Raw genomic sequence first — 55,522 nt, forward strand, 5'->3', positions numbered from 1 at the left:
GAAGACGACCCGGTAATAGGCTCTAGGTGGAAGTGCAGCAATGCATGCAGCCGAGGAGTCCTAATAGACCGTCTGCTTGACCCAACTGCAGGGGTGTTCTGCCTTCTCTTGCTGTGCAGCTTTCAAGGTGTTTTTCCCTTTGCCTGGTGCCTATGGCGATGTGGAACCACGCCGACCCCATCCCGAACTCGGACGTGAAACGCATCAGCGGCGAACCTACTTGAGGGGTGACCCTCCGGTAACCTAGCTCGGTGCCAGGCTCATCTCTCCACACCAACCCCCCAATACAAGGGGGGTTAATTTTCATCTGGGGGTAAAACTTACGGGAAGTTTCTCCCTTGAGCTCGCCGTAAGAGTTCTGTGCGTTCCAGATGGTTGAAGATGGGCGTGATCAGCTCTGGACCGACGATGGGTTTACCAACGAAGTCATCCTCTCCCGCTTGAAAGACTTGTTCGAGTGTGTGAGGGTCTGGGTGGGCGATTAGGAAGAGTATCGGGATCTTGCTCCAATCTCGGTCGTTTAATTCCGACATTATTTGATTAAGCTGCTCCCAAAAGTCTTTTGGGATCGAGAGGGAGTACAGGTCAAGTCTCCAGGGATCCAGTGGTTCTCTCAGCGCAAGGACGAATGACTTGTTGTCATCCACAACTAAAATCCTTTTTCTCTCGAGATTTGAGGCTTCATTTTTGGCATAATCTAGTTGCTCGTTGAGAATCTTAAAGATAGCATCTGGGTCAATAGGCTTTTGCAAGAGCATGCGCTTGAGATCAGCATCTTTCGTTAGCAAAATGAGGAGAGGCAGATTTCGATTCCACCGAGATGGTGCTGGTTCGATCAATGTCCGGCCCAAGTATCTGGGCTTGGGCCGTCGACGGGGGCAAGAACCGAACCTTGGCTTAGCCAGTTTTTAAGGCAATAGGTAGCCCGGCAGTCGTCCTCGTTGTAGATGAGCGACTGCTCCAAATAGCGGCGATCTCGTGTTTCCAGCCACTGGCTGTACCAGTAGATGGAGTGGGCTCCACTGCCCTCGGGTAGTTGCCACTTAAACCCCAGCCAGCGAGCGATGTTTTTCAGGGAGTAGCTCTCGATGGGTAGCACTACCGAGCGCTGAACCCAGATGTGCAAATCTACAAAGCGCTTCAGCAGTTGCCGCACCTCTCGGGGATCCGTTTGGTGCTGCTCCCCCAGTCGCCGACAAGTCTGTACTTCAAAGCTGTGAAAATGATAGATGGGGGCCTCAGGGTAGCGTTGAACTAGCTGTAGGAATTGTTGCCAGGCTTGCCCTTCCTCTCGCGGCTCAGCAGCTAGGCAACTGTAGTAGTTGACAACCTTGTTCTCCTCTGCTTGTTCTACCACGAGCAAGCCCAGTAGGTAAGCGACGTTGTGGCGGGGATCCGCCTCGATATCGAAGTACAGCTCCACGGGCGCTGTCGGCAGAGCCTGAGGCGGGGATTGCAGCCAGAGGGGCTTGCGGCTGAGGGTGGCACGGGCTTGAAGCTGCAGTTGCAGGGCCACGCCGGCTCCCAGCTTGGGGATAGCCTGGAGCATCTCCAGGCGAGCGTTAGCTAAAGCCTCAATCGAATGGATCCCTGCCTCCTGCAAAAGGGGATAGCGGGATCCGGTTACGCCCGGCAGCAGGCTGAGGGGTTGAGCGGCGGCGTTCAACTGCCGACAGTGCTCCCGCCAGTGGCAAAGATGGCAGCGGCTGCGGGCCATGAACACCTGCGGTGGTTCCGGCTGGTTGAGGGAGTGCAGGTACTCCTGCAGCAATTGCCGCACCTGTGCTCGTCGGCGGCTCAGGTGGACGGGGTGCCACTTCCCATCTTTCAGGATCAAAATGCCCCGCTTGGGAACGTTTCCCTGCAGGGATCCGAGCAACTCTGCCTGCAAAGCCAGCACCAATTCGTATTCCGGTTTGGGGCGTTTGCCGATACGAATATGAACCGGCAGGTAAGAGGATCGGGCGGCGTGGCGACTTCTGCCAACGAGAGCGGGATCCCGAATTAGCAGATCCAGGGAGCTGCTCACCCAAACTGAACGTCTCTCTGGAACAGCTTCAGGCGGCAACGCAAGAGCGGGCACCATCTCGCAGTCTTCTGGGGCAGGGATGGGATCCCTTGGAGAGGAGGAGTGAGGGACAGGTTCAGAAGCAAGCTGCAACAGCTCTGCCTCAGCAGTACAGTTGAGATCTTCCTGCGGTTGCCAAAACAGCTCTGCGGCAATCCGTCCGCCGTAGATCCGCTCCGCCCCGTCGGCCATGGCTGCCAAGAGAGCTTCATTGCCCGGCGCAACCCGTTCTCCGGGGAATCGCTCAAACACAGCGGCTGCCAGGGCTTGGCGATCCCGCCGCCATTGCTCCAGCAGGTTGTCCGGCGGCAACTTGGCCTCTTGAGGGCCAAAGCGATCCAGGTAAGGCAAGCGTCGGCAACGAAAGAAAGCAAGCAGCTCCTCAGCCTCAACAGAACCCTGTCCTGCTGCTGCAACCTGGCACTCCAACGGTGGAAAACCTCAGCTCTGCTGCCATTGTGGCATGCCCCCAGGTTGCCCTCTGATCCTTCAAGACTTGGGATCCTGAGCGGGCAGGAGATGGGCGATGATCCGCTCAATCGTCTCAGATTGGCGACGAGCTGTATCGGCTTGCTGTTGACATATTGCCTTTAACTCTCCCAGCCAAGTGCTCTGCTCCTGGGATATCAGCACCTGTTGTTGAACAATGGCTTTCAGATGGGTCAGGTCATCCTTGACGAAGCTGACGGTCTCGGCCAAGGTCAACACAGCCCCAACCAGGCGATCCAGCCGGAAGTCAATTTGGTCGAACCGGTCTTTGCTCTGCATTTTCCTTACATTGGTTAGTAGAGGTTATCGGTGGGCGCTGAGGGAGGTCGCTTCACTGAGAAGAAAGCCCCAGTCTGACAGCCAGACCGCTCAAGCTTGTGTCTCTATTGTTACCCATAAGTACAAATACAGCACTAGCCATTTAGCACAACTTCCTCTATCTGCTGTACGCTCATGCCCTGCCCTGCGGACGCAACTCACTCTTCAGGTGCAATGTATACTATTTTGCAGAGCTTAGAGAAAAAACACAGGGAACGAGATCACAGCCACGGAAGACTTGAAGGGATAGCATAAACTACTGCCAAGGGCAGGGATCCCTGATAAGACCTGCAGCTTGCTGACACGGCTGGCGTATGCTAGAGAATAAAGATTTCTTTACACTTTACCGGAGCGGACTGTGACAGCTCTTTCGACGGCCCCAACCTTGCCCCAAACCAAGACGGTGGCGGTGGAAATGCAGGGGGTGTGGAAGCGTTTTGGGCAGCAGGTGGCGGTTCAGGACTTGAGCCTGCGGATCCCGCAGGGGGAGGTATTTGCCCTGCTGGGGCCCAACGGCGCCGGCAAATCCACCACCATCCGCATGCTCACTAGCCTCACGCGACCCAGCCAGGGATCCATCCAAGTGGGGGGCTACGACGTGGTGCGGGATCCCTTGGCGGTGCGGCGGCAGATCGGCGTGGTGTTGCAGCCCATCACCCTGGAAGCAGAGCTGACGGTTTGGGAAAACCTGGAGTTCCATGGGCGCATGCACCACATCCCCAACCCGGAGCGGCAGCAGCGCATCGACGAGTGGCTGGAGTACGTGAAGCTGGCCGACCGGCGGCACGACAAAGTGAAGACCCTCTCCGGCGGCATGAAGCGGCGCCTCCAGGTGGCCAGGGCGCTGTTGCACCGGCCTCAAATTTTGTTTTTGGACGAGCCAACCGTTGGGTTGGATCCCCAGGCGCGGCGGCTGCTGTGGGAGATCCTGCGGGATCTGAACCGGCAGGGGATGACCTTGCTGATTACCACCCACTACATGGAAGAGGCCGAGGAGCTGTGTGACCGCATCGGCATCATGGACGGCGGGAAGCTAATCGAGCTGGGCAGCACCGACCAGTTGCGGGCCAAGTACGGAGAAGCCCTGCTGGTGCGCTCCCGCCCTGGCCAGGAGGTGAGCTACACCTTTTTCCCCAGCTTGGCGGAGGCCCAGCGGCAGTTGGAAGCGGAACCCGACAAAACCGGCCTGATGGTGCGCCCTGCCAACTTAGAAGATATTTTTGTACGCTTGACGGGCCGTCGCCTGGATTAGCGCGCCCTCAGCCTCAACCTCTCTCCTTCGGAAAGAGGGAGGTTACGGTTTTTCCTCTCCCCATCCCTCCTTTGGAGTGGGGGGCTCGAACTTGTAGCCAACTCCGCGCACGGTGCGGATCAGCTCCGGTTGGCTGGTATCGGTTTCCAGCTTCTTGCGAATTTGGCCGATGTGGACATCGACCACCCGTTCATCTCCCTCGTGGTTAAAATCCCACACCTCTTGAATCAGCTCAGACCGTCGCCACACCCGTCCTGGGTGTCGAGCCATGGCGTAGAGCAAATCAAACTCTAGAGCGGTCAGGTTAATCGGGCGACGGTCACGGATAACTTCTCGGGTGGTCGGGTCGATCACCAAGGAGGGAAAAGTCAAAACCGGCGCGCTGCCTGTTTCCGTTCTCGTCCGCCCTCGGCGCAGGATAGCCTGTACCCGCGCCTGTAACTCCGGCAGGCTGAAGGGTTTGGTCAGGTAGTCATCTGCGCCTAGCTGAAATCCTTGCAGCTTGTCGGCAGGATTCACTCGGCTGGTTAACATCAACACATACACGCCGGTCTCTTTTTGCATCTGCTGGCAAAGGTCGTAGCCGCTCACATCCGGCAAATTCAGATCCAAAATCACCAAGCCTGGCTGAAAAGCGCGCAACTGCTGGAGGCCCTCGGCCCCCGTCGTCGCTACCTCGACTGAGTACCCCTGCCGCTGCAAATACCGCTTGAGCAGCGCGCAAATGCTGGGATCGTCATCGATGATGAGGATGCGTAACATGGCAGCTTGACGCTCTCACAGTCAGCACGAGGCAGAGTTGTAGAAAAGCCCTGCCCGCAGGGCAAACGCATTTTGCGCCTGGGCAGGAGAGGGCAGCCCATCCAGACTACAACAGATAGCTTCAGGTTTTTACATTACCCATTGGATTGCACCAGGAGCTTGGCCTTTCTGGAACCCTCTTTCTCTGGGTAAATCAAGGGAGGCTAACCCAAGAATCTCAGGCATTATTCATTCTACTGGGTTGTCCGGAGGAAAGGGAAAGGGTAAGGTAAAAGGGATTCGCGCAGCAGCTTCTTGCCCGCAGAGAGAAGCCCATTCAAAAACCTCGCCACTTCTGTACTTGCAGGCCAAACCTTAAAGTTGCACGCCGGTTTATCCCAGAAGCCTATGTACAATCCCAACGAAGTCTTTCGCAAAGATATCCAGTTGGCCCTCTTCACCTGGGGGATCCTGGAGCTGGCCTGTTTTGTCATCATGCCGTTTACCCGGGCCTACGAGTATGCGCAGGTAGCGGATTGGCTGTGGCCTTCGCTGGTTTTGGGACCGGTGGGGGCGGTGGTGGTGGCCTTTTGCTCAAAGCTCACAGTAGCTGCTAATTACATCCCCGACCCGAAAAAGAAAAGGGCCCAGCGACAAATTGCCCAGGTCATCAGTTTCTTCGGCTTCCTGGGCTTGGCCTTGCCCTTGCTCCTGGCCGGGTGGACATTTGGCCACGAGGTTCTCACCACCGACTGGGAGAATATGTTCACTAAGTAGAAACTAAACTTGCTACTGATTTGCTCCAGACAGCGTTGCCCCTGGGTAGGTGGCTTCCCAAGGCAGTACACAGAGGCGAAACTAGAAGTACCAGAGATGCTCTGGTACTTGCAAGCGTTGGCAAAGCCCTTTGCTTTCGTCTCCGGCTTTTGGGAGCTGAGTTTTGGATGGCTAACTACCCAATGCGAGGCCGTTCTTCTCCTGCTGCCAGCGGTTTTCCCTTCGGCACCTTAATGGCACTGAGCCTCTCGGTTGGGGTCTTGGCTGCTCTGGGTTGGCAGGCGTGGCGGTTCATTGCCCCCCTGCTGGCTCCTCCTGCGGCGCCTCAGTTTCCTCGCGCGGTGCGTGTGGATCCCTTACCCAGCCCGACAAGTTTGCCTTCCTCCCCCTCTGTTCGCGTCAGTGGGACGGAGTCCTTGCCGGCGGCGGGCACCATCGACCCTGAGGCCTTTCCCCCCGGCAGCCGCGGGCGGGTAATCGAGCCCATAGGTCTAGCCATTCGCAGCCAGCCTTCTGCTGACGGAGCCTACCAAGGGGGAATTGTGGCGGGGGAAACGGTGACGGTGCTGGAGTACAGCGCTGATGGCCGCTGGCAGCGGGTGCGGCGGGAGCTAAACGGCCAGGAAGGCTGGGTGCGGGCCGGCAATTTGGGCCCCGTGGAGGGTGGGGCAGCGGTTGCTTCAGCCACAACTGCTGCAACGCCTGCGGTCGAATCCACACCAGAGTCCACTCCTTTGCCGACTCGGCCCCCCGCAGCAACAAGCATTGCCCCAGGTGCGCAGGGGCGGGTGATCGAGCCGATTGGCCTGGCGCTACGGGCCACTCCCGACCGGGAAGGGGCTTACATTGGTGGCCTGCCCATGAATGAGGTGGTGACGGTGTTGGAGTACAGCGCCGATGGCCGCTGGCAGCGCATCCGGCGCCAGAACGGGCAGGAAGGTTGGGTGCGGGCCGGCAACCTGGCGCAAGAGTAGCAAGATGCCCCGGTGGGGGATTGTAGGTTGGCGAGAGCTTGTGGTTGGCTGGGACAGTACCGCCAGCCGCTGTCGGGAGGGGCAGGCGCGCTAGCGGGAGGGAGTTCTTACACTGGTGGCAGCACCTGGTGTCTTGGTTTCAGTGGTCATTGCTGCGACCCCTGGCCAAAGGGATGGTTCTGGTGGCCCTGGGTCTAGGAGCCGGCATGACGGCTTGTCGCCCGCCTGTCGAGCCGGGGCCAGCCAGGGATGGGCAGGCGATCTCTGCCTCGGCTACGGGCACGCTGGAGCTGTGGGCCAACGGCGAAGCGTTCCTGCGGGAGGGGCTGGTCTCCAAAGAGGGCTGGGCGTTGCAGTTTGAGCATGTGTACGTGACGCTGGCGGACATTACGGCCTACCAGACGGATCCCCCTTTTGATCCGCAAGGGGAAGGCGAGCTCCAGGCCAAGGCCTTGGTCAGCCTGACAGGGCCTCTTACGGTGGATTTGGTGCCGGAGCGAGCCCTGCTGGGATCCCTGGAAGCCCCCCCTGGGCACTACAACGCCCTGGCCTGGCGCCTAGTGCCGGCAGCGGAGGGGCCAGCAAAGGGCTACTCCCTCTGGATCGAGGGCAGAGCTCGACCGGCAGAAGGGGAGGGAGAGGCGATCCCCTTTGTGCTCAAGTTCAGCCCCGAGCTGGCTTTTGTCTGCGGCGAGTACGTGGGGGAGACGCGCAAGGGCTTTGTCCGGGCAGGCCAGGTGGCGGATCTGGAGGCGACTTTCCACTTCGACCACCTGTTTGGGAATGGCAGCCTGCCTCCCAAGGACGACCTCAACTCAGCGGCGCTGGGGTTTGCCTCCCTTGCGAAGTTGGACCCAGTCGACCCAGTCTCCCTCGAGCAAGGGCTAAAGGCGGGATCCCAGCCGCTGGAGGTGGACTGGGGCAGCCTGCAGGAGGGATCCCCTAGGGCCCAGGCCGTCTTGCAGAGCCTGCAGAGCTTGGGGCACGTGGGAGAGGGCCACTGCCGCGCCTCCTCTGGCGGCCTCGGCGGGACGGGATCCTTGCCTTAGGTTTTAGGCCTGGGTGGCTTTTGAGATCGAAGGGTGTCCTCTGTCTTTTGCTGACCGATGAACTCAGTCTGGCCAAAGCGCATCCCTTTTTCCCCTTCCTGGCAACTGAGCTGGTTGGCCTTGGGCCTGCTCCTATCTCCGCCGGCTTGGGGCCATGGGGTGGAGGCCTCTTGGCGGGCTGTTCCCACCTTTGAGATCCAGGCCCGCTACGATTCCGGCGAGCCGATGCGTTTTGCCCGAGTTACGGTGTTTGCGCCCACCAATCCCACTCTCCCCTGGCAGGAGGGAGAGACAGACGGAGAGGGCCGGTTTTGGCTGCAGCCGGATCCTGAGCTTAAGGGACTGTGGCAGGTGCGCATTCGCCAGGCCGGCCACGGCGGGGTGGTGAACGTGCCGGTGGGCGAGGAGGGTATGCAGGCAGAAGGGATCCCCAGCCCCTCCTCCCCTGGCTTTGGCCCCCTGCAGCGGGGGGTTATGGCTGCCTGTGTTATCTGGGGCTGTTTGGGCACGGCCCTGTTTTTTTCCCGGCCCCGCCCCTTCCAAGGCCCAGAACTCCCCGACTCCCCAGTGGATGCTGCCGCTTTGAGCCAAGACTAGCCATGCACATCAGCGAGGGCCTTTTGCCAGCACCGCTTTGGCTGGGGGGTTATGGCATCACTGCCCTGCTTACGGGTTGGAGCCTACACCTCCTCCAGCGGTTGGAAAAGGATCCCCGCCGCCAGCTCCCCAAGGCAGCGCTGCTCACGGCGGCCTTTTTTGTCGCCTCCTCCCTTCACCTGCCTTTTCCCCCGGCCAGCCTGCACCTGCTGCTCAATGGGCTGATGGGCGTGATGCTGGGGGCCTTGGCCTACCCGGCAATTGTGGTGGGCCTGTTTTTTCAGGCGGTGGCTTTTGGGCATGGGGGGTTGACCACCCTGGGGATCAACGCCGCCATTATGGGGATCCCGGCGCTTCTGGCAGGAGGGATCTTCCGGGCAAGCCGGCGCTGGTTGGGCACGGGCTGGGCCGCTTTTTGGGCGGGAGCGGTGGGGGTGGTGCTGGCGGCGCTGCTGTTTTACGGCGTGGTGCTGGCGGCGCTGCGCAGGGAGGGGATCCCTTCCACCTCGGCAGAGCACCTGGCTCTGACCAGTTTGGTAGCTGCCCACCTGCCGCTGGCAGGGGTGGAGGGGCTGTTTACCCGTTGGGTGGTGCTGTTCTTGCAGCGGGTACAGCCGCAGCTTTTGGGGGAGGATGAAAAGCTCTAAGGCTAATCTGCCCTGCCCGCCTCTCGCCTCCAGGAGTTTTTCCTCCCCTTGGCTCCACCGCTGGCGGCCTCTGCCCAAGGTGGTTGGCCTACTGGCATTGATGGCGGCTTTTGCCCAGGTGCAGCGCTTGGCCTTGCTACCCCTAGTTTGGGTGTTGGTGGCTCTTCTTTGGGCGCTCTCCGGCTTGCCCCTGCGCCGAGGGCTAAGACGGCTGGCCGCCCCAGGAGTTTTGTTGATAGCCTTCGTCCTCTTCTTGCCTTTTGCCGTTGGGGAGACCTTCCTCTGGCAGTGGGGCTCCTTGGCTTTGCGCTGGGAGGGGCTGGAGAGGGCGCTTTGCCTTGGCGGGCGCAGCCTGGCGCTGTTGGCCCTGGCAATGCTGCTGGGGGAGACCACCCCTCTGCCGGCCCTGTTGGCAGCCCTAGGGGCTTTGGGGATCCCCGACCTCCTCCTGGAACTGGCCTGGCTAACCCAGCGCTATTTGCAGGAAGTGGGCAGCCAGTGGCAGCGGATGCAGCGGGCCGCGCGGCTGAGGGGCTGGCGACCGCGGGGATCCCTGTGGCAGCCTGGGCCAACTTGGCGGCAAGACCTGCCCTTTCTGGCTGCTGCCGTGGGCACTTTGTTGGTTCGCAGCTACGAACGTTCGCAGCGAGTTTACCAGGCGCTGCGCCTGCGGGGCTACGGGCGGGCGCCCTTGGTGCCGCCAGCGGCTGGCGGGGATCCCTGCAGTTGGGCGGCCACCGGGCTGGCGCTGGCAGTGGCTGTTGGCTTGGTTTTGGTTAACTTTGGGGGCTATCCCGATTGAGCGGGTTGGCAGCGAGTTAGACAAGATAGACGGTTCTCTTCCCCGCCTTTAAAAGCAAAACCCAACTAGAACTAGAATAAGAAGGCTTTAATCTTCTCAGCTCTTGTCGCCATTTGCGCGTCCTCTCCTGGGGCTATGAACTGGTTAGAAACCGCTTTGTCTACCTCTTCCCTCAAGGAAGCGCCGGCTGTTGCCGTTTTGCACCTGGGCTGTGAGAAAAACCGGGTGGACACCGAGCACATGCTGGGCCTGCTGGCCCAGGCAGGCTACCGGGTGGAGGGCGACGAAGACAGCGCCGACTACGTCATCGTCAACACCTGCAGCTTCATCGAAGCGGCGCGGCGGGAGTCGGTCAGCACCCTGATGGAGCTGGCGGTGCAGGGCAAGAAGATCATCATCGCTGGTTGCCTGGCGCAGCACTTCCAAGAGGAGCTGCTGCGGGAGATCCCCGAGGCGGTGGCCATCGTCGGCACCGGCGACTACCACCAGATTGTCCAGGTTATCCAGCGGGCAGAGCGGGGAGAGCGGGTTAACGCCGTTACCTCGAGCTTAGATTACATTGCCGACGAGACCGTCCCCCGCTATCGCACCACCCATGCCCCGGTGGCCTACCTGCGGGTGGCGGAAGGGTGTGATTACCGCTGCTCCTTCTGCATCATCCCCCACCTGCGGGGAAAGCAACGCTCCCGCCCCATCGAGTCCATTCTGCGGGAAGCAGAACAACTGGCTGCAGAAGGGGTGCAGGAGCTAATCCTCATTTCCCAGATCACCACCAACTACGGGCTCGACCTCTACGGGGAGCCGCGGCTGGCCGAGCTTATCCGCGCTCTGGGCCAGATCCCCATCCCCTGGATCCGCATGCTCTATGCCTACCCCACGGGCATTACGCCGGCGGTGGTGGAGGCCATTCAGGAGACGCCCAATTTCTTGCTCTATCTGGATCTGCCGCTGCAGCACAGCCACCCAGCGATCCTCAAGGCCATGAACCGCCCCTGGCAGGGCCAGGTTAACGACCGGCTCATCGAACGGCTGCGCCAGGCCCTGCCCAAGGCTGTCCTGCGCACCAGCTTTATCGTCGGCTTTCCCGGCGAGACGGAGGAGCACTTCCAGCATCTTTTGGAGTTTGTCCAGCGCCACCAATTTGACCATGTGGGGGTGTTCACCTTTTCCCCGGAAGAGGGCACGCCCGCCTACCATCTGCCCCAGCAGGTGCCGGAGCCCCTCAAGGAAGAGCGCCGCGCCCGCCTAATGCAACTGCAGCAAGGGATCGCCTTCCGCCGCAACCGCGAGCAGGTGGGGCAGGTGGTGCCTGTGCTTTTGGAGCAGGAAAACCCCCGCACCGGCGAGTGGATTGGCCGTTCCCCCCGCTTTGCCCCTGAGGTGGACGGGGTGGTGTATGTGCGCGGGCCGGGATCCCTGGGATCCCTGGTGCCGGTGCAGATTACGCGGGCCGAGCCCTACGATCTCTTTGGCCAGGTGGTGGAGGCGCCAGCAGGCTTTAGCTGGAGCGGACGGTAGAATAATTCGGTTGAACTTCGGAAAGGCGAGATGGCCAGTGCAGATGAGCTGAAACAGGCGGCAGCCCAAGCGGCGGCCCAAAAGGTGCAGTCGGGCATGGTGGTGGGGCTGGGCACGGGATCCACAGCCGCCTTTGCTGTGGGCGCCCTAGCCCAGCGCATGCAAAAGGAGGGGCTGCAGTTCATTGGGGTGCCCACTTCCGAGCGCACGGCAGAACAGGCCCGCTCTCTAGGGATCCCGCTGGCCACGCTGGAGGAGCAGCCGCGCCTAGATCTTGCCATCGATGGAGCCGACGAAATCGAAGTGGGATCCCTCAACCTCATCAAGGGGGCAGGGGGAGCTCTGCTGCGGGAGAAACTGGTGGAGGCCAGCGCTGCTGAGCTCATCATCATCGCCGATGCCTCCAAAAAGGTGGCCCACCTGGGCACCCGCTTCCCGGTGCCGGTGGAGGTGGTGCGCTTTGGCTGGAAGACGACCCTAGCGCGGGTGGAGGCCCTGGGCTGTCAGGCGGTGCTGCGGCGCACTGCCGAGGGGGATCCCTACCTCACCGACGAGCAGCACTACATCCTCGACTGCCAGTTTGGCCCCATCGCCAATCCGGCCAAGCTGGCCGAGCAGCTCAAGGGAACGGTGGGGGTGGTGGAGCACGGCCTGTTTATCGGCATGGCCACGGAGGCCATTATCGCTGGGCCTGAAGGGATCGAGACGCTGCGGCAGAGCTGAGGGCCAGCTCGGCTGCTAGCAGGATGGCCTGCTTGAGGCTCTCGGCGCGGGCTACCCCCTGCCCGGCTAGGTCAAAGGCAGTGCCGTGGTCGGGGGAGGTGCGAATAAAGGGCAGCCCCAGGGTTAGGTTGACGGCCCGGTCAAACGCCAGCAGCTTCACGGGGATCAGGCCTTGGTCGTGGTAGAGAGCCAGGTAGGCATCGGCCACAGCAGGAGCTCCTTGACCATACCAGGCCTGGGCGGGCGCTAGCCACATGGTATCGGGGGGAAGCGGCCCCCAGATTTTGGCGTGGGGATAGGTTCTTAGCAGCTCCGCCAGCCACGTTTTCTCTTCCTGCCCAAGCTGCCCCTGCTCGCCAGCATGGGGGTTAAGGCCAGCCACAGCAATCACCGGATTGACAATCCCAAAGAGCTTACGCAGGGATCCAACCAGCAAGTCCAACTTCGCGCGCACCAGCTCCGGGGTAAGGGTGAGGGGCACCTGGCTCAGGGGGATGTGGGTGGTGGCCAGCAAAACCCGGATCTGCCAGCCGCTGTGGGGAGAACGGGCCACAAACAGCATGCCGTAGCGCTCGCTCCCGCTGAGCTGGGCCAGAACTTCTGTTTGGCCAGGGAAGGGGTAGCCCGCCTGGTGCCAGAGGTATTTGGCAATGGGAGCGGTCACGATCCCCTGGAACTGGCCCCGCAGCGCTTCTTCAATAGCTGTTTTCAGGTAGGCAAAGCTGGCCGCCCCGCTTGCGACATCCCCCCGGCCCACGCGCGACGGCTCTAGGTAGAAGCCGCTGCCGCCCTCCAGCACCGGGATCCCTGCCGGGTCGGCCAGGTCGGTTGCCCCTCGCTGGCGCAGAAGGCAGTAGGTAGCTTCCAAAACCTGCCGCTCGCCCACCACCGTTATCTGGGCGCAGGCCTGCACCTGGGGATCCGCCAGCGCCTTGAGCACAATCTCTGGCCCAATCCCCGCCGGATCTCCCAATGTCAGGGCTAGCTTCGGCAGCAGCAAGCTCATTTTCTATTTCTAGTCCAATTTCTAGGGATCCCCCCGAAGGGGGAACAATGGAGTTACGTGGTTCCAGAATAAGCGGCTGGAGAAGTTTCCAATTTCTAGGGATCCCCCGAAGGGGGAACAAGCAAACAACTAACTTTCGCAAGAACTTGGCGTTCATAGTAATGTTTCCAATTTCTAGGGATCCCCCCGAAGGGGGAACTCCCAAGGGTACTACAGTTACTATTTCGCAGTTGCGCAAGGGTTTCCAATTTCTAGGGATCCCCCCGAAGGGGGAACTTTGCTGGGTCTATCGAAACAGATTCACTGGATAAACGTTTCCAATTTCTAGGGATCCCCCCGAAGGGGGAACTGTATCTGGGCATACGGTGGGTGGTACATTTCGGAGCGTTTCCAATTTCTAGGGATCCCCCCGAAGGGGGAACCTCATAGTGCGGGATGTAGGCGGTAAGCGCTTCTACTGTTTCCAATTTCTAGGGATCCCCCCGAAGGGGGAACCCTTTTTTAACAACTTCCTTAACTAGAGCAGATGTTTACAGTTTCCAATTTCTAGGGATCCCCCCGAAGGGGGAACAGCATTACTGAGCTGCGCAAAGCGCAAAAGCGTGAGCGGTTTCCAATTTCTAGGGATCCCCCCGAAGGGGGAACTCTAAACAAAGGAGTCCGTATGAACACATTCAAGATTGTTTCCAATTTCTAGGGATCCCCCCGAAGGGGGAACTGATGGTATACCCAGTCCTGACTGGGCTACATCCTGCCGTTTCCAATTTCTAGGGATCCCCCCGAAGGGGGAACTTCTGGCGGGATCACCCACACACCCCTGTACTACAGTTTCCAATTTCTAGGGATCCCCCCGAAGGGGGAACCCGATTCGTTCGCAAGCGACTGGTTACTAACAGTCTTTACGTTTCCAATTTCTAGGGATCCCCCCGAAGGGGGAACATTAAGTATAAGACAGAGCAGCATCCTATTTTTCGCACTAATAGTTTCCAATTTCTAGGGATCCCCCCGAAGGGGGAACTCGACACGGCCGCCACGAATAAACCAAGGACTCAGGTTTCCAATTTCTAGGGATCCCCCCGAAGGGGGAACTTACCGTCCAGTACATATACATCCCGCACTTCAAGAAGAGGTTTCCAATTTCTAGGGATCCCCCCGAAGGGGGAACATCCTGCTGATATGGTAGAAGGCTTGGTAGCTCCTCAATGTTTCCAATTTCTAGGGATCCCCCCGAAGGGGGAACGGCAAAAAAGGGCCCCGAAGAGGGGGGGTGAGAGGCCTGAAAGCCTTGTGGCGCAAGGCATCGAGCGGGTCAACGAAAGAATCGGCCTTTGCGGGTTTTGGCGAGGCGCTCGCAGAGCTGCTGATACCGTTTTGGTGTGCTTTTGGCAACATGACCGGGGTTGGGATCCCTAGGGGCGAGGTGCCCTGCCCAGCGGGTTGTCTGCCAGCGGATCCCTGCCGGCAAAATGGTTTAATGGAAACTTAGCAACATTTTTGAGCAGCGGTTGCCCTCTATGGCCGAGACCTTCCTTTACAATGCCTTGCGTGCCGCCCTCGACGAAGAGATGGCCAGGGATCCCAATGTGTTTGTTCTGGGAGAGGATGTGGGCCACTACGGCGGCTCCTACAAAGTCACCAAAGACCTATATCGCAAATACGGGGAGATGCGCCTCCTGGATACCCCCATTTGCGAAAACAGCTTCACCGGCTTGGCCATCGGGGCAGCCATGACCGGCTTGCGGCCTGTGGTGGAAGGGATGAACATGGGCTTTTTGCTCCTGGCCTTTAACCAAATTGCCAACAATGCCGGCATGCTGCGCTACACGTCCGGCGGCAACTTCAAGATCCCGCTGGTGATCCGCGGGCCAGGCGGGGTGGGACGCCAATTGGGAGCCGAGCACTCGCAGCGGCTGGAGGCTTACTTTCAGGCAGTGCCGGGTCTGAAGATCGTCGCCTGTTCCACCCCTTACAACGCCAAGGGTCTGCTCAAGTCGGCCATCCGCGACGACAACCCCGTTCTCTTTTTCGAGCATGTGCTCCTCTACAACCTCAAAGAAGACCTGCCGGAGGAGGAGTACCTCTTGCCCCTGGACAAGGCGGAAGTTGTCCGCACGGGATCTGACGTTACCATCCTCACCTACTCGCGCATGCGCCACCACGTGCTTAAGGCCGTGGACACCCTGCTGGAGCAGGAGATCGATCCGGAAGTGATCGACTTGATCTCCCTCAAGCCCCTCGATATGGAGACGATTGCTGCTTCGGTGCGCAAAACCCACCGGGTGGTCATCGTGGAAGAAGACATGAAAACGGGCGGCATTGGGGCAGAGCTGACGGCCCGCATCATGGAAGAACTCTTCGACGAGCTGGACGCGCCCGTAGTGCGCCTGGCCTCCCAAGACATTCCCACCCCCTACAACGGCACGCTAGAAGCGGCCACCATTGTGCAGCCGGCAGATATTGTGGCAGCGGTGGAGCGGCTCCTCTACGGATGAGACTCTTGCCTGCTGGCAGGCAGTAGCCGGAGGGCGGGGAGTGCCTGCGCCCTTTTGCAAGATACCTATCCCAACCCCAAGGCGGTGTTGCTGGGGGAGAGCCGGTTCCAAATGCTGCCGGCCCGCTATCCCTAGGCGGCTCTGGAAGTGGGGAGGTGATCCTGAAAATCCTGCTGGTCGAACAGGTACACCGTGCGAATCGGGTAGGGAATGACCAATCCGGCCCGGTCACAGGCCTGCTTGAGGGCGATATCACCTGAGTGCGGACGCGGCGCACCTCCGCCTTGCGAGGCCGAGTCCAGTAGCGCACCACAAAATCGATGGAGCTGTCGCCAAAGCCGACGATGTCCAGCTCAAAGGGGGCTCCGCCAGCACTCCCTCCACGCCTTGCATCGCCTCCAGCAGCACCTCCAAGGCTTTGGGCAGGGGTGTGTTGTAGTCGAGGCCAATCTCCAGATCGGTGCGGCGAAAGGGGCGATCGGTTAAGACCGTGATCGGGCTGGTGGGGATCACCACCCGTTCTCCTTGGTAGGTGCGAATCTGGGTGGAGCGAATGCTGATTTCCTCAACTGTACCTTCAAAATCCCCGACGACAATCTGGTCATTGAGTTGAAAAGGCTCGTTCAAAAGCAGCAGCACGCCCGCCAGGAAGTTCTTGAAAATATCTTGAAAAGCAAAACCGATGGCCACCGACCCTAACCCCAACAGCCCGATCAGATCTCCCAGGCGCAGATCTGGGAAAGCCACCACGCTGGCTGCCAGGATCCCTGCCACCCAAGCACCCACTTGGCTGACTTGCACCAGCAGCATTTGTAGGGAAGGGCTGGGGATCCACCGGTTGGCTGCGGATCCCGCCAGGCGCCGCACGGCCCGAACGCCATCTCTAGAAGACTGCGGTTGATGGTTTGCAGTAGTTCGTTCATATCTTCACCCTTGCTACGCTATCGATCACGATGAACGCCAGAGAACGCCATTCGACTTCGGCGGGAACACTCGATCAGGACTCAGGGAGGCTCTCTGTGGGTTCCGCCTCAGCTGGTATCCGCCACGGCTTAGGTTCTGCTGTGCTTGCTACCCTGAAAGAGCCACTCTGCCGCAAGATAGGTTTCAGGGCCGCAGCATGGCCAACTACGACTGGATCGTCGTCGGCGGCGGGATCACGGGGGCAGCCTTGAGCTACGAGCTGGCCCGCCAGGGGGGATCCGTTCTCCTCGTTGAGAAGGAAGCGCTGCCGTCCAGTGCCACTCGCTACAGCTACGGTGGCCTGGCCCATTGGGCCGGGAAAACCCCCCTGCTCAAAGCCTTGGGGGAAGAAGGGATCCAGCGCTACCGCACCCTGTCAGAGGAGCTGGAGGCGGATCTTCAATTTCGCGAGCTGGATCTGCTCATGCCCGTTGCCCCTGGCTACAGGATGGAGGCAGTGGAAGCCGATCTGGCCGACTGTCGCATCCCACCGCAGCGAATTTCTGTAGAGGCGGCCTGTGAGCTAGAGCCGCTTTTAAACCCTGCCGCCCTCGAGGGTGTACTCTGGGCGCGGCATGGCCACATCCACCCCTGGTTGACGACGCTGGCTTTTCAGAAGGCTTTCCAACGCCTAGGGGGATCCCTGCTCTTGCAAACCGTAAGGGCCTTGCGGCGCCAGGGCCGGCGCATTACGGGCGTGGAGACGGATACCGACTTCTGCGGAGCGGCTCAGGTGGTGGTGTGCGCCGGCGGCTGGACACGGGCTTTGTTGCGCCAGGCCGGGATCTGGGCTCCTATCTACTTCACCCACGCCGAATCCCTGGAGCTGGATCCTGCGGAGGTGCGGTTGAGAGCCATCGTCATGGGCGCGCCCGTGCAGCGTTTGGAGCTGGAGCGGCAAGCTGGCCGCCCCGACCGGGATCCCCTCTGGGACCAGCCGGGACAGGAGCTCTGCCCGCCCATCCTGGATGTCGGGATCGTGCAGTTTCTCGACGGCAGACTTCGCCTGGGGCAGATTAGTCGGGTGCTGACGGATCCCATGGCCGAGGTAGATGCCGCTGCCAGCGAAGCCCAGATCCGGGAACAGGCCGGTCGCTACCTGCCTCAGGTGGCCCGCCTGCCTGGGCGGTGGTATCACTGCTTGGTGGCCTTCAGCGCCGATCACCAGCCTTTGGTGGGATCCCTGCCCGGCTGGGAAGGGCTGCAGCTCTTCTCCGGCTTCAGCAGCCCTTTGGCCATCCTGCCGGCCCTGGCTCGCCGCTTTGCCCAGCAGGCCTATGGACAAGAGGATGAGTGGCTCCCCAGCCTCTCGCCAGCGCGCTTTGCTGGGCCCTCACCCCCTGCCCCGCTCCCTTAGGGAGAAGAGCCCCCCTAGTCTTCAGCCAGCGGTGCCTCCAGCAGGTCTTCCAGGTTGAGTTGCACCTGGCGCTGCAAGGCCTGAATAGCCTGATATTCCTGTTGAATGCTGGCCTGGTACTGGGCAGCCAGAGCGGTGTTGCCCTCGGAAAAGGCCTGATCCCAGAGCTGCGTCCAGTAGCGGTAGCGCTTCTGGCGAATTTCCAACTCCATGTTGGCCAAGGCAGCCCGCACCACCAGGCGCGGACGCATCAGGGCCACGCGGGTATTTTCGTCCAGCCAGAGCAGGTGGCTGAGGCGCTCGTTGAGGTCCTCGTCTTGGGCGCAGAGGGTGCGCAGGGCGGTCAGGAGACCCTCTCCCTGGTCTTCCAGCTCCGGCTGGGCCGAGAGCAGCTCCAAGATCCGCTGCCACAGCTCCCGGTGGGGACGGAAGCTAAACTGCAGCTCCCGCTCCATCAAGGTTTGGCGGATCTCGCGGCGGTACTCGGCAAAGTGCAAAAAGATCTGCAGAAGGTGGGACTCCGATTGCAAAAGTTTGCATCCCTTGGGGGCAGCAAGTTGCCGGGGTTTGGACCAGCGGTACTGGCGCACGGCCCGGCGCAGGTCCTCTTCCAGATCGCGGCAGAGGCGAGCGTTGCCCCGGCTGAGCAATTCCGCCACTTTGTGGGTGTACAGAGAGCGCCATTGCCCGCCCAAACCAGCCAGCAGTTGTACCAGCGCCTGATAGGCCTGTTGGAAATCGGCACCTTGAGCGAGATCCCGACCGGCCAGCACCTGGTCAATTTGCCAATCTAGCCACAGGGGAGCCTGAGCCAGCAGGGCCTCAAATGCGGAGACCGAGTGCTGCCGCAGGAACTCGTCGGCATCTTTCCCGGCAGGAAGGGTGAGGATGCGCAGCTCGATTTCCCCCCGCCGCGCCTGCTCTTCAATGGCCTCGATGGCCCGCTTGGCGGCATTCAACCCAGCGCGGTCGGCATCGAAGTTGAGAATCAGCCGCTTGGACTGGGTATAGCGCAGCAGAGTCTTGACCTGGTGCGGCGTCAAGGCTGTGCCCATCGCGGCTACGGCATAGGCGATGCCGGCTTGGTGCAGGGCGATGACATCGAAATAGCCTTCCACCACCAAGACTTGGTCGGCTTTGGCAATGGCCTCGCGGGCAAAGTTGAGACCATAGACCACCTGGCCCTTGTTGAAAAGTTCCGTTTCCGGGGAGTTGAGGTACTTGGGCTGCTCCTCTCCCAGGGCTCTGCCGGCAAAGCCAATGACCCGCCCCTGCAAATCGAAAATGGGCAGCATGATGCGGTTGCGGAAGCGGTCGTAATGGCCGGATCCCTGCTGGCGCGGCGCCAGCAAGCCGGCTTCTTCTAGAAGTTTGACCGGCTGGCGCTTTTGGTTGACCAGGTACTCGTAGAGCGAGTGCCAGCCGGGGGGAGCAAAGCCGATTTGAAATTTTTGCAAGGTCTCTTCGCTCAGGTGGCGGCTGTGCAGGTACTGGCGGGCGGCGGATCCTATCTGGGAGCGGAGAGCATGCCGATAGAAATCGGCAGCCAGGGCCAAAATCTCCAGCAGCTTTTCCCGGTGGGAGAGTTGGCGCTCGTAGTCCTGGGAGAGGGATTCCTTGGGCTCCGGCACATGGTAGCGGCGGGCCAGGTGGCGCACCGCCTCGGCAAAGGAAAGGCCCTCTATCTGGCTGACAAAGCGGATGACATCTCCCCCCGCCCCGCAGGCAAAGCACTTGTAGATCTGCTTGCTGGGGCTGACCTGAAAGCTGGGCTTGTGGTCGTTGTGGAAAGGGCAGAGGCCGACGAAATTCTTGCCCTGCTTGCGCAACACCACCTTTTCGGCCACCACCTCGACGATGTCGGCCTTCTGGCGCACCAACTGGATGAACTCCGGCGGCAGACTGCTCATGGCCCTGGGGATCCTGCACCCTATGGTACCTGCAGGGGAGTTGACAGGCTGTCTTTTGACCTAACCTGACCTAGTGGAGATAATGGTCTAGCTTCAAAAGCTGGATTTTTCCATGAGCGGTTTTTTGCAGATTGTTGAGAGGAAAATGCGGATCATCAAGTTTTTCTTGCTCCTTTTGCTGGTCGGCGCCGCCGTCTTCTGGGGCCCGCAGGTGGCTTCTGCGGAACCGGATTTGGCTTTGGGTGCCAAGGTCTTTCAGGCCAAGTGTGTGGGCTGTCACTTGAACGGTCGCAACACTCTGGTGGCGGCGAAAAACCTTTCCCTGGCTGCCCTGCACGAGTACCACGTGGATACCCCTGAGCTGATCCAAGCCCAGGTGCGCAACGGCAAAGGGGCCATGCCCGCTTTTGGCAAGCTCCTCAAACCAGAAGAAATCGAAGCCGTGGCCGCCTATGTTCTCGACCGGGCTGAGCACAACTGGAGCAAAGGCTGATGGCTCAGGAGAGGACTCAAGATCTGACCTTGGCTCCGAAAAATTCTGTCGCCCCGGTGCCGCAGGAGCAGGGCTGTGGAGCACAGGGATCCCGCCGCAAAATCTTGTCGGTTGGTGTGGGGGCGCATGGTTTGGTGGCCGTCGGCATCTCCGCCCACGGGGTGGTGGCCATAGGCGTGGTGACCCACGGCATTCTCTCCATTGGCCTGGTGGCGATGGGCGCCCTCTCTTTTGGGCTGGTGTCGATGGGCCTGGCCAGCGCCGGCCTGGTGTCCATGGGCCTCTCCAGTTGGGGTCAGCACAGCATGAGCGTAACCGAATCCCACGGATCCCATCGCCATCCCTGAAGAAATTGGAAAACTAAAGAAATTGGAAAAAAAGGAGATTGGAAATGGGTCTGCAAAGTTACTTAGCTCTAGCCAGAAAATCTCTGCTGGCTTTGGGTATGAGCTTTTTGCCTCTTTCTTCTGCCTGGGCTCATGTTACCGTCCATCCCCAAGAAGCCCCGGCAGGCAGCTACACCAAGCTCACCTTTCGCGTACCCCATGGATGTGATGGCTCCCCAACCAAGCGCTTGCGGGTGCAGATCCCAGAGGGATTTGTTTCCGTGAAGCCGATGGTGCACCCTCTGTGGAACATCGAGACGGTCAAAAGGCCGCTGAAGACCCCATACGAGTCCCACGGGAAGATGATCACCGAAACGGTTGCCGAAGTGATCTGGAGTGGCGGCTCGCTGCCCGATGACCTCATGGATGAGTTCAGCATCCGCGCCAAGCTGCCGGATCGGCCCGGCGAGGTCATCCCCATCCCGGTGATCCAGGAGTGCGAAAAAGGTGTGCACCGCTGGATCCAGGTGGCGCAGCCGGGCGAGGATCCCAAGAGCTTGCCGGAGCCGGCCCCGCTGCTGAAGCTGACAGGTGGAGGTGGTGGACAGGGTCATGGTCACGGCAGCCGGTAGGCGGCCTGCTGGGCAGGATGTCTCGCCCTAGAAGGGTTTTTGCCTGGATTTGGGCTGGGATCCTCGGCCTCTCGCTGTGGACGGCTGGGATCCCGCCCGCTTTTGCCCATGCCAGCTTGCTCTCCACTTTCCCGGAAGATGGAGCGGTGCTCCAGGAAGCGCCGACGCAAGTGCGGCTGGTTTTCAATGAGCCGGTGCAGCTTACGCAGCTCCAGGTTTTGGACGGAAATGGACAGGTATTGCCCCTGGAAAACCTGGTGAGCAGAGGCGAGGCACCTCAGGGGGATTTGCCCCGGGGGATCCCAGCGGGGGTTTACCTTGTCAGTTGGCGGGCCATTTCCGCTGATTCCCATCCGGTGAGTGGCTCGTTTGTCTTCCAGGTGGGGACTGCAGATCCAGAGCTAGTTCAAGCGGTGAGGGCGGCCCAGGTTCGAAAAAGGGATCCCCTGCATTGGCCGCTGGTAGGTGTGCGCTGGGGGATCTACCTGGGCAGCCTGTTTGTTGTCGGCGTGCTGGGCTGGTGGCGGCTGGTGCGGGGGCGTTCGAGCGTTTTGGGGGCAAATGGAATAGAGCTCTCGGATAAGGCCTGGGCTTTCGTGGCAGCTTGGCTGACCCTGAGTTTGACTCTGGTGGCCTTCGGTTTGCACTTGGCTCAGCTTTACCCCTACCTCAATGGGCAAAAGCTGCTGAGTGTGATGCTTTCTCCCTATGGCTGGGGTACGGGGCTGCGGCTGGTGGGGCTGGGGATCCTGATCTGGGCCTGCGAGGGCGGGCCCCGCTGGGCCAACGGCTTGGGGTCGGTGGCGGTGATAGGGTCGTTTTTGCCCATCGGCCATGCCCTCACCAGCGAGTATCCAGCAGGGACGATGGCCCTCTTGGGGCTGCACCTGGCCGGCTCGGCTTTTTGGTTGGGGGGGCTGTGGGGGGTGGAGCGCCTGTTGAGCCGATTGCGCCAGCGGGACGGAGTCCTTGAATGGACTTCCCAATCGGCAGGTGTCATCCAACGATTTTCCGATGTGGCCACCTGGGCTGTGCCGGGGCTGGTGCTGGCGGGAGTGGGGATGGGCGGGATCCACCGCGGCTGGGACTGGGAGCACCCCTACGGGCAGTACCTCTGGGCGAAGCTGTTGCTGGTGCTGATGATCGTGGGTTTGGGCGCCCACAACAAGTTGCGGCTGCTGCCGGCGTTGCGAGAGGGGGTTTGGTCGGCGGGCCGATCCCTGCGCCAAATTGTCCGCCTGGAGTTGGTGGGGCTAGTTCTGGTGCTGGCCTTGACCAGCTTTCTGGTGGCCCAAGCCCCTCCTGGCCAAGGAGCGGGACCGGCTTGCCAAGAGACATTGAGCTGGCCGGAAGGCAGCCTCCGCCTGCAGATCCTGCCCTGCCGCCCTGGCAACAACCGCATCCAAGTGGAAGTTAAGGGGATCCCCGCCCAGGAGCTGAGCCTGGAGTTTGACCTCCCCGCACGTGGGATCCCGCCTCTGCGCCGCCAGGCGCTGCCAAGAGAACCTGGCCAGTTTGAGGTGGAAGATGTCCTCTTGCCCTTAGCGGGAGAATGGCAGCTCAAGGTAAGGCTGCTGGTGAGCGACTTCGAGGAGCGACGGGAGCAAGTTAGGCTCAGGGTAGAGGATCGCTAAGAGCTGCCTAGGGAGTGAGTCTCTTCTTCCCAAAGGCGACCCTCGTATCCTTGCAACTGGAGAGCAGTTTGGAAGTCCTGACAGGCTCCTTGCCAGTCACCAACGGCAGCGCGGGCTAGGGCACGGTTGCAGTGGGCTTTGATGTGGCTGGGATCCCGTTCGAGAACCTGCGTGTAGTCGCGGATAGCTGCCGCAAAATCTCCCTGTTGGGCGTAGGCCCAGCCGCGGTTGTTCAAGGCCCAGAGGCGCGTCTGCGGATCTGGCTCCAGTTGCAGGAGCTGGGTGTAATCGGCCAGGGCCCTCTCTATTTCCCCCGCCTGATCCCAAAGGAGAGCCCGCCAGAGGAGGGCGTGGCGCTCCTGCGGGTTCAAGGCCAGGACCTGGGTGTAGTCGGCAATGGCCTGCTGCAGCCGGTTGGCCTGGCGGTGGAGATCCCCCCGCTGCCGGTAGGCCAGCGCCGCATCCGCCAGCCCCCAGTCGCGGTTGCAGCCTATGGCCCGGTCGAGATCAGCCAACGCTGCCTCCTCGTCTCCCAAGACTAGGTGTACCGCTGCCCGCAGGGCAAATCCCTGGGAAGCCTGCGGCTGCTCTTGGATCAAGGCCGTGAAATCGGCCAGCGCTCCCTGCCAGTCTTCCAGCCGCTGCCGCGCCATGCCCCGGTACAAGTGGATACGAGCCATCAGATCCAGCCCATGGGGGCCCCCCGGCTGGCCTGCCCACTGCAGCGCCTGGGAGAAATCCTCACAGGCTGCTGCCCAATCTTCTTGCTCAAAGTAGATCTGGCCGCGGTCGAAGTAGAGCTGCGGGTTGCGGGGATCCCGCTCCAGGGCAGCCGTGTAGTCCTGCAGGGCCGCCAAGGGATCCCCCAAAAGCCGGTGAACCTGCCCGCGGCTGCTGCGGGCGCCGACATCGCTGGCATCTAAAGCAATGGCCTGATTCAAGTCTGCCAGAGCCGCTTCCAGGTGACCCAGCTCCAGATGGGCAATCCCACGCTTGAGGTAGGCCTTGGCCAGCCGGGGATCCAACTCCAGGGCGCGGTTGAAGTCGGCCAAAGCGCCTGCCGGATCCCCCAACCCCTGGCGGGCCAGCCCCCGGTAGAAATGGGCTAGCGCCAGGGCAGGATTAAGGCGGAGCGCCTGTTCGCAGTCAGCCAGCGCTGCCTCCAGGGCGTTGTTGCTCAGGTAGGCCACAGCCCGCTGCAGATAGAGCTCCGCTTGAGCTGCCGCCACGGCTCCCGAAGGCTCCTCCCCCTGCGTAGCCCTCAGCGCAATGGCCTGGGAAAAATCAGTAATGGCCCCTTGCAGATCCCCCAACGCCTGCCGGGCTAGACCGCGGCGGTAACAGGCCTTGGGGTGGCCGGGATCCAACTGCAGCGCCTGGGTATAGTCCTCAATGGCTCCCTGAAAGTCCAGCAACTGCGCCCGTGCTACGCCCCGGTTGAAATAAGCTTCCGTATCTTGGGGATCCCGTCGGAGGACCTCGGAAAAATCGGCTACAGCCCCTTGCGCATCTCCCAACTGGCCGCGCACTACGCCGCGGTTAAAGTAGGCCCGTACTTCCTCGGGGTTGAGCTCAAGGGCGCGGGAATAGTCCTCGATGGCTTGCTGCGGCTGATCGAGCTGCCGGTAGGCATTGCCGCGGCTGTAGTAGGCCAGGGCCCAGTGAGGGTCGAGACGGAGGGCGTGCGTGTAATCAGCAACTGCTCCCTCATAGTTCCCCAGCCGATAGCGAGCGATGCCGCGGTTGAAATAGGTGCGGGCATCTCCTCCCCCCAGTTGGATGGCGCGGGTGAAATCTTCCACCGCTCCTGCCCAGTCGCCAGTTTTGTAGCGGACGCTGCCCCGCTGGCTGTGGGCGCGGCCATTCTGGGGATCCAGTTGAATGGCCAGGGTGTAGTCGGCAATTGCTCCCTGCAGATCCCCTTGGCGAGCTTTTTCCTGGCCGCGGGTTACCAAGCGCATCGCCAAGAGTTGATCCACCGAAAGCTGGGAAAGAGCAGGCGCTACACCTTCGGGGGGGGTAGGCAGGAGAGGCCGCAGCGCCTCCATCACCTCAGCCGCCGACTGGAAGCGCTCCTGCCAGCGGGGACAGATCATGCGATCTACAATCTCGGCCAGCTCCTTGCTAACTGGCACCAGATCCCGCCAAAGCAGCTGGCCGGTGCGGGGATCGTCCCGGATCTTGGTGGGGGGACGGCCAGTCAACGCTTGGATGGCCAGCACCCCCACCGAGTAGATATCGCTGCAGGGTTGGGGCTTGCCGCCAAGCTGTTCTGGGGCTATGTAGCCCACCGAGCCGATTACCGTCGCCACCTGGGTTTGACCGGGGGCGTGGCTAACCAATCTCCCCACCTCCTTCACCGCCCCAAAGTCAATCAACACCAACTTGCCGTCGAAGTCGCGGCGCATCAGGTTGGCCGGCTTGATGTCCCGGTGCAGGATCTGGTGGGCGTGGACATGGCGCAGGATCTCGAGAACTTCCCACAGGAGTTGCACGACCTCTGGCTCGCTGAGCGGCTTGCCGTCTACCAGCTCGTGGGTGAGGTCGTGCCCGGCAATGAACTCCTCGACTAAATAGAACTCCTGATCCTGCTCGAAGTGGGCCAAGAGGCGAGGTACCCGGTCGTAGTTGTTGAGCCGGTTGAGAACCTTGGCCTCCCGTTCCAACAGCTTGCGCGCCGTGGCCAGGGTGTAGGGATCCGTCGAGAGCGGGCGCAGGCGCTTGACCACGCAGGGAGTGTTGAAAGTGTCGCGATCCACCGCCTTGTAGGTAACCCCAAACCCTCCTTGCCCCAGAAGGCCGAGGATTTCGTAGCGTCCCCGCAGAATGGCTCCCGGCTTAACCTTGTCGTCCATGGCCGAGCTTGCCCTGCAGTGATCTTGGTCACGGCAAGCTGGCTCGATTCTGCCATAGGCTGGCCTCCTGCAGCGAGCTTGGTCTTAGTCCTGCACGTACTCTTCGCCAGAGAGCAGGGCCGCCTCTGCCTTCTGAAACTCCCGCCCCAGGTAGGCGGCGTGGCTGAGCTGAGAGACGACCTTTTCGCTTTCTTTTTCAAAAATCTGGACGCACAACTCTTTGGCCGTCCGGCCAACGTACACCCGCTGCGGGGAGCGATTGACCGGCCCCCGCGCGGGGATCACCGCTCCAGTCTCCGGGTCGGTGGCCAGCCCCCGCTCGTTGATCACAGTGCTGTAGTACTTAGCGCAAATGAGCTGCTGCTGCCGATCCACATAGATGACAAAGTAGCCTGCCGGGTCTAGCTCCAGGGATCGGCGGGAAAGCTGGTCATCGATGCGGCGCACCTGCTCCCGCAGAGACTCAGAGGAAAAAGACGACATAGTAAAGTTGCCAAGAAGCTAGCAGAACGGGTGCCAAAAACGTAGCCAAGACTACCTTCATTATCCCCATTGTGGCCGAGGAATGGGATCCCTAGCGAGGGAATTGCGACAGAAAAAATCCCCTTATTTACCCGTGTTTTAAGGGATTGGCGGCGGCTTGAGGCCCTGGCAAGTTCAGTGGAAAGGCGGATGCTTGCAATTGGGAGCTGAAATTACGGTGGAAGCGGTGAGCTAGGAGTAGTCTCTACCAAGATGCAATCCGCCCAAGCTGAGAGGCCCGTGAGGGTTGGGATCCCTGAGATAGCACCTTTTGGAGAGCAGGAGCCGGCGGGCCATCTCCTCATCGTGGACGATCAGCCCCACAGTCGCCTGTTGCTGGGGGATCTGTTGGAGAGCATTGGTTATCGCGTCAGCGAGGCGGAAAACGGCCAGCAAGCCCTGCAGATGCTGCCAAGCTTGCAGCCGGATCTGGTCCTGTTGGATGTGATGATGCCGGGGTTGGACGGATTCGAGGTCTGTCGGCGCATCAAGGCTGATGAAGAGACACGCCTGATCCCGGTGGTGTTGATTGCAGCGGCCAGCGACCGCAAAAATCGCCTGCGCGGGATTGAGGCGGGGGCAGACGACTTCTTGAGCAAGCCCTTTGACGAGTCCGAGTTGCTGGCGCGGGTGCGCTCCCTCGTTCGCCAGAAGCATCTCAATGAAGACTTGGATCATGCCGCCCAGGTTTTATTTGCCATTGCCCGCAGTGTAGAAAGCCGGGATCCGACCACCGGGGATCACTGCGAGCGGCTGGCAGCCCTGGCCAAGAGCTTTGGCGAGTTTCTCCAGCTACCCCGTCCCCTGATCAAGGTGCTGGCCTGGGGAGGTTACCTGCACGACATCGGCAAAGTGGGCATACCCGACGCCATCTTGGGCAAAACGGGCAAGCACACGCCGGAAGAGTGGGAGGTGATGAAATCCCACGTCCTAATTGGAGAGGAAATCTGCCGCCCCTTGCGCACCATGAGGGATGTGCTGCCCCTTATCCGCCACCACCACGAGCGCTGGGACGGCAGCGGCTATCCCGACGGCCTCAAGGGAGAAGCAATCCCCCTGGTGGCCCGCGTCTTTCAGATTGTCGACATCTACGACGCCCTTACCTCGGAGCGGCCCTACAAGCGAGCCTTCACTGTCCAGGAGGCCATGGACATCCTGCGGCAAGAAACGACCAAGGGCTGGCGGGATCCCTACTTGGTGGAGCGTTTCTTTGAGTTTCTCAGGTCGCGGCTGCCCCATTTGGAGTAGACTGGACTAGTTCCCGTGCTTCAGCGAGATGGCGTCTTTTGGCAGGGGCAGATCCGCTACGTCGCTGTGTCGGCTGTCGCCAACTGTTTCCCCGCTCCCAGTTGTGGCGGCTGGTTAGGCAATACGACACTCACCAGGTGCTTTTGGATCAGGGCATGGGGCGTTCTGCCTACCTCTGTCGCCGCCTCGAATGTCTGCGGGCGGCCCGGCGTAAGCACCAGATGAGCAGAGTCCTCAAGGCAGCAGTGCCCGACTCGCTGTGGCAACTGCTGGAGCAGCAACTGCTGCGCGATTCTGAGGCCCAGAGCCCCCCGGAAACATCAGCCCCGGGGGCAAGCGCTTTAGACAAAACCTAGGCAGCTCCAGAATTGGCCAAGTTAAGATATTGAAACACCTTTTCAGGTTCATCCAGTCGCGAACTACACGGCAGCCCCTCTCAACTGTCAGAATGAGGACTGGCTGCGGCCAACCTGTATGAGCCGCAGAAAGGTTATTCTAAAAAGCACTGTTGATGTTGGTTTCTTCCCCGGTTGTCCTAGCTTTATGTCCCCTGCGGATGTTTCCAAAGTAGCTTCGGACTTGGATTCCCTCCAGTCCGCGCTCTTGGAGGATCGCCGAGATGCTCTCGCTGTGCCGAAGGAAGTGGCCACACACCCAACAGGTTCAGTCCCATCTGGCGATTTGGATCGTATTAACTTGGGTTGTAAAACTGACAAGGAGCAAGGAGCAGAGGCTAGCAGACGAATGACCGATAGAGTCCGACTTTACGAGATTGCCCGCGAAATGGGATGTGACAATCGCGAGGTGCTGGAGGTTTGTGAGCAGTTGGGGATCCCTTTCAAAAGCCATAGCAGCACCATTTCTCCAGAGCAAGCCGAGTTGGTGCGCAGCAAACTGAGTGAACCTCGCGTTGTGAAACCGACTCGTCCCCGGCTCCGGCCCAAGCTGCAACCTGAGAGCTCTCAACCGCAGCCTCCCGTCGAAGCCAAAGCAAGTGAGCGCCCTCAGCACATTGTCGGCATTCGCCGGCCCGCTCCTGCTCAACAGCAAGCTGCTGCTGGTGAGGCCAGTTCTTCCAAGCCTTCGCCGCAGCGACCCGACCAGCTCTCCTCTGAAAAAGGGGCTGCCGGTGGCAGCCTCGAATTGATAGGCCCGCCGCGGCGGCAAGTCGATCCGCCTGCGCGCCCGGCTGCCCAGGAGCCGCAGCCGGCAGCTGCTTCTACTCGCCCTGAGGCTGCCGCCAAAGCCGGCAGCCCCGAACCTAGCCCTGCTCCGGCGGCCAAGCGACCGACAGTGCTCCCCCCCCCTCGACGAGCCGCCTCTGGGCCCGAGCCGCCGCAACGGGCCCCTGAATCCCGTCGCCCTGGCCTTGCGGAGGCGCCCTCCCCCAGCGGCGCTCGTACCTCTCCTCCTGTCGAGGAAAAGGTTTCTCTCCCTCAAGCTGAACAGCGCCCGCGTCCGCAATTGGTGGGCGCGCCTGTCCGCCCTGGCACTCGTCCCGAGCCGCGCTCGCCGGTGGCCAAGAAGGAAGAGAGCTCCGACAGCGGCAAAGCTGACGAGGCTCCTCGTCCGCAGCGGCGGCTGGAATTGGTAGGGCCTCCTACCCGTCCTGTGGCTAAGCCTCTTCCCCCTGAGCCGGATGCTTCCCCTCGCTTGCCAGAAGGGATCCCTGAGGAACGCCCCACGCCGGTGTTGGCCGAAGCTCCCGTGCGGCCTGCTGCGCCCAAACTCAAGCGCAAGACGGTGGAAGAAGAGGACGAGGAACTACAAGCCCTCGAACGACGGGCCGGCCGCACCCAGGCCAAGCGCAAACGCAGCCGCAGAAGAGAGGAAGGAGACGGAGACGTTCTGGATTTGGATCCCTTGACCGTCCTCTCCAGCGTCAAGCAGGCGGAGCTGAACGCGCTCAAACCCTTGGCGCGCCCCACCGCCAAGCCCCCCTCCTATCGTCCGCCCGCGGCAGCAGCTCGCCCTCGCCCGGCTGCTGAGCGCCCCCAGCGGCCCTCGGCCTCCGCCGAAGCTACTGCTCCTGAGGCCGCAGCAGAATCCTTGCCAGAAGAGAAGGTATTGCTCCTGGAGGGCAGCCTCACCGTGCAAGAATTGGCCCGCCGCCTGCGGGTAGCCGAAACCGAGATCATCAAAACCCTCTTCTTTAAAGGAGTGAGGGTGACCATCAACCAGGTTTTGGACGAGTCGCTGGCCGAGTCGGTGGCCAAAGAGTTGGGCTACGAAGTACGTCGGCCCGAGGCAGAGCCCAAAGCCAAGAAAACCGAGATCCTCGATCTGGAGGACATCGACCATCTGGTGCCACGTCCGCCGGTGGTGACCATCATGGGCCACGTGGATCACGGCAAAACCACTCTGCTCGATGCCATCCGCCACACCAATGTGGCCCAGCGAGAAGCCGGCGGGATCACCCAGCGCATCGGCGCTTACCACGTGGACGTGGACTTCGAAGGCCAGAAGCGGCGCATTGTTTTCCTGGATACTCCCGGCCACCAGGCCTTTACCGCCATGCGCGCTCGCGGCGCCCGCGTCACCGACATTGCCGTTTTGGTGGTGGCTGCCGACGACGGGGTGCAGCCGCAGACGCTGGAGGCCCTCAGCCACGCTCGCGCAGCCCAGGTGCCGATCATCGTGGCCATCAACAAGATCGACAAGCCCGGCAGCCAGCCGGAGCGCGTCAAGCAGCAGTTGGCAGAGCACGGCCTGTTGCCGGAGGAGTGGGGCGGCGACACGCCCATGGTGGAGGTGAGCGCCCTCACTCGCCGCAACCTGGACGCGCTGCTGGAGATGATCCTGTTGGTGGCCGATGTGGCGGAGCTGCAGGCCAACCCCAACCGGCCTGCCCGCGGCACCGTGATCGAAGCCCACCTGGACAAGGCTCGCGGCCCGGTGGCTACTCTGTTGGTGCAAAACGGTACCCTGCGGGTGGGCGATACCCTGGTGGCCGGCGCCGTCTTGGGCCGGGTCAAGGCGATGATGGACGACCGCGGCCAACGGCTGCAGGAAGCGGGGCCCTCTTCGGCGGTGCAACTGTTGGGCCTGGAGGAGGTGCCCGCAGCGGGGGATGAGTTCCAGGTGTACGCCGACGAGAAAGAAGCCCGGCGGATTGCCGAGGAGCGAGCGGAAGCCCTGCGGCAAGCCCGTCTGCAACAGGCGCTGCTGTCGCGGCGGGTGAGTTTGGGCAGCATCTCTGCCAAGGCCCAGGAAGGCCAGCTCAAGGAGTTGAACTTGATCATCAAGACGGACGTGCAGGGATCCGCCGAGGCCATCCAGACGGCGCTGCAGGATCTGCCGCAAGAAGAAGTGCGCTTGCGAGTGCTTCTAGCAGCTCCTGGGGAGATCACCGAGACTGACGTGGATCTGGCAGCAGCCAGCGACGCCATTATTCTGGGTTTCAACACCAGCTTCGCCCCCGGCGCGCGGCAGGCTGCCGACGACAAGGGGGTGGATGTGCGCGAATACGACATCATCTACAACTTGCTGGACGATCTGCGGGCAGCGATGGAGGGCCTGCTGGAGCCGGAGGAGGTGGAGGAGCCGCTGGGCCAGGCGGAAGTGCGCAAAGTCATCCCCATCAGCCGCGGTGCGGTTGCCGGCAGCTACGTGCTCTCCGGCAAGGTGCAGCGCAACGCTCTGGTGCGGGTTCGCCGCAAAGGGGAGGTGGTCTACCAGGGCCGTCTCGATTCTCTGAAGCGCTTCAAGGACGACGTGCGGGAGGTGGCCGCCGGTTTCGAGTGCGGGATCGGCATCGAGAAGTTCGATGCCTGGCAAGAAGGGGACCTTATCGAGGTCTACCAGATGGTTACCAAGCGGCGGACGCTGGCTCCTGCCTAGTTAATTTGGGTGGCCTAGCGTCGCAGGGATCCCAGTCCAGGGGATCTAGGAGGGAGGATTTGCTCCAGAACAACGGAAGCAGTTGCTAAGTGGAGGGGAGGGATGCAACGGAGCCAGAGATTGAGTCAGATGTTGTTTGTAACCCTGCGGGAGGATCCTGCCGAAGCAGAACTGATCAGCCACAAGCTGCTGCTGCGGGGCGGCTTTATCCGGCGGCTCTCCCCGGGGATCTACACCTATTTGCCGCTCCTCTGGCGGGTTTTGCAAAAGATCTCGGACATCGTCCGGGAGGAGATGAACGCCATCGGCGCTCAGGAGTGTCTGCTGCCCCAGTTGCAGCCAGCCGAGATCTGGCGGGAGTCGGGCCGCTGGGACGTGTACACCCAAGCGGAAGGGATCATGTTCGCCCTCAAAGACCGACAGGGGCGCGAGCAGGCCCTGGGCCCTACCCACGAAGAGGTGATTACCCTGCTGGCCCGGGATCTCATTCGCTCCTATCGCCAGTTGCCGCAAATTCTCTATCAAATCCAGACCAAGTTCCGCGACGAGATTCGACCCCGCTTTGGCCTGCTGCGCGGGCGGGAATTCCTCATGAAAGACGCCTACTCCTTCCACGCCAACGAAGAGAGCCTGCGCCAGACCTACCAGGACATGTACCGGGCCTACGGCCGCATCCTGCGCCGCTGCGGGCTGGAGTTCTGCGTGGTGGAGGCCGACGCCGGCGCCATCGGGGGGCCATCGGCAGCCTCGCAGGAGTTTATGGTGTTGGCCTCTGCCGGAGAAGACGAGATCCTCTACACTCCTGATGGCTCCTATGCCGCCAATGTGGAGAAGGCCGTCTCCCTTCCGCCGCCAGCAGCAGACTCCCCCTACACCACCTTCCAGGTTCTGGACACGCCGGGAACGGAAACCATCGAGAAGCTGGCCAATTTCTTGAAGATCTCCCCCACTCTGATTGTCAAAAACGTCCTCTACCAAGCCCTTTACGACAACGGCCTACGGGTGGTGGTGCTGCTGAGCATCCGCGGCGATCAAGAAGTCAATGAGGTGAAGCTGGCCAACCACCTCAACCGTCTGGCGGAGCGCTACCAAGCCAACAAGTTGCTCAAGCTCACCTTGGCGGATGCGGAGATCCAAAAAAGCTGGCAAGGGGATCCGATCCCCGTGGGCTACATCGCGCCCGACCTGCCGGATAGCTGCCTGGGCCGGCAGAAAAACCTGGCCCCTCAGATCCTGCGCCTGGCCGACCAGACGGCAGCCCTGCTGAAAAACTTTGTAACCGGCAGCAACCAGGTGGGGCGGCACGTAGTGGGGGCCAACTGGGGCGAGCAGTACCCCCTGGCGGAGGTGGTGGACGTGCGCAAAGCGCAAGCCGGGGATCGCTGTCTGCTCAACCCCGACCAGATTCTGGAAACCGCCCGCGGCATTGAGATCGGCCATATTTTCCAGTTGGGCCTCAAGTTTTCGCTGCCGATGCGGGCCAGCTTTACCGACGAGCAGGGATCCGAGCAGCCCCTGTGGATGGGCTGCTACGGCATTGGGGTATCGCGCCTGGCCCAGGCGGCGGTGGAACAGTCCCACGATGCCAATGGGATCATCTGGCCGGTGGCGATCGCCCCTTATCACGTGGTGGTGGTGGTGCCCAACGTCTCCGACCCAGAGCAGACGAAGGTGGCGGAAAAATTGGTGCAGGAACTGGCTGCTGCCGGCATCGAGACCCTCTGGGACGACCGGGACGAGCGGGCCGGCGTCAAGTTCAAAGATGCGGATCTCATCGGGATCCCTTACCGCCTTACCACCGGGCGCAGCCTTAAGCAAGGCAAGGTGGAATTGGCCGAGCGGGCCACCGGCCAAGCGGTAGAAATTCCCATTGAGGAAGTGGTGGCTACCCTCAAAGAGCGGATTGCTGCCGCTCTGGCTGTGCCAGATTGAGCAGGGCTTTTGTCGTAACCAATGCTGAACCTCTCTCTTCTCAAGGAAGACGAATCCTATACTTTTCGCTCTTATTTTGAGATGCCCTACGAGCCAGAGGAAATCCTGGCTCAGTTTAGCTACCGTCTGGAGATAGGAGAGTGGACATGGCCCGTTGCCCCTGCCCTACCCCAAACCCCAGCTCTGAAAAACCGGATCCGACAATTGTTGCCTTTGGTCAGCCTCACCAGCGAGACAGCCCGCCGAGAGCTGCTGGTGGCCCCTGTGCTGACGGAAGTGGCTCTTCACTGTCGAGTTCCTTTGCGGCTGGAATATCCCCTGATGGTCAACAATTGGCTCAAGGGCAGCCTTGATTATCTCTTGCGGGGCAAGAACATCCTGCTGGTGGTTGAAGCCAAAAAGGACGATCTGACGCGGGCTTTTGTCCAAATGGCGGTGGAGATGATCGCCCTGGCCCAGGTGGAGCCGCAAGCGCAGATCTACGGCGCTGTTACCATTGGATCTATCTGGCAGTTCGGGCAGATCCTTGGGGATCCGCGGACAATCCGACAAGACTTGACTTTGTACCGAGTACCGGAAGATCTGGAGAGCGTTGCCGGCATCCTCACGGCCATGGTAGGGGATCCCAGCCAACCATGAAACCCAAAACCCTCTGGTTTGCCCTGCAATTGATGGTGGCCGCTGCCGGGATCAGCGCGGCCATCAAATATGGCGGCCCCTACTTGGCCTTGCCGGAGACCCTGCCGGTGATCCTGGCCATGATCGTCTCGCCCGCCCTGGTCATGGCCGGGATCCTGTGGCGCTGGCAACAGCGGTCTTCTCTCTCCCCAACCCGCGCTCAAGACCGCCAGGGATCCCCGCCAACTGCAAACTCTGAGAATCCAAAAATCTCTCAGCCGCCTTTCCATTGACCCTCACCCCCAGCCCCTCTCCCTCTGGGAGAGGGAAGCTTGGGCGCCACTGCCAGGCCGGCAGGGCGACACTCTCAGTCCAGCCAAGGGGACAGGCTACTGCTGGGTGAGGCGCAAGGTTACCGTCGGGCTGGTTTGGTTGCCGGAAGTGGCCGTGAGATTGATCTGATACACCGTGCCGGAGGCCGGAATGGGCGGCCGCACCGTAACGGTGAAGCGGCCCTGGGCATCGGCTTGCACAGTTTGGTTGGTCACCGTCTGTTGGGCGCTGATGATGCCCCCCAGCGAGGTCGAAGCCGTTACATTCACCCGCACCGAAGCGTTGGGAGCCGTCGTGCCCTGCAGCGTAAAGGAAGAGCCGGAAACCCGATCCCCATCGCGCAGGTTGGTGATCTGGGGCAGCAGGCTGGAGAGGCTGATCGTCGCGGCAACCTCTTGGGTGGCGAGCCGCTGGATACCACCGGCGGCCCCCTCGATCAGGCGGGCGGGCTGTTCTGCGGTCATAAAGCGCACCTGGCCGCCGTTTTCCAGGCGAGCGATGACGATCCCTTCGCGGGTGGCATCTTTTGGCTCGATCAGGGCGTTGACCACATAGGTGCCGCTGGAAACTTCCTGAGCCGGCAGGGTTTGCACCTGCCGCCCGTCCTGGACAAGGTAAACGGTTACCCGGCTGGAAGGAGTGCCTTTGACGGTTACCAGCAGGATCTCGCCCGCCGCCAAGGGGCGATTGCCGGCGTTGTGATCCACCAGGTCGATAGAGGCGCGGACGGGGTTACCCACGGTGAAGCTCCAGGTCACGCGGCGGGTCACCCCCTGGGTATTGGTGAACTCCAGCAGGACTTCCCGCCGTCCCGGCGGTAGCGGCTGCGAGGGACGGTAGGTGAAGAAATCCCGGGTAATCACCGACTCGGCAGTAACATCTTTGCCATCCACAAAAACCCGCACCGTCTCCGGACGCACGCTGACCCCATCTTGGCTGCGAAAAGAAGCCGAGATTGGCGAGGTGGGCTCCACATTGGTGGCCGCTTGAGCCGGGCTGGGATCCGTAATTTGTTGAGCCCTTGCCGGCAGGCCCGACAACCCCACCACCGCAGCGCCCATCACCAAGGCACGGGGAAACCAAGAATACAAGTTATCGCTCATGAGACCATCCAAAAAAAGTAAAAGTAAAGGACACTTCAGTTAGGTTACAGGCGAGTAGCTCAAAGGCAGAGCAAAGTCTACAAGAACATCGACCTGGACATCCTGTTTGCATCCTGTCATAGGGGTCGATTGCTGTCGATACGCCTAAACCTCGGGTTGGCTCTCCAACAGACCCAGCTCCAACGTCAGATTTGAGTAAGGTTGACTGCCATGTAAACTACCCGGCTCCGACCGCCCCCCTTCCAGCCCCCAACCCCCGTATACGGGGGCAGGGGGGCGGGGGGATGTAGGGGGGCTGGTTTACAGCAACCCCCAAAAGTGCAATCCCGTTGGCACCGTTAAAATCTGCATCCCCTTCCCAACCACAGAGCGGGTTCACACAACGAAAATGCTTCCCTTCCCGTTGCTCAATCCAAAAACACTGGTGGCAGGTCTGCGAGCTGTAGGCAGGTGGCACCACCACAACCTGGATCCCTGCTCTCGCTGCCTTGTAGTGCACAAACTGCCTCAGTTGATAGAACGCCCAACTATTGGACCACCGACGCTCGGTTTTGCTGCGCGGCGGTCGGTGGCTACGTTCCCGGATCCCCCCGCCCCCCAGTCCCCCCGTGTACGGGGGGATATAGGGGGATGCGGCGTTCATCTTCGCAAAGTTTAGAACCCGGTCGGGATCCCAAAGGCTATCTTTTGCCCGTTCAAGCTGGCATCAATTCACGAAAATAGCGCCTGTCTCTTGTAAATCGAGACAATGGTCGCCGGAGACATCGTTGACCAGGCGCACCTCTACGGTGATTACATTCAAGGGATCCACGCTCACCCGGTAGCCCACTGGGGACAACATCGGCGTGTTGATGGCCATGCAGTTGGGGATCGGCAGGTTGCTCAGACGCAGCGTTTCTCCCGGCGGAAGTTCCGACACCTTCTGGCGCGGATCGGTAAAGCCGTATTCCAGAGGCAGGCCGGTGCGATTGTGGATCACCAGCTCAGCAGGCAGGTTGGGGTTGAAGCGGGCCACCGGGCGATCGAAGACCAATTGATCCACACCCACCGGCAGGCGAGGCAGCGGCACTGTCCGAAAGGCAGGCTGAGCGACAGCACGGTGTCCACCCACCCAGGCTGACAAAGCGACCATGATCAAGCCGAGTCTTTTGCTTCCTTTCGCGTACCTCATGCCTCTGCCTCAGAATGCGCCTTGAAATTGGGATCCCCTTCCTTGCCTGCTTGTATTGTTCCCAAAAAGGGCTGGCTGGGCCAGGTGGTCGCTGTTTTTTCAAGGGTACGCCTCAGCAAGCTCCCCTTCCAGCTACCGCAGCACCGCACGGCAGAAATTCCGGGGGAGAAGGTTAAATTAGAGTTAACGGGGCATAAAGAGGCATGGCTATGCCAGAAAAACTGGAAAAACCGGAGAAAAACTACTCCTGGAAGGGCAGTGCCAACGCAGGCCGGGTACTGACGATTTTGGCCGTCGTGGGGGGAGCGGTGATTTTGCTGGCGGGCTTCCTGCAGTAGGCCGAGCTGTCAGATCCTCAGTTGCTCCAGGAACATCAGCATGTCGCCAGAAGCCAACGTTTTCCCTTCAAGGCGGGGGTGGAAAGGGTTAGCTTTCCAGAGGAAAGCGGATCTGGGGTCGTTTTAAACAAAGTTATGAAACTATGAAACAACTTTCTCGCTCCCCTCTCCCACAAGGGGAAAGGAGGTGGGGGGGAGGGGGCAAGGTTCTTAACCTTGTTTGAAACAACTGCAATGTTTTGCAAGTCCTGCTGAACAAGTTGTCAGCCTTCGCTAAGTCTTGTCAAGTTGTGCCACCATTGGGCAGCAAAAAAGACCCAGCAGAGAAGGGATCCCTGCTGGGTTTAGGCCGGAGGAGCAGAAACCTTAGCTTAGGAGACGGCGCGCGGTATTGAGCACATTCTCCACCGTGAAGCCGAACTTCTCCATGCACACGGGGCCGGGGGCAGAAGCGCCGAAGCGGTCGATGCCGATGGCCACCCCCTCAAAGCCCAGGTACTTGTGCCAGCCAAAGGTGGATCCCGCCTCGACGGAGACGCGCTTGGTGACCTTGGGGGGCAAGACCTCGTCGCGGTAGCTCTGGGGCTGGGCCTCAAATAGCTCCATGCAGGGCATGGAGACCACCCGTACCGCCCGGCCTTCCTGCTGCAGTTGGGCAGCGGCCTTCACCGCCAGCTCCAGCTCTGAGCCGGTGGCGATTAGGATCAGTTCTGGGTTGGGAGTATCCACCACTACATAGGCCCCCTTGGCCACCCCCTCAATGGAGGTGCCTTCCACGGGGTTAACCGCCTGCCGGGTAAACACCAGCACCGAAGGGGTGGAGGTGGACTCAAGGGCTACTTGGTAGGCTCCCACCGTCTCGCGGGCATCAGCGGGGCGGATGACGTAGAGGTTGGGGATGGCCCGCAGGGAAGCCAGCGTCTCAATGGGCTGGTGGGTGGGGCCGTCTTCTCCCAGGGCAATGGAGTCGTGGGTCATAATATGGAGCACCCGCGCCCGCGAGAGGGCCGACAGGCGAATGGCCGGCCGCATGTAGTCGCTGAAGACCAAGAAGGTGGCGTCGTAGGGAATGAGGCCGCCGTGCAGGGCTATGCCGTTGGCAATCGCCCCCATACCGTGTTCCCGTACGCCAAAGCGGAAGTTGCGCCCATGATAGGAGCCGGCCTGGAACTCCGGGATCCCCTTTAAATAGGTCATGTTGGAGTGGGCCAGATCGGCGGATCCGCCCAGCAGCTCTGGCACCGCCTTGGCCAAAGCATTGAGACAAAACTTGGAGAGGTTGCGGGTGGATTCTTTGCCGGTTTCGGCAATGGGAGCCAACGCTTCTTTCCAGCCTGCGGGCAGCTCCCCGGCCATGATGCGCTTGAATTCGGCGGCCTCTTCCGGGTAGGCCTTCTCGTAGGCGGCAAAGCGCTCGTTCCACTCCGCCTCGGCCTTGGCCCCCTTATCGATGGCCTGGCGGAAGTGGGCCAGCACCTCGTCGGGAATGTAGAACTCCGGCTCCAGCGGCCAGCCCAGATTTTGTTTGGTGAGTTTCACCTCCTCTGGCCCCAGCGGCGCCCCGTGGACGCTCTCCGTGCCGGCTTTGTTGGGGGATCCGTAGCCGATGGTGGTCTCGACAATGATCAAGGAAGGCTTGTCGGTAACTTCTTTAGCTTTCTGGATAGCGGCGGCAATTCCCTTCAGGTCGTGGTTGCCATCTTCCACTTTTTGCACATGCCACCCGTAGGCCTCGTAGCGCTTGCCCACATCTTCGGTAAAGGCAATTTCCGTGCTGCCGTCGATGGAGATGTGGTTGCTGTCGTAGAGCATGATCAGCTTGCCCAGCTTGAGGTGGCCGGCCAGCGAGGCCGCTTCCGAGGCCACCCCCTCCATGTTGCAGCCGTCGCCCAAGATCACATAAGTGTAGTGATCCACAATGGTGTGACCGGGCTTGTTGAAACGGGCGGCCAAGTGGGCCTCGGCAATGGCCAGCCCAACGGCGTTGCCCACCCCCTGCCCCAGCGGTCCGGTGGTTACCTCCACACCGGGGGTTTCAAAGTTTTCCGGGTGGCCGGGGGTTTTGGATCCCCACTGGCGAAACTGCTTGATGTCCTCTAGGCTCACATCAAAGCCGGTCAGGTGCAGCAGAGCATACTGCAGCATGCAGCCGTGGCCTGCCGAGAGGACAAAGCGATCCCGATCCACCCATTTGGGGTTGCGGGGATTGAACTTCAGGAACTGCTGCCAAAGCACATAGGCCATGGGTGCTGCCCCCATTGGCAGGCCGGGGTGACCCGAGTTGGCTTTCTGAACAGCATCCACCGCCAAAAAACGAATCGTGTTGATGGCAAGTTGTTCCAGAGAGGGAGGAGCAGCAACAACCATGTGGGGATCCCTATCGCTCGACATTCGCTTTCCAGTATGCCTTGACACGCCCACCGCCTAAAGGCGGGGGATTCTCGTCAAGGCGCTGTCAAGATGCCTCTAGACAGTTCCTTGAGGCAAGGCCCCAAGGTTCTGCTGGCTTGTCTGGGCAGGTTGGCTGAGACGTTGGCATTTCCCGGACGCTTGCCACCGGTTGGGTTTTTCACCGTGACTAGGGGCTCGCCTGAGAACGGTACGCCTCGGTGACAACTATACCATTGGCGAGCAGCTAAAGTTTGCTTCGCCTTTAAGGGCGGGGCTACTGAGCTATCCTTTTTCGGGCTTTGGCCACCGAGCCCGGTCTCGGCTGGGCAATAATGACAGGCTAAGCTGAGAGATACGCTTGCCGCCATTTCTGGTTGGAGGGTTTCATTGAGCGCTGTTTCTTCGCCTAGCGGCAAACCTCCCTGGCTGCGGGCCAAAGCCCCCCAGCGGGCCGGATCCGTCCAGCAACTGCTGCGGGACTTGGGCCTGAATACCGTTTGCGAGGAGGCTTCCTGTCCCAACCTAGGGGAGTGCTTTGCCAACGGCACCGCCACCTTTTTAATCATGGGCCCGGCCTGTACCCGCGCCTGCCCCTACTGCGATATCGACTTCACCAAACGGCCTCCGCCTTTGGATCCCACTGAGCCGCTGCGGGTGGCCACAGCGGTGCAACGGCTAGGGCTACGCCATGCGGTGATTACCTCGGTGAATCGGGACGACCTCCCCGATGGGGGAGCCAGCCAGTTTGTTGCTTGCATTACCGAAATCCGCTGCCGCATGCCCCAGACAACCATCGAGGTCTTGATCCCAGATCTGTGCGGCAACTGGCAGGCCTTGGAGCAAATTCTCGCCGCCCGCCCGACGGTGCTCAACCACAACACGGAAACCGTGCCCCGCCTCTACCGGCGAGTGCGCCCCCAGGGGAACTACGAGCGTTCCCTGCGGCTTTTGGAACTGGCGCGGCAATGGGATCCCGGCCTCTACACCAAGTCGGGGGTGATGCTGGGCTTGGGAGAGACCGCCGAGGAGATTTTGCAGATAATGCAAGATCTACGCCGGGTAGGCTGCGACATCCTCACTCTTGGCCAATACCTTCCTCCCAGCCCCAAACACCTGCCGGTGGAGCGCTACGTGCCCCCAGAGGAGTTTGACCACTGGCGACAGGTGGGGGAAGAGTTGGGCTTTTTGCAGGTGGTGTCCTCCCCGCTTACCCGCAGCTCCTACCATGCCGAGGCTGTCCAAGAGCTGATGCAGCGCTTTCCTCGACCAGGAACGTAGACCTAGGGGGATGGAGTCCCTGCGGAGCAGGAACAGCGGGGTCAGCTTTGCAGGCCGGCTGGCCAGCAACGCGGAGCCTAGGCGCAGAGAGATTTTCTGCGCTGGGGGGATGCGCTAGGATTGAAATGAAGAGATAGGAGGGGCAGGCGGTCGCGTCCTCGCTGCCGCCACCAGGCAGCAGGATGAGGAAAGTCCGGGCTTTCAGAAGAACACACCGCTGGGGAAAGCCCAGTGCGGGAAACCGCGAGGATAGTGCCACAGAAACATACCGCCGATGGCTGGGATCCCAGCACAGGTAAGGGTGCAAAGGTGGGGTAAGAGCCCACCAGCAGCGTCGTGAGGCGCTGGCTCGGTAAACCCCGGTGGAAAGCAAGGCCGCAGCCGCAGGACTATGGCTGTTCTTCGCCCCTGTCGGCTGCACCGAGGTCACGGTACTCAGCCAAGCGGTTGGGGGAGGGTGGTCTCGGTGGTGGTGAGCCGCTAGAGGGTGATGGCAACATCACTCCCAGAGAGATGACCGCCAGTGCGGGCTGCTCCTTGGAGCACCCCACTACAGAACCCGGCTTACAACCTCCTCATCTCTTCTTCTTTTTTTGGGATTGCCTCCTTCCAACCCCGAGAGAGTCTTTTGCACTAGGTTTCCTTCATGCCCCTCAAGGCTGCCATCCACAGCTTTACGCAGGCGTAGAGGAGAGGGGGAGTGCCGCTGTTGTTGTCATAAGTGCCCTTGTCCGCTGGGTCGGAGGAGGGCTGGTCGCCGTCGCCAGCAGGCAAGCCAGCGGTAACGGCTAATACAGCCGTCCCCAAAATCATCAGATGGAGAACTCCAGCAGCTGCGTGAAGGCACCCAGAGTCGACGGCTTGTAGCTCCGGGCTAGGGAGCTGCTGGAGGTAGTGGGCTAGCTGCTCTTGGGCCTGCAGGAAGCCTGCTCTCAAGGCGCGGCGATGCTCCTCGGAGTAGAAGCCTGCTTCTCCCACCAACGAGCGCACCAGCTCAGGGTTATTAGCTAGAGCTTGGAAGCAGGTTTGGACATAGCGGAGGAGAATGGCTTGTAGCTCAGAGCCCCGGAAGGTAGTGGGGTCTGCTGGGAGGGGTAAGTCGGCAATGCCGGAGAAAACTCCCAGCTCAGCAAATACAGCCAGGAGCAGCCCCTGCTTGCTGCCAAAGTGACGAAACAGGGTTACTTCATGAACGCCGGCCAAGTCTGCAATTTGACGGGTGGTGGTCTGAGTGATGCCCTGGCGGACGAAGAGGTCTCGAGCCGCGTTCAGCAGCCTTTGCCGGGAAGAAGGACGTGCCATGGTAGGTGATGGGGTAAGGAGTCAAGAGAAGGCGCTCAAGGTAGTGGCAATCTGCAAGCAGCACTTGCATTTGAGGTGAAATATCGTTAAGCTTAGCCTCAGGCGAGATCAAACCTGCTGCCTTTCTGCTCTCTCATAGCGGCTCTCACTGCTGAAGCTTGCTTGGCCAGGCCCTTGGGGATCCCGGCTTGCCTTTCAGGGACATGAGCTCGTTGTAAGCTAAGCCAGGGATGCGGTGGCCTATGCATGAGAAGCAACTTTGCGAGGAGGTATTTGATCCTGCGCTGCCCTTACTCCTTTTCTGAGGTTTTGCTGGTTCATGGCCGTTTCCCTTCCCACCCAATCGCTGGACAATCCCAACCGTTTTGCTTCGCTAGCTCAGCCTGAGCCCCAAAAGTCTTTTCGGTTTGCCTGGGAATTTGTTCTTTTTTTCGTTGTTTTTCACGCCCTCGCTTTAGTGGGCGGCATCGTTTGCTTTTCCTGGCCAGCCTTGGGGGTGGCCCTATTGCTTCACTGGTGCTTCGGCAGCTTGGGCATCTGCCTGGGGTATCATCGTCTGCTTAGCCATCGCAGCTTCCAAGTGCCCAAGTGGCTGGAATATGTCTTTGCTACCTTCGGTGCTCTCGCCATCCAGGGGGGGCCGATCTTTTGGGTGGCCGGCCATCGTCAGCATCACGCTTTTACTGAAGACGAAGAGCGGGATCCCTACTCTGCTCGCAAGGGCTTTTGGTGGAGCCACATGCTCTGGCTCATTTACCAACGGGAAGAGTTTTTTAACCGTGAGAAGTATTCTGCCTTTGCGCCGGATTTGGCTCGGGATCCTTTTTATCGCTGGCTAGACAAGTATGGGCTGCTGCTGCAACTGCCGCTGGCTGGAGTGCTTTACCTGCTCGGCGGTTGGCCGTTCGTTATCTACGGCATCTTCGTGCGGACAGTGCTGCTGCTGCACTGCACCTGGTTGATCAACTCTGCCAGCCACTTCTGGGGCTACCGGACTTTCGAGAGCGACGACAATGCCCGTAACCTTTGGTGGGCGGCTCTCCTCACCTACGGTGAAGGCTGGCACAACAACCATCACGCCGACCCGAAGTGCGTGAAAGCAGGTTTGCGCTGGTGGGAAATTGACATGACCTACTGGGTCATTTGGGTGTTGGCAAGACTGGGTTTGGCTCGTAAGTTGCACTTGCCTGCTCAAAGTCAGCCAACTCGCTAAACAGTCTCTGCCTCAGAGCTTCTAGAACCATCGACAGAGTTACCCCCGTCGTACGGGCAATTCCTGCTAAGACAGTTCGTTGTGCTGCTCGGCGGATCCCTCTCCCTTTTTTGGGAGAGGGGTTAAGGGTGAGGGGCCTGTATGCGCTAGCGCGAGCTCGTTAGCGGCGCAGAGCGCTCAAGGTCTGTCTCGACTTGGTTTGGAGCGGCTGCCCAGTTATCGGTTCCAGTTGGGAGGTGGGTCGGTATCGCCCTGCGGGGAGGTGGTAGTGCTCACCAAACAACCCAAAGGTCTGGCGTTCCGGTAATCCCTCTTCGGCAATGCAGGAGGGCTAGTCCTGTAACGGGCTGTACTGCCATGTCCCGTAGTGGTCAAGAACGCGCTGAACTTGCTCTGGGTCAGCGTCGGCCTCTTGGCGAATTTGCAGCGCCTCGATTTGGCTATCGGAGTAGCGAAAGATGGAGTCTTTTCTGCATTCCAGCTCTGCTTCCACCCCTGGAATGCAGGCCAGATGGGCAGCCACCTCTCGATAAACCATCAGGGGCATGGAATCATAACGAACAGCGTAGCGTTTCAACTCAGCAAGGCTCACGATAGGCAAGGAAAGGAGAAACTAGGGATCCAGGTAACAAACAGCTTCACCACAACGGCCAATGACATCTTGCGAATGTCTCGCTACTTTTGAGGTAAAAAAGCCCTGCTCTGCATTTAATTGCCTGCCAAAACAAAGAGGGGGCAGAGAGAGTCTCCGAGATGTGGCTAAGCAATTTTGTCGTTGGCCAACGTACAGCAATTGACCTGATCTAGGCAAACTTTTCCCCATTGCAAGGCCCAGCGCACCAAAGCGACGCGATTTGACGTTCGCGTCTTGCTCAGAATATTGCTGATGTGATTGTCAACAGTGCGCTTGCTAATCTCTAAGCGCTCTGCAATGTCCTGATTGGTCAGGCCCGCTGCGATTAACTCGAGAACCTGCAGCTCACGCTCCGACAACAAATCAGCGGAATGATAGTCTGCGCCCATTCCGAATGCCCAGTGTACAAACTGTAAGGATTACCTAGACCAATTCTAGGGGATCCCCTCCAACATGGATAGCCCCGCCGGAGGAAAATCTGGGGCAGTTCTCAGGTCGAAGGGCTTGGTGATGTTGATGGGAGCGCTTCTGGGCAGCTTTCACAGGGCATCGGCGTGTTTCCGGGGCAGCTCCACCTGCACCCACAGCCCACCTGCTTGCGGGTGATTGCGCAGACGGATTGTACCCCCGTGTAGTTCCACGATTTGCCGCACGATCGCCAGCCCCAGGCCGGTGCCGCCTTTGCTGCGGGCCCGCGCCGCGTCGGTGCGGTAAAAGGGTTGAAAGACCAGCTCAAATTGATCCTCCGGCAGGCCAGGGCCATGGTCGTACACCTCCAGCCGCACTTGCGATTCCTGTTCCGACAGGGCCACGTGAATGGGGGAGTCGGTTCCGCCATATTTGATGGCGTTGTCCAAGAGGTTAAGGACGAGGCGGTAGAGGCGCTGTTCATCTCCCCAGAGATAGAGCTGGGAGGGGCCGCTTAGATCCAGTTCCTGCTGGCGGGGCTTGGCCAGCGGTTCCAGGCTCTGCCAGGCTTCGCGCACCAAGCTTGCCAGATCCACCCAGCGCCATTGGGATCGCGATGCGGCCCCCAGGTTGAGGGCGCTCAGTTCCAGCAAGTCTTGCACCAACTGGCTGAGGCGCAGCGTCTCGTTCAGCAATCGTTCCACCCAAACTGCTTGCGCGGCATCGACGCGGCTGTGCAGGGTTTCCGCTAGCAGGCGAATCGAGGTGAGGGGGGTCTTCAGCTCGTGGGCCACATCCGAGGCCCAGCGATCCCGTTGTTGGGCCAGCAGAGTTGCCTCTAGGCGGTCTTCCAAGAAGATGGCCACGTGGGCCTGGGGCAGGGGCAGCCCCCAAGCCCGCAGCGGCACCGGTTTGTCCTCGCCCCCGGAAGGGTAGAAGATCCACTCGCGGCTCTGGATGGGAGCGGTAGCTTCCTGGCGGCGGGTGGCTTCGATAAGCTGATCCAACTCGTAGGAGCGCACCCACTCCAGCAGGAGCTTGATGCCCGGCTGCCACTGGCTGATGCGCAGCAGACGCTGGGCGGCAGGGTTACACTCCCAGACCACGTTGTTCTCGTCTACCCGCAGATATCCCCAGGGCAGGTGGTGGCTGAGATACCGCCAGTCCTGTAGGTATCGTTTTTGGCGGGCCCACTCCAGTTCTTGTTGGCGAAGGTGGTGGCTGAGCCGGCTGAGCATCTGTTCAGGCGAGCTGAGAGGCAGGGCCAGGTGCATCAGGGATCCCAACTGTTGCAATTGGCGGCCGAAGCGGCGCCGGCTCTGCCAGAGCAAAATCAGCGTGCCGAGTAGGCCGATGCCCAACCCAATGAGGATCCCGCTTTCCAGTCCCATGGGCCCACCCCCTTTGCCGCCATTGTCGCCCAGGCATGGGGGAGTGAATACCCAACAACGACGGATACGGCATCACATCCCTAGCGACGATGCACCATCGTCGTGCTGGCCTGGTCGGTGGGCAGCAGCAAGACTTCGCTCAGGTTGACGTGGGGGGGACGGGTAACGGCAAACAGCACCACCTCGGCCACATCCATCGCCGTCAGGGGGGTGAGGCCCCGGTAGACGGCTGCCGCCCGCTCGCGATCGCCGCGGAAGCGCACTTGGCTGAACTCGGTTTCCACCAAGCCGGGCTGGATCTCGGTGACGCGAATGGAGGTGCCCAGCAGATCCAGCTTCAGTCCCTCGGAGATGGCCCGCACGGCGGCCTTGGAAGCGCAATAGACGGCGCCGCCGGGGTAGGTCTGGCGACCGGCAATGGAGCCGATGTTGACCACATGGCCCCGGCCCCGCTCCACCATGCCGGGCAAGACGGCGCGGGTAACATACAGCAAGCCCTTGAGGTTGGTATCGATCATCTCCTCCCAATCTTGCACAGCCCCGCTGTGGAGCTTGTCCAAGCCGCGACTGAGGCCGGCGTTGTTGATCAAAATGTCGATTTCAGCCCAGGCCGGCGGCAAAGACTGGAACGCCTGCTGCACGGCTGCCCTATCTCGCACATCCAAAGTCAGCAAGTATGAGGAAGCACCGTAAGCCTGCTGCAACTCCGCGGCCAGCTCCTGTAGCCGCTCCTGACGGCGGGCCACCAGGATCAGCTTGGCTCCAGAACGGGCAAAAAGCGTGGCACAGGCTGCCCCGATGCCGCTGCTGGCGCCGGTGATGAGCACAATGGCGTTTTCAAGCATAGTCCGCAAGAGTTAAGGGGCTACCAAGGGGATCCGCAACTCGAACGGGCCCCCGGCTGAAGAGAGTATTCCAGCAGCTTAACGCAGGCATAGAGCGTATCCAAGTGACATCCTCTCCCGCTAAGCCCTGACGGGCTGTAGACGGGAGCTTCCGAGAATCACTTCCCGGAGTTGCTGCTTCAACGGACTGGTAAACCAGGATCCTCCACAGCCAGAGAGCGGCAGTCCCACCGCCCCCCTACATCCCCCCGTATACGGGGGGACCTGAGTCCTCGCTTCAAAATCTCGATAGCAGCGTTCAAGTCTCTGTCCCACGACCCGCAACGGGGGCAATCATGCACCCGTTCCGACAAGGTCTTGGGAACACGCTCCTCACAAACACAACAATATTTGGGACGTACCACGGGGATCCACTCTCAACACCTGTTTGCCGCGTTTGACCGCCACTGCTGTCAGAATGTCAAGAAATCGTCCCCAAGCCGCATCCAAAATCGATTTAGCCAACCGAGTCCGTGCCAGCCCTCGGACGTTGAGATCCTCCACCACCAACAGGTCGTATTGCCCCACCAGCCAGTGCGCCACTTGGTAGTGGAACGCTTTGCGTTGTCGGGCAACGTGCAACTGCAGACAAGCGACTTTCGTGGCCTGTTTCTTCCAGTTGGCGGATCCCTTCACCTTGCGGCTCAGTTGCCGCTGCTGTCGAGCCAAGTGCTTTTGAGCTTGGCGGTAGTACCGCGGGATAGGCACCACCTCCCCATCGCTGGTGGTGAGAAACCTATCCAATCCCACATCAATACCCACCGCCCTTTTGATAGACACAGGCTCTGGGAGAGGAACGCTTTTGTCTTCCAAGCTGATGCAGACATACCACCCATCGGCCTTGCGCACCACTGTGCAGGTTTTGGGCACAAACCCCTCCGGCAAGGGGCGGTGCAGCACCACAGGCATCGAGCCAATCTTGCTCAGCCGCAGAGTCTCCCCTTCCAGATGCGCTCCCGCCCCCCTGCTGGCCCCCCAACCCCCCGTATACGGGGGGCAGGGGGGGCGGGGGGCCGGGGCAGTTGATGCGGGGGAATGTGAAGGATCTCAACTCCCCCTCTTTTTTGAAGCGGGGCCGCCCCCGCCGTTTGCCTGTGCTATCCGGCTCCCGCCACGCTTTCCACGCCTTGTCCAGCCGCATCAAGTTTTGCTGCAGCACCTCGGCGTAAATGCCCCGGTAAGCCGGGAACAGTTGCTTGATTTGTTTGAGGGATCCCGCCTGCCGATAATAATTCGGCTCCAGCGGAGCTTCTGACACAGGCAACGGACAAGAGACAAGGCTGCAACGGTCAATTGGACAATGGGTTGCGGTCAGCCAGTCCAGTCTCTGCCCCAGAGCGTCGTTCCACTGCCGCCGCAACAATTCCAGCCACTCGGTCATCAGAGCGGCGTGGTCGTCGCTGGGCAGGATCCGGTACTCGTGGGTGATAATCATGAGACGGTTCTAGCATTTAGCGCAATGAGCTACAACATAGGCCATCGTTCTGTTTACAGCCTACAAATCCACTTGGTGCTGGTGACAAAGTACCGTCGTCGGGTGATAACTGCTCCAATGTTGCAGAGGCTGGAAGATATATTTCGAGCGACCTGCCAAAAGTGGCGCTGTTCCTTGGTGGAGTTCAACGGTGAGGCGGATCATGTGCATCTGTTGGTGAGTTTTCCGCCGGATGTTCAGGTCTCGAAGCTGGTGAACAACCTGAAAACAGTCTCCAGCCGGTTGATTCGCAAAGAGTTCGCCACAGAGGTGGCACGGTTCTACAGCAAGCCTGTATTTTGGACAGGGACCTATTTTGTTGCCTCTTGTGGTGGGGTCACCGTTGAGGAGTTGAAGAAGTATGTCGAGCAGCAGGCAACGCCCAGATTGTGAGACTCAGGGGCATTGAACCCCTTCGTCTCACCGCCTATCCTCCAGCCCGCCAAGCTGCGCTGTGGCGGGAGTACCCCAGAGGTTCTGATGGGGAGTCGGGATCCCCGCCCAACGCCCCAGCTCCGTGATGGCGCCGACAATGCTCTCGATCTCCGTCGGTTGCCCCCGCTCGATATCCTGCAGCATCGAGGTGCGATGGGAGCCCACACGGGCTGCATCCTTCAGCCGCTCTTCCAAAGAGACCGGCAGCCGGATCCCAAATGCTTGGGCCACCGCCTCGGTTTCCTGCATCGCCGACCGAACCAAAGCATGGGTGGGCGGGTACTGGGCAATTGCGTCTTGGGCCGCGCGGGTAAGGGCGCTGATGGGATTGAAGGCGGCGTTCCCCCAAAGTTTTTGCCAGATCTCGACCCGAATTTGGGAGGTGAGGGCCACAGAAAGCTGCCCCTGCTCAAAGATGGCCGCCAGAGAGCGCAGCCGCTCCGACAACGACCCATCCGGCTCTCCCAGAATGTAGCGCCCGCCACCGGTATGCAAAACTACCCCCGGCTCTGCCAACTGCACGGCGATGTACACCACACAGCCGATCACCCGCTCGACTGGCAGATGCGCGGCGATCACCCCGCCCGGATCCACCGAAGTCAAGGAGCGCCCCTCAAACTCGCCGCCATGCCGGTAAAAGTACCACCGGGGGATACCATTCTGGACAACCACAACGGGGCTATCCGGGCCACACAGGGATCCCAATTGCGGGGCAAGCAGGGGCAAGCTGTGGGCCTTGACAGCAACGATCACCACATCTTGCCGCCCCAGCTCAGCCAAGTCGTCGCTGGCCGTCAGCCGCTCTACCCAAGCCACAGGGGGATCCCCCTGCCGGATCAGCTTCAAGCCTTGGCTGCGGATGGCCTGCAGGTGGGATCCCCGCGCCACCACACTGACTGAAAAGCCGGCGCGAGCCAGGCAAACGGCCAAATGCCCCCCGACTGCCCCGGCGCCGACGATGCCGATTTTCATGTTTTACCAAATGAGGAAATCCCTACTCGGCCCCGCCCTGGGTGATGCGCAAGATCCCGTATCCAAGCGCCACACCCACTAGGGTCAGGACGATGGAGAGCCCAGCAATGGTGAAGATCTCACTAGCCATAGATTCCTCTCAGGTGGATTGCCTCGCCCTTCAAGGATATCGGATCTTGTGCCTTCGGCCTTCCCCAGGGTGAGGCAGCCCCTCTAGCTCAATATCTCAGGAGAGAAAAACCGCAAAGATTACAGTCTGTGAAGATCCCAGCCACCTCGGACTTGATGGGAACGAGTCCCCCCCCTCTATAATGAAAGCAATTTACAAGTCTTTACCGGCGTAGGCTAAATTGTAATGCCGACAGCCGTGAAACTTGTTCGGTGGCCCTAGGGCGGCTCGTCGGGATCGCCACAGCTCTGCTGAGGATTCCAAGAGCAGTTCGGAACGCCAGCAAAGCTGCCTGAAGCAGCGGTTGGTCAGTTCTGGCCAGGAATCCGTGCAGGGAAACCAAGGCGACAAGTTCGCAGACTGAGTCTTTATACCTAGGCACCAGTCTTGCTTCAAAGGAGCAAAATTTGTAGTTTCATTAATGTCCTCATCATGTTTTTAAGGAGAGGTTGAGATGACCATCGCAGTAGGGCGCGCGCGCCAGGAGCGAGGATGGTTCGACATCGTCGACGACTGGCTCAAGCGCGACAGATTCGTGTTTATCGGCTGGTCGGGGCTGCTGCTGTTTCCTTGCGCCTATTTGGCCCTGGGCGGCTGGCTGACCGGCACCACGTTTGTAACCTCTTGGTACACCCACGGGTTGGCCAGCTCCTACCTGGAGGGGTGCAACTTTTTGACGGTGGCCGTGTCCACCCCCGCCGACAGCATGGGGCACAGCCTGCTGCTGCTGTGGGGCCCGGAAGCCCAGGGGGACTTTACCCGCTGGTGCCAGATTGGCGGGCTGTGGACCTTTGTGGCCTTCCATGGGGCGCTGGGCCTGATTGGCTTTATGCTGCGGCAGTTTGAGATTGCCCGGCTGGTGGGGGTGCGGCCCTACAACGCCATTGCCTTCAGCGCGCCGATTGCCGTGTTTGTGAGCGTGTTTTTGATTTACCCGCTGGGGCAGAGCAGTTGGTTTTTTGCGCCCAGCTTTGGGGTGGCGGCGATTTTCCGGTTTTTGCTGTTTTTCCAGGGGTTCCACAACTGGACGCTGAACCCGTTCCACATGATGGGGGTGGCCGGCGTGTTGGGTGGAGCGCTGCTGTGTGCCATCCATGGGGCGACGGTGGAGAACACGCTCTACAAGGATGGGGAAGCGGCGAGCACGTTTCGGGCATTTGAGCCGACGCAGGCGGAAGAGACGTACTCGATGGTGACGGCAAACCGCTACTGGAGCCAGATTTTTGGGATAGCGTTTTCCAACAAGCGGTGGCTGCACTTTTTCATGTTGTTTGTGCCGGTAACGGGATTGTGGATGTCGAGCATTGGTGTGGTGGGGTTGGCGCTGAACCTGCGGGCGTATGACTTTATCAGTCAGGAGACGCGGGCGGCGGAAGACCCTGAGTTTGAGACGTTCTACACGAAGAACATTTTGCTCAACGAGGGGATTCGGGCCTGGATGGCGCCGCAGGACCAGCCGCACGAGCGCTTTGAGTTCCCCGAGGAAGTCCTGCCCCGCGGCAACGCGCTCTAAACTGGCGCTGGCTGTCGAACGCTTGAGTTCTCTCGATCCTTTACGTGAGAGCCGAGGCCGAGCGTTCGCCTATTCAAGTCTTGGATTGGATGGGTAGGCGCTCGGCCATTCCTAAGCTCCTTTGCTTTTCACCTCATATCTTTTGCTGTACTGTGACCTTTACTGTTTTCGGAGGCTGGCCTCAGTGACTTCAACGACGTTTGGTTCCGCAGCGATGCAGGATCGCACCCAGGGCGGGTTCGCCTGGTGGGCCGGGAATGCTCGCTTGATCAATCTTTCCGGTCGGCTTTTGGGCGCTCACGTAGCCCACGCCGGCCTGATCGTCTTCTGGGCGGGAGCGATGCTGCTGTTTGAGGTGGCTCACTTCACGCCGGATCGGCCCATGTACGAGCAGGGGCTGATCCTGATGCCCCACGTGGCCACTTTGGGCTGGGGAGTTGGCCCAGGCGGCGAGGTGATCGATACCTACCCCTACTTTGTGATCGGTGTGCTGCACCTGGTCTCCAGCGCGGTGCTGGGTCTGGGAGGCATTTATCACGCCGTGCGCGGCCCGGAAACCCTGGAGCAGTCTTTCCCCTTCTTCGGCTACGACTGGAAAGACAAGAACAAGATGACCACCATCTTGGGGATCCACCTCATCCTGTTGGGGTTGGGGGCTTTCCTGTTGGTGGCCAAGGCCATGTGGTTTGGTGGCGTCTATGACACCTGGGCTCCGGGGGGTGGCGACGTGCGGGTGATCACCAACCCCACGCTCAACCCGGCGGTCATCTTCGGCTACCTGTTCAAGTCTCCCTTTGGCGGCGACGGCTGGATCATCAGCGTGGACAACATGGAGGATGTGATCGGCGGCCACATCTACATCGGCATCATCTGCATTGCCGGTGGGATCTGGCACATCCTCACCAAGCCTTTTGGCTGGGCCCGCCGTGCTCTTATCTGGTCGGGAGAGGCCTATCTCTCCTACAGCTTGGCGGCGGTCTCGCTGATGAGCTTTATTGCCACCTGCTACATCTGGTTCAACAACACCGTTTACCCCAGCGAGTTCTACGGCCCCACCGGCCCGGAAGCCTCGCAAGCCCAAGCCCTCACCTTTATCGTGCGCGACCAGCGCCTGGGGGCAAACATCGGCCAGGCCCAAGGCCCCACCGGTCTGGGTAAGTACCTGATGCGCTCTCCCACGGGCGAGATCATCTTCGGCGGTGAGACGATGCGCTTCTGGGATGTGCGGGCCCCTTGGAAAGAGCCGCTGCTGGGCCCCAATGGCTTGGATCTGGACAAGCTGAAGAACGACATCCAACCCTGGCAGGCCCGCCGTGCGGTAGAGTACATGACCCACGCGCCGCTGGGATCCCTGAACTCGGTGGGGGGTGTGGCTACCGAGATCAACACGGTGAACTTCACCAGCCCGCGCACCTGGCTGGCAGCCCACAACTTCATCTTCGGCTTCCTGTTCTTCGTCGGTCACCTGTGGCATGCTGGTCGCGCGCGCGCCGCTGCTGCCGGCTTTGAGAAGGGGATCAGCCGCGAGAACGAGCCGGTTTACCGGATGAAGCCGATCCGATAAGCCCGGAAGTCTCTCGGAGATCACAACCTTTGGCCCCCGGCAGGGGGCCTTTTTTTGGGGATCCCCCCTGCCGGGATGGACAGAGAGGGAAGCACGGGTAGAGACTGGGAAGGCCGAATGCGCAAATCAAGATGCACAAAGTTCCGGTTACGGTCATCACCGGATTTTTGGGATCCGGCAAGACCACTTTGATCCGTCACCTTTTGCTCAACAACCAGGGCCGCCGCATCGCCGTAGTGGTCAATGAGTTTGGCGAAGTGGGCATCGACGGCGAACTGCTGCGGGATTGCCAACTCTGCGAGGGAGGGGGCTCCATCCCCATTCTGGAGCTGGCCAACGGCTGCCTCTGCTGCACGGTGCAGGAGGAGTTCTTGCCGACCATGGAGGCTCTGCTGCGGCGGCGGGCAGAGCTGGACTGCATCCTGATTGAGACTTCAGGATTGGCCTTGCCCAAGCCGCTGGTGCAGGCTTTCCGCTGGCCCACCATTCGCACCGGCGCCACGGTGGATGCGGTGATTGCAGTGGTGGATGGCCAGGCCCTGGCTTCTGGGCAACTGGTGGGGGATCTGGCGGCGCTGGAGGCGCAGCGTCAGGCCGATGAGAGCCTGGATCACGAGACTCCCATTGAGGAGCTGTTTGAGGATCAGTTGAGCTGCGCTGATTTGGTGCTGCTGAGCAAGGTGGATCAGATCACGCCGAAGGAGCGAACCCAGGTGGAGAGCTGGCTGCGGCAACAATTGCGCCCTGAGGTTCGAGTTCTCCCCTGTGAGCGGGGCCAGGTTGCCCCAGAAGTGCTCTTGGGCTTCCAGGCGGCGGTGGAGGATCAGTTGGAGCGCCGCCCCAGCCACCACGACTTCGAGGAGGAGCACGAGCACGAAGCTTTTGAGTCTTTCTGCCTCAGCCTGGAGGGCAGCTATGAGCCGGGATCCCTAGTTGCCCAACTGCGTCAACTGGCTCAAGAGGAATGCCTCTACCGGGTAAAGGGGTTTGTGGCCGTGCCCCACAAGCCGATGCGCCTGGTGCTGCAGGGGGTGGGATCCCGATTTGAGACCTACTACGACCGCCCCTGGCGCCCGCAAGAGCCGCGGTTGACCCGCCTGGTGTTCATCGGCCAGAGGCTCGACCGGGAGCGCATTGCTGCTCAGCTTCAAGGCTTGGCTCACAGAGAAGCAGTGGCCTCTGCCGGCTGATCCCTGTCGGGATCCCTTACCCCTGGGGAGAGGGGAGTTGCGTGACTCTATCAAAGGTGGCCTAGAGGTAGGCGTCGAGAAGAGAGGCTACGGTAGGGAAGCGGCAGGGCAAGCCCAGCGCTGCTGGGGAGAGGGCCGGATAGACAAAGTGGCGGTGGCGCAGGCAGTACTCATCCCAGGCCGAAAGTCGCACCCGAAGTAGGAAGGCTAGGGTGCGAAATAGGCCGATGGGCAGGGGCAGGCGGAAATAAATCCGTTTTTTAAAATAGGCGCACACCTGCTCTACGCATTCATCCACCGACAAGGGGGGGTTGCCCAACACCCAATCCCCTCCCCCCGGCGGATGGGCCACCCAATGGGCCACCATCTCGGCCACATCGGCAGCGTGGATGAAGTGGAAGCTGGCATCCACCCGCAAAAAGCGGATCAAATCCAGCCAGCGGAGCACCTCCTTGAGGCCGGCGGTGATGTGGGAGTAGGGGTGGTGGGGGCTGCCGCCAAACAGCAGGGTGGGGTAGAGGGTGAGCAGGCGATCTGGCCAGAAGCTGCTTTCCTGCCGTCGCAGCAGCATCGCGTACTTGCTGCGGATGTAGTCGGTGCCGGCCTGGCCGGCGATGGCCAAAGGTTCTAACGCTTGATTCAAAAGGCTGGCAGTGGAAAAGTAGATCACCTGCTGACAGCGCTCCGGATCCAACAAGCTGAGCAACTCCAAGGTGTGGGTGACGTTCACCGCCCAGGTCAGGGTGGGATCCCCCCAAGCCGCCGCCATGTGGATCAACCCATCCATCTGCCGCAGCAGGGCGGCGTGTTCCCGAATGCGCAGGAGATCGCCGGCCACCAGGGTGATGGGGGCAGGCAAACGCTCCGGGGGCAACCGCAGGCGGCTGGGGTTGCGGATAAGAATGTACAGGTGGTAGGCGGGCTGCTCCGGAAACTCGGGATCCCTTTGTTGGGCCAGGCGCTCCAACACATAATGCCCCAGACAGCCGCTAGCGCCGGTAAGAAACAGGTTTCGCAAGAGATCTTCCCAACGGCAACTCATCGAAAAAGCTTCTGACTAGTCTACCGCCTTAGCTTGCGCCTGCCGGATTGGCTTAACCCCCAATTTCCCTAACGGGCAACTGCGCCCTGTTCCAAGCCAGGCAGCAACCTGGAAATTTGGCCGCGAGAATGGCAGCATAGTTCGACAGGGATCCCACTCCCAGGGAGATTTGGACCTCGCTCAACTCGACTTCTGCCTGTGGCCGCAACCTCTTCTCCCCCTGCTGGACGGGTGTTCAGCCTTTGGCCTCCCCTAGCCCTTGTTTTGCAGCGGCTGGTCCAAGCGGTGCCGGTGCTGCTGCTGATCACGGTGCTCAGCTTTTTGCTCCTGCAACTGGCCCCCGGCGATTTTTTGGATCCCTTGCGGGCGGATCCCAGTATCAGCCAGGAGTTTATCGCCCAGGAAGAGGCGCGGCTGGGCTTGGATAAACCCTTGCTTTGGCAGTATTTGACCTGGTTGGGCAATCTGCTGCAGGGGGATTTTGGCGTCAGCTACACCTATCGCGTGCCAGTAGCGCAGCTCATCCTCTCCCGCGCCGGCGCCACCCTGCTGTTGGCAGTGTGCTCCGTTTTGCTGACTTGGATGATCGCCATTCCGCTGGGGATCCTGGGGGCGCTGCAGCAGAACACTCCTCTGGATCGGGCGTTGCAGTTGCTCAGCTACCTGGGGCAGGCCATGCCCAGCTTTGTGCTGGCCATTTTGCTGCTGATCGTGGCCCAAAACGTGGGCTGGCTGCCGGTGGGCGGGATGACCAGTGTTTATTTTGCCGAGCTGGGTTGGGGGGGAAAGCTGCTGGATCTGGGCCGTCACCTGCTCTTGCCCACGCTGGCCCTGAGCATCACCAGCTTTGCCGGGCTGCAGCGGATTACCCGCGGCAACTTCTTGGACGTGCTGCGGCAGGAATACATCCAGGCGGCGCGGGCGCGTGGGATCC

At 60.7% G+C, this 55,522-nt stretch carries 51 protein-coding genes, 2 rRNA genes, 1 other RNA gene, 1 pseudogene and 1 CRISPR repeat array (2 of these 56 only partly in view); of the genes and pseudogenes, 32 read left to right on the forward strand and 23 right to left on the reverse strand.

Going from position 1 to position 55,522, the window contains the following annotated elements; translation table 11 throughout:
• Positions 1-84, forward strand: a 23S ribosomal RNA gene (locus CYA_RS10860) (it extends 2,725 nt beyond the left edge of the window).
• A 58-nt stretch (positions 85-142) separates the two neighbouring features.
• Positions 143-260: ribosomal RNA gene (gene rrf / locus CYA_RS10865) — 5S ribosomal RNA — on the forward strand.
• 60 nt (positions 261-320) lie between these two features.
• Here the strand turns inward: rrf and CYA_RS10870 are convergent.
• The 3 genes from CYA_RS10870 to CYA_RS10880 are packed head-to-tail and all read right to left on the reverse strand — an operon-like array spanning position 321 to position 2,836.
• On the reverse strand, positions 321-788 hold the full coding sequence (locus CYA_RS10870) for a response regulator (protein WP_148203208.1): 468 nt from the start codon (positions 786-788) through the stop codon (positions 321-323).
• Positions 789-835: 47 nt separating this feature from the next.
• The gene (locus tag CYA_RS10875; protein WP_228375290.1) at positions 836-2,497 is read right to left on the reverse strand and encodes a TM0106 family RecB-like putative nuclease; all 1,662 of its coding nucleotides are present in this window, start codon (positions 2,495-2,497) and stop codon (positions 836-838) included.
• A gap of 60 nt (positions 2,498-2,557) precedes the next feature.
• Positions 2,558-2,836 (reverse strand): hypothetical protein, encoded by a 279-nt coding sequence (locus CYA_RS10880; protein WP_011431115.1) that lies wholly within the window; start codon positions 2,834-2,836, stop codon positions 2,558-2,560.
• A gap of 442 nt (positions 2,837-3,278) precedes the next feature.
• Between CYA_RS10880 and CYA_RS10885 the strand changes: the two genes are divergently transcribed.
• A complete protein-coding gene (locus CYA_RS10885) occupies positions 3,279-4,127 on the forward strand; it encodes an ABC transporter ATP-binding protein (protein ID WP_011431116.1) in 849 nt (282 codons plus the stop codon).
• Positions 4,128-4,169: 42 nt separating this feature from the next.
• On the opposite strand, the gene CYA_RS10890 is transcribed toward CYA_RS10885, so the two are convergent.
• Positions 4,170-4,889, reverse strand: coding sequence for a response regulator transcription factor (locus CYA_RS10890; protein WP_011431117.1), 720 nt, complete (start codon positions 4,887-4,889; stop codon positions 4,170-4,172).
• A 387-nt stretch (positions 4,890-5,276) separates the two neighbouring features.
• Between CYA_RS10890 and CYA_RS10895 the strand changes: the two genes are divergently transcribed.
• From CYA_RS10895 to rpiA, 8 genes are all read left to right on the forward strand, one after another.
• Positions 5,277-5,645 carry a hypothetical protein gene (locus tag CYA_RS10895; protein WP_099812877.1) on the forward strand — a complete coding sequence of 123 codons (369 nt, stop codon included), beginning with the start codon at positions 5,277-5,279 and terminating at the stop codon, positions 5,643-5,645.
• Positions 5,646-5,812: 167 nt separating this feature from the next.
• Complete coding sequence (locus CYA_RS10900) at positions 5,813-6,619, forward strand: SH3 domain-containing protein (RefSeq protein ID WP_011431119.1); 807 nt, start codon at positions 5,813-5,815, stop codon at positions 6,617-6,619.
• Between the two features lie 128 nt (positions 6,620-6,747).
• Positions 6,748-7,668, forward strand: a complete 921-nt coding sequence (locus CYA_RS10905; RefSeq protein WP_228375292.1) for a DUF4382 domain-containing protein — start codon at positions 6,748-6,750, stop codon at positions 7,666-7,668.
• Positions 7,669-7,725: 57 nt separating this feature from the next.
• Entirely contained in the window at positions 7,726-8,265 is a 540-nt protein-coding gene (locus tag CYA_RS10910; protein ID WP_011431121.1) for a hypothetical protein, read from the forward strand.
• 2 nt (positions 8,266-8,267) lie between these two features.
• A complete protein-coding gene (gene cbiM / locus CYA_RS10915; protein WP_011431122.1) occupies positions 8,268-8,912 on the forward strand; it encodes a cobalt transporter CbiM in 645 nt (214 codons plus the stop codon).
• The gene (gene cbiQ, locus CYA_RS10920; protein WP_011431123.1) at positions 8,899-9,714 is read left to right on the forward strand and encodes a cobalt ECF transporter T component CbiQ; all 816 of its coding nucleotides are present in this window, start codon (positions 8,899-8,901) and stop codon (positions 9,712-9,714) included. The genes cbiM and cbiQ overlap by 14 nt, the downstream gene beginning before the upstream one ends.
• 135 nt (positions 9,715-9,849) lie before the next feature.
• Positions 9,850-11,232 (forward strand): 30S ribosomal protein S12 methylthiotransferase RimO, encoded by a 1,383-nt coding sequence (gene rimO / locus CYA_RS10925; RefSeq protein ID WP_049749783.1) that lies wholly within the window; start codon positions 9,850-9,852, stop codon positions 11,230-11,232.
• A gap of 30 nt (positions 11,233-11,262) precedes the next feature.
• Entirely contained in the window at positions 11,263-11,955 is a 693-nt protein-coding gene (rpiA, locus tag CYA_RS10930; protein WP_011431125.1) for a ribose-5-phosphate isomerase RpiA, read from the forward strand.
• On the opposite strand, the gene pdxA is transcribed toward rpiA, so the two are convergent.
• On the reverse strand, positions 11,912-12,961 hold the full coding sequence (pdxA, locus tag CYA_RS10935; protein ID WP_011431126.1) for a 4-hydroxythreonine-4-phosphate dehydrogenase PdxA: 1,050 nt from the start codon (positions 12,959-12,961) through the stop codon (positions 11,912-11,914). The two genes, rpiA and pdxA, sit on opposite strands and share 44 nt — an antisense overlap.
• 10 nt (positions 12,962-12,971) lie before the next feature.
• Positions 12,972-14,201: direct repeats of the CRISPR family, unit length 36 nt; unit sequence GTTTCCAATTTCTAGGGATCCCCCCGAAGGGGGAAC.
• A 274-nt stretch (positions 14,202-14,475) separates the two neighbouring features.
• Here pdxA and CYA_RS10940 point away from each other — a divergent pair.
• The gene (locus CYA_RS10940) at positions 14,476-15,453 is read left to right on the forward strand and encodes an alpha-ketoacid dehydrogenase subunit beta (RefSeq protein ID WP_011431127.1); all 978 of its coding nucleotides are present in this window, start codon (positions 14,476-14,478) and stop codon (positions 15,451-15,453) included.
• 252 nt (positions 15,454-15,705) lie between these two features.
• On the opposite strand, the gene CYA_RS10945 is transcribed toward CYA_RS10940, so the two are convergent.
• The gene (locus tag CYA_RS10945; protein ID WP_049749784.1) at positions 15,706-16,320 is read right to left on the reverse strand and encodes a mechanosensitive ion channel domain-containing protein; all 615 of its coding nucleotides are present in this window, start codon (positions 16,318-16,320) and stop codon (positions 15,706-15,708) included.
• A 253-nt stretch (positions 16,321-16,573) separates the two neighbouring features.
• On the opposite strand from CYA_RS10945, the gene CYA_RS10950 reads away from it, so the two are divergent.
• Entirely contained in the window at positions 16,574-17,773 is a 1,200-nt protein-coding gene (locus CYA_RS10950; protein ID WP_011431128.1) for an NAD(P)/FAD-dependent oxidoreductase, read from the forward strand.
• Between the two features lie 14 nt (positions 17,774-17,787).
• On the opposite strand, the gene dnaG is transcribed toward CYA_RS10950, so the two are convergent.
• Complete coding sequence (gene dnaG, locus CYA_RS10955) at positions 17,788-19,683, reverse strand: DNA primase (RefSeq protein WP_011431129.1); 1,896 nt, start codon at positions 19,681-19,683, stop codon at positions 17,788-17,790.
• A gap of 145 nt (positions 19,684-19,828) precedes the next feature.
• Here dnaG and CYA_RS10960 point away from each other — a divergent pair, with 145 nt between their 5' ends.
• The 4 genes from CYA_RS10960 (at position 19,829) to CYA_RS10975 (ending at position 22,768) form a co-directional block, all read left to right on the forward strand.
• Positions 19,829-20,176 carry a c-type cytochrome gene (locus CYA_RS10960; RefSeq protein ID WP_011431130.1) on the forward strand — a complete coding sequence of 116 codons (348 nt, stop codon included), beginning with the start codon at positions 19,829-19,831 and terminating at the stop codon, positions 20,174-20,176.
• A 29-nt stretch (positions 20,177-20,205) separates the two neighbouring features.
• Positions 20,206-20,523, forward strand: coding sequence for a hypothetical protein (locus CYA_RS10965; protein WP_228375294.1), 318 nt, complete (start codon positions 20,206-20,208; stop codon positions 20,521-20,523).
• A 98-nt stretch (positions 20,524-20,621) separates the two neighbouring features.
• Positions 20,622-21,134: a YcnI family protein gene (locus tag CYA_RS10970; RefSeq protein WP_228375296.1), complete on the forward strand. Its 513-nt coding sequence runs from the start codon at positions 20,622-20,624 to the stop codon at positions 21,132-21,134.
• A gap of 17 nt (positions 21,135-21,151) precedes the next feature.
• The gene (locus CYA_RS10975) at positions 21,152-22,768 is read left to right on the forward strand and encodes a copper resistance CopC/CopD family protein (RefSeq protein WP_011431133.1); all 1,617 of its coding nucleotides are present in this window, start codon (positions 21,152-21,154) and stop codon (positions 22,766-22,768) included.
• Here CYA_RS10975 and CYA_RS10980 read toward each other — a convergent pair.
• Positions 22,765-25,623 (reverse strand): serine/threonine-protein kinase, encoded by a 2,859-nt coding sequence (locus CYA_RS10980; RefSeq protein WP_011431134.1) that lies wholly within the window; start codon positions 25,621-25,623, stop codon positions 22,765-22,767. The two genes, CYA_RS10975 and CYA_RS10980, sit on opposite strands and share 4 nt — an antisense overlap.
• A gap of 84 nt (positions 25,624-25,707) precedes the next feature.
• The gene (locus CYA_RS10985) at positions 25,708-26,106 is read right to left on the reverse strand and encodes a DUF4346 domain-containing protein (RefSeq protein ID WP_011431135.1); all 399 of its coding nucleotides are present in this window, start codon (positions 26,104-26,106) and stop codon (positions 25,708-25,710) included.
• A 252-nt stretch (positions 26,107-26,358) separates the two neighbouring features.
• On the opposite strand from CYA_RS10985, the gene CYA_RS10990 reads away from it, so the two are divergent.
• From CYA_RS10990 to CYA_RS11015, 6 genes are all read left to right on the forward strand, one after another.
• Complete coding sequence (locus CYA_RS10990) at positions 26,359-27,393, forward strand: HD-GYP domain-containing protein (protein ID WP_011431136.1); 1,035 nt, start codon at positions 26,359-26,361, stop codon at positions 27,391-27,393.
• Positions 27,394-27,431: 38 nt separating this feature from the next.
• Positions 27,432-27,749 carry a YlxR family protein gene (locus CYA_RS10995; protein ID WP_011431137.1) on the forward strand — a complete coding sequence of 106 codons (318 nt, stop codon included), beginning with the start codon at positions 27,432-27,434 and terminating at the stop codon, positions 27,747-27,749.
• 388 nt (positions 27,750-28,137) lie between these two features.
• Positions 28,138-31,233 carry a translation initiation factor IF-2 gene (gene infB / locus CYA_RS11000; RefSeq protein WP_011431138.1) on the forward strand — a complete coding sequence of 1,032 codons (3,096 nt, stop codon included), beginning with the start codon at positions 28,138-28,140 and terminating at the stop codon, positions 31,231-31,233.
• 102 nt (positions 31,234-31,335) lie between these two features.
• A complete protein-coding gene (locus CYA_RS11005; protein WP_011431139.1) occupies positions 31,336-33,165 on the forward strand; it encodes a proline--tRNA ligase in 1,830 nt (609 codons plus the stop codon).
• A gap of 81 nt (positions 33,166-33,246) precedes the next feature.
• The gene (locus CYA_RS11010; protein ID WP_228375298.1) at positions 33,247-33,804 is read left to right on the forward strand and encodes a hypothetical protein; all 558 of its coding nucleotides are present in this window, start codon (positions 33,247-33,249) and stop codon (positions 33,802-33,804) included.
• Positions 33,801-34,076, forward strand: coding sequence for a hypothetical protein (locus tag CYA_RS11015; RefSeq protein ID WP_011431141.1), 276 nt, complete (start codon positions 33,801-33,803; stop codon positions 34,074-34,076). Before CYA_RS11010 ends, CYA_RS11015 begins: the two co-directional genes overlap by 4 nt.
• 96 nt (positions 34,077-34,172) lie before the next feature.
• On the opposite strand, the gene CYA_RS11020 is transcribed toward CYA_RS11015, so the two are convergent.
• The 3 genes and pseudogenes from CYA_RS11020 to CYA_RS11025 form a co-directional block, all read right to left on the reverse strand.
• Positions 34,173-35,219 (reverse strand): hypothetical protein, encoded by a 1,047-nt coding sequence (locus CYA_RS11020; RefSeq protein WP_228375300.1) that lies wholly within the window; start codon positions 35,217-35,219, stop codon positions 34,173-34,175.
• A 217-nt stretch (positions 35,220-35,436) separates the two neighbouring features.
• Positions 35,437-35,808 (reverse strand): annotated as a pseudogene (locus CYA_RS14190) (zinc ribbon domain-containing protein); the annotation flags it as partial.
• A 117-nt stretch (positions 35,809-35,925) separates the two neighbouring features.
• The gene (locus tag CYA_RS11025) at positions 35,926-36,351 is read right to left on the reverse strand and encodes a hypothetical protein (RefSeq protein ID WP_187147158.1); all 426 of its coding nucleotides are present in this window, start codon (positions 36,349-36,351) and stop codon (positions 35,926-35,928) included.
• A gap of 242 nt (positions 36,352-36,593) precedes the next feature.
• Here CYA_RS11025 and CYA_RS15605 point away from each other — a divergent pair, with 242 nt between their 5' ends.
• Positions 36,594-36,728 (forward strand): hypothetical protein, encoded by a 135-nt coding sequence (locus tag CYA_RS15605; RefSeq protein WP_255322487.1) that lies wholly within the window; start codon positions 36,594-36,596, stop codon positions 36,726-36,728.
• A 366-nt stretch (positions 36,729-37,094) separates the two neighbouring features.
• Here the strand turns inward: CYA_RS15605 and tkt are convergent, their stop codons facing one another.
• The gene (tkt, locus tag CYA_RS11030) at positions 37,095-39,095 is read right to left on the reverse strand and encodes a transketolase (RefSeq protein ID WP_011431146.1); all 2,001 of its coding nucleotides are present in this window, start codon (positions 39,093-39,095) and stop codon (positions 37,095-37,097) included.
• Positions 39,096-39,506: 411 nt separating this feature from the next.
• Between tkt and lipA the strand changes: the two genes are divergently transcribed.
• Together lipA and rnpB are read left to right on the forward strand one after the other, a co-directional pair.
• Positions 39,507-40,397, forward strand: a complete 891-nt coding sequence (gene lipA, locus CYA_RS11035; RefSeq protein WP_011431147.1) for a lipoyl synthase — start codon at positions 39,507-39,509, stop codon at positions 40,395-40,397.
• A gap of 132 nt (positions 40,398-40,529) precedes the next feature.
• Positions 40,530-40,981, forward strand: an RNA gene (gene rnpB / locus CYA_RS13880) — RNase P RNA component class A.
• A gap of 49 nt (positions 40,982-41,030) precedes the next feature.
• Here rnpB and CYA_RS11040 read toward each other — a convergent pair.
• Positions 41,031-41,699, reverse strand: coding sequence for a TetR/AcrR family transcriptional regulator (locus tag CYA_RS11040; protein ID WP_011431148.1), 669 nt, complete (start codon positions 41,697-41,699; stop codon positions 41,031-41,033).
• Positions 41,700-42,018: 319 nt separating this feature from the next.
• On the opposite strand from CYA_RS11040, the gene CYA_RS11045 reads away from it, so the two are divergent.
• Entirely contained in the window at positions 42,019-42,912 is an 894-nt protein-coding gene (locus tag CYA_RS11045) for an acyl-CoA desaturase (protein ID WP_011431149.1), read from the forward strand.
• A gap of 331 nt (positions 42,913-43,243) precedes the next feature.
• Here CYA_RS11045 and CYA_RS14195 read toward each other — a convergent pair whose 3' ends face one another.
• The 6 genes from CYA_RS14195 to CYA_RS15400 form a co-directional block, all read right to left on the reverse strand.
• Positions 43,244-43,459: a hypothetical protein gene (locus tag CYA_RS14195; protein ID WP_071813563.1), complete on the reverse strand. Its 216-nt coding sequence runs from the start codon at positions 43,457-43,459 to the stop codon at positions 43,244-43,246.
• 212 nt (positions 43,460-43,671) lie between these two features.
• Positions 43,672-43,935 carry a helix-turn-helix domain-containing protein gene (locus tag CYA_RS11055; protein WP_011431151.1) on the reverse strand — a complete coding sequence of 88 codons (264 nt, stop codon included), beginning with the start codon at positions 43,933-43,935 and terminating at the stop codon, positions 43,672-43,674.
• A 150-nt stretch (positions 43,936-44,085) separates the two neighbouring features.
• Positions 44,086-45,345 (reverse strand): sensor histidine kinase, encoded by a 1,260-nt coding sequence (locus CYA_RS11060; RefSeq protein ID WP_011431152.1) that lies wholly within the window; start codon positions 45,343-45,345, stop codon positions 44,086-44,088.
• Positions 45,346-45,425: 80 nt separating this feature from the next.
• Positions 45,426-46,190: an SDR family oxidoreductase gene (locus CYA_RS11065; RefSeq protein WP_011431153.1), complete on the reverse strand. Its 765-nt coding sequence runs from the start codon at positions 46,188-46,190 to the stop codon at positions 45,426-45,428.
• 179 nt (positions 46,191-46,369) lie between these two features.
• Positions 46,370-46,594 (reverse strand): transposase, encoded by a 225-nt coding sequence (locus tag CYA_RS15395; RefSeq protein ID WP_228375301.1) that lies wholly within the window; start codon positions 46,592-46,594, stop codon positions 46,370-46,372.
• Positions 46,563-47,138 (reverse strand): RNA-guided endonuclease InsQ/TnpB family protein, encoded by a 576-nt coding sequence (locus CYA_RS15400; protein WP_255322488.1) that lies wholly within the window; start codon positions 47,136-47,138, stop codon positions 46,563-46,565. The genes CYA_RS15395 and CYA_RS15400 overlap by 32 nt, the downstream gene beginning before the upstream one ends.
• Before the next feature lie 481 nt (positions 47,139-47,619).
• Between CYA_RS15400 and tnpA the strand changes: the two genes are divergently transcribed.
• Positions 47,620-48,096 (forward strand): IS200/IS605-like element ISSoc3 family transposase, encoded by a 477-nt coding sequence (gene tnpA / locus CYA_RS11075; RefSeq protein WP_011431154.1) that lies wholly within the window; start codon positions 47,620-47,622, stop codon positions 48,094-48,096.
• A 27-nt stretch (positions 48,097-48,123) separates the two neighbouring features.
• Here tnpA and CYA_RS11080 read toward each other — a convergent pair whose 3' ends face one another.
• Together CYA_RS11080 and CYA_RS11085 are read right to left on the reverse strand one after the other, a co-directional pair.
• On the reverse strand, positions 48,124-49,110 hold the full coding sequence (locus CYA_RS11080; protein ID WP_011431155.1) for a ketopantoate reductase family protein: 987 nt from the start codon (positions 49,108-49,110) through the stop codon (positions 48,124-48,126).
• A gap of 22 nt (positions 49,111-49,132) precedes the next feature.
• The gene (locus tag CYA_RS11085) at positions 49,133-49,240 is read right to left on the reverse strand and encodes a cytochrome b6-f complex subunit PetM (protein ID WP_011431156.1); all 108 of its coding nucleotides are present in this window, start codon (positions 49,238-49,240) and stop codon (positions 49,133-49,135) included.
• A gap of 493 nt (positions 49,241-49,733) precedes the next feature.
• Between CYA_RS11085 and psbD the strand changes: the two genes are divergently transcribed.
• From psbD to cobW, 3 genes are all read left to right on the forward strand, one after another.
• The gene (gene psbD, locus CYA_RS11090; RefSeq protein WP_011431157.1) at positions 49,734-50,792 is read left to right on the forward strand and encodes a photosystem II D2 protein (photosystem q(a) protein); all 1,059 of its coding nucleotides are present in this window, start codon (positions 49,734-49,736) and stop codon (positions 50,790-50,792) included.
• A gap of 214 nt (positions 50,793-51,006) precedes the next feature.
• The gene (psbC, locus tag CYA_RS11095; RefSeq protein WP_041438536.1) at positions 51,007-52,356 is read left to right on the forward strand and encodes a photosystem II reaction center protein CP43; all 1,350 of its coding nucleotides are present in this window, start codon (positions 51,007-51,009) and stop codon (positions 52,354-52,356) included.
• A 131-nt stretch (positions 52,357-52,487) separates the two neighbouring features.
• Positions 52,488-53,546, forward strand: a complete 1,059-nt coding sequence (gene cobW / locus CYA_RS11100) for a cobalamin biosynthesis protein CobW (protein WP_011431159.1) — start codon at positions 52,488-52,490, stop codon at positions 53,544-53,546.
• A gap of 61 nt (positions 53,547-53,607) precedes the next feature.
• On the opposite strand, the gene CYA_RS11105 is transcribed toward cobW, so the two are convergent.
• Entirely contained in the window at positions 53,608-54,588 is a 981-nt protein-coding gene (locus CYA_RS11105) for an NAD-dependent epimerase/dehydratase family protein (protein WP_041438538.1), read from the reverse strand.
• A gap of 198 nt (positions 54,589-54,786) precedes the next feature.
• On the opposite strand from CYA_RS11105, the gene CYA_RS11110 reads away from it, so the two are divergent.
• Positions 54,787-55,522, forward strand: partial view of an ABC transporter permease gene (locus CYA_RS11110; RefSeq protein WP_011431161.1) — the 5' portion only. The gene runs 290 nt beyond the window's last position; 736 of the gene's 1,026 nt are visible here — the first part of the coding sequence; the start codon lies at positions 54,787-54,789; the stop codon falls past the right edge of the window.

It is taken from the genome of Synechococcus sp. JA-3-3Ab, assembly GCF_000013205.1.
Classification (GTDB): domain Bacteria; phylum Cyanobacteriota; class Cyanobacteriia; order Thermostichales; family Thermostichaceae; genus Thermostichus.

What these genes read in the sequence shown, in the direction of transcription:
- CYA_RS10985 (WP_011431135.1), bottom strand. Translation starts at nt 26,106, where the DNA reads ATGTCGTCTTTTTCCTCTGAGTCTCTGCGGGAGCAGGTGCGCCGCATC.
- CYA_RS11025 (WP_187147158.1), bottom strand. Translation starts at nt 36,351, where the DNA reads ATGGTCGCTTTGTCAGCCTGGGTGGGTGGACACCGTGCTGTCGCTCAG.
- rimO (WP_049749783.1), top strand. Translation starts at nt 9,850, where the DNA reads ATGAACTGGTTAGAAACCGCTTTGTCTACCTCTTCCCTCAAGGAAGCG.
- CYA_RS11080 (WP_011431155.1), bottom strand. Translation starts at nt 49,110, where the DNA reads ATGAAAATCGGCATCGTCGGCGCCGGGGCAGTCGGGGGGCATTTGGCC.
- pdxA (WP_011431126.1), bottom strand. Translation starts at nt 12,961, where the DNA reads ATGAGCTTGCTGCTGCCGAAGCTAGCCCTGACATTGGGAGATCCGGCG.
- CYA_RS10980 (WP_011431134.1), bottom strand. Translation starts at nt 25,623, where the DNA reads ATGGACGACAAGGTTAAGCCGGGAGCCATTCTGCGGGGACGCTACGAA.
- CYA_RS11060 (WP_011431152.1), bottom strand. Translation starts at nt 45,345, where the DNA reads ATGGGACTGGAAAGCGGGATCCTCATTGGGTTGGGCATCGGCCTACTC.
- CYA_RS11045 (WP_011431149.1), top strand. Translation starts at nt 42,019, where the DNA reads ATGGCCGTTTCCCTTCCCACCCAATCGCTGGACAATCCCAACCGTTTT.
- CYA_RS11015 (WP_011431141.1), top strand. Translation starts at nt 33,801, where the DNA reads ATGAAACCCAAAACCCTCTGGTTTGCCCTGCAATTGATGGTGGCCGCT.
- CYA_RS15400 (WP_255322488.1), bottom strand. Translation starts at nt 47,138, where the DNA reads ATGCCTGTGGTGCTGCACCGCCCCTTGCCGGAGGGGTTTGTGCCCAAA.
- CYA_RS10940 (WP_011431127.1), top strand. Translation starts at nt 14,476, where the DNA reads ATGGCCGAGACCTTCCTTTACAATGCCTTGCGTGCCGCCCTCGACGAA.
- CYA_RS10895 (WP_099812877.1), top strand. Translation starts at nt 5,277, where the DNA reads ATGTACAATCCCAACGAAGTCTTTCGCAAAGATATCCAGTTGGCCCTC.
- CYA_RS15605 (WP_255322487.1), top strand. Translation starts at nt 36,594, where the DNA reads ATGGCTATGCCAGAAAAACTGGAAAAACCGGAGAAAAACTACTCCTGG.
- CYA_RS10900 (WP_011431119.1), top strand. Translation starts at nt 5,813, where the DNA reads ATGGCTAACTACCCAATGCGAGGCCGTTCTTCTCCTGCTGCCAGCGGT.
- cbiM (WP_011431122.1), top strand. Translation starts at nt 8,268, where the DNA reads ATGCACATCAGCGAGGGCCTTTTGCCAGCACCGCTTTGGCTGGGGGGT.
- CYA_RS11005 (WP_011431139.1), top strand. Translation starts at nt 31,336, where the DNA reads ATGCAACGGAGCCAGAGATTGAGTCAGATGTTGTTTGTAACCCTGCGG.
- CYA_RS10990 (WP_011431136.1), top strand. Translation starts at nt 26,359, where the DNA reads ATGCAATCCGCCCAAGCTGAGAGGCCCGTGAGGGTTGGGATCCCTGAG.
- cbiQ (WP_011431123.1), top strand. Translation starts at nt 8,899, where the DNA reads ATGAAAAGCTCTAAGGCTAATCTGCCCTGCCCGCCTCTCGCCTCCAGG.
- rpiA (WP_011431125.1), top strand. Translation starts at nt 11,263, where the DNA reads ATGGCCAGTGCAGATGAGCTGAAACAGGCGGCAGCCCAAGCGGCGGCC.
- CYA_RS11040 (WP_011431148.1), bottom strand. Translation starts at nt 41,699, where the DNA reads ATGGCACGTCCTTCTTCCCGGCAAAGGCTGCTGAACGCGGCTCGAGAC.
- CYA_RS11065 (WP_011431153.1), bottom strand. Translation starts at nt 46,190, where the DNA reads ATGCTTGAAAACGCCATTGTGCTCATCACCGGCGCCAGCAGCGGCATC.
- CYA_RS11010 (WP_228375298.1), top strand. Translation starts at nt 33,247, where the DNA reads ATGCCCTACGAGCCAGAGGAAATCCTGGCTCAGTTTAGCTACCGTCTG.
- CYA_RS10970 (WP_228375296.1), top strand. Translation starts at nt 20,622, where the DNA reads ATGAGCTTTTTGCCTCTTTCTTCTGCCTGGGCTCATGTTACCGTCCAT.
- psbD (WP_011431157.1), top strand. Translation starts at nt 49,734, where the DNA reads ATGACCATCGCAGTAGGGCGCGCGCGCCAGGAGCGAGGATGGTTCGAC.
- tkt (WP_011431146.1), bottom strand. Translation starts at nt 39,095, where the DNA reads ATGGTTGTTGCTGCTCCTCCCTCTCTGGAACAACTTGCCATCAACACG.
- CYA_RS10950 (WP_011431128.1), top strand. Translation starts at nt 16,574, where the DNA reads ATGGCCAACTACGACTGGATCGTCGTCGGCGGCGGGATCACGGGGGCA.
- infB (WP_011431138.1), top strand. Translation starts at nt 28,138, where the DNA reads ATGACCGATAGAGTCCGACTTTACGAGATTGCCCGCGAAATGGGATGT.
- CYA_RS10960 (WP_011431130.1), top strand. Translation starts at nt 19,829, where the DNA reads ATGCGGATCATCAAGTTTTTCTTGCTCCTTTTGCTGGTCGGCGCCGCC.
- CYA_RS10890 (WP_011431117.1), bottom strand. Translation starts at nt 4,889, where the DNA reads ATGTTACGCATCCTCATCATCGATGACGATCCCAGCATTTGCGCGCTG.
- cobW (WP_011431159.1), top strand. Translation starts at nt 52,488, where the DNA reads ATGCACAAAGTTCCGGTTACGGTCATCACCGGATTTTTGGGATCCGGC.
- CYA_RS10880 (WP_011431115.1), bottom strand. Translation starts at nt 2,836, where the DNA reads ATGCAGAGCAAAGACCGGTTCGACCAAATTGACTTCCGGCTGGATCGC.
- CYA_RS11055 (WP_011431151.1), bottom strand. Translation starts at nt 43,935, where the DNA reads ATGGGCGCAGACTATCATTCCGCTGATTTGTTGTCGGAGCGTGAGCTG.
- CYA_RS10975 (WP_011431133.1), top strand. Translation starts at nt 21,152, where the DNA reads ATGTCTCGCCCTAGAAGGGTTTTTGCCTGGATTTGGGCTGGGATCCTC.
- CYA_RS11105 (WP_041438538.1), bottom strand. Translation starts at nt 54,588, where the DNA reads ATGAGTTGCCGTTGGGAAGATCTCTTGCGAAACCTGTTTCTTACCGGC.
- CYA_RS11020 (WP_228375300.1), bottom strand. Translation starts at nt 35,219, where the DNA reads ATGAGCGATAACTTGTATTCTTGGTTTCCCCGTGCCTTGGTGATGGGC.
- dnaG (WP_011431129.1), bottom strand. Translation starts at nt 19,683, where the DNA reads ATGAGCAGTCTGCCGCCGGAGTTCATCCAGTTGGTGCGCCAGAAGGCC.
- psbC (WP_041438536.1), top strand. Translation starts at nt 51,007, where the DNA reads ATGCAGGATCGCACCCAGGGCGGGTTCGCCTGGTGGGCCGGGAATGCT.
- CYA_RS14195 (WP_071813563.1), bottom strand. Translation starts at nt 43,459, where the DNA reads ATGCCCCTGATGGTTTATCGAGAGGTGGCTGCCCATCTGGCCTGCATT.
- CYA_RS10910 (WP_011431121.1), top strand. Translation starts at nt 7,726, where the DNA reads ATGAACTCAGTCTGGCCAAAGCGCATCCCTTTTTCCCCTTCCTGGCAA.
- CYA_RS11085 (WP_011431156.1), bottom strand. Translation starts at nt 49,240, where the DNA reads ATGGCTAGTGAGATCTTCACCATTGCTGGGCTCTCCATCGTCCTGACC.